The 56,846-nt window shown below is 59.7% G+C and carries 52 protein-coding genes and 1 pseudogene (2 of these 53 only partly in view); 27 read left to right on the top strand and 26 right to left on the bottom strand.

Features of this window, described 5'->3' with window-relative positions:
- The 6 genes from D882_RS0108810 to D882_RS0108785 form a co-directional block, all read right to left on the bottom strand.
- Positions 1-674, bottom strand: the 5' portion of a protein-coding gene (locus D882_RS0108810; RefSeq protein WP_027922892.1) for an ABC transporter ATP-binding protein. Its footprint begins 382 nt before the window's first position; only the first 674 of its 1,056 coding nucleotides appear in the window; its start codon is at positions 672-674; its stop codon lies off the left edge, out of view.
- Positions 675-692: 18 nt separating this feature from the next.
- A complete protein-coding gene (locus D882_RS0108805) occupies positions 693-1,541 on the bottom strand; it encodes an ABC transporter permease (RefSeq protein WP_027922891.1) in 849 nt (282 codons plus the stop codon).
- Entirely contained in the window at positions 1,538-2,446 is a 909-nt protein-coding gene (locus D882_RS0108800; protein WP_027922890.1) for an ABC transporter permease, read from the bottom strand. Before D882_RS0108800 ends, D882_RS0108805 begins: the two co-directional genes overlap by 4 nt.
- A gap of 191 nt (positions 2,447-2,637) precedes the next feature.
- Positions 2,638-3,741 (bottom strand): extracellular solute-binding protein, encoded by a 1,104-nt coding sequence (locus tag D882_RS0108795; RefSeq protein WP_027922889.1) that lies wholly within the window; start codon positions 3,739-3,741, stop codon positions 2,638-2,640.
- A gap of 217 nt (positions 3,742-3,958) precedes the next feature.
- Complete coding sequence (locus D882_RS0108790) at positions 3,959-5,407, bottom strand: aldehyde dehydrogenase family protein (protein ID WP_027922888.1); 1,449 nt, start codon at positions 5,405-5,407, stop codon at positions 3,959-3,961.
- On the bottom strand, positions 5,404-7,041 hold the full coding sequence (locus tag D882_RS0108785) for a 5-guanidino-2-oxopentanoate decarboxylase (RefSeq protein ID WP_027922887.1): 1,638 nt from the start codon (positions 7,039-7,041) through the stop codon (positions 5,404-5,406). Before D882_RS0108785 ends, D882_RS0108790 begins: the two co-directional genes overlap by 4 nt.
- 161 nt (positions 7,042-7,202) lie before the next feature.
- Here D882_RS0108785 and D882_RS0108780 point away from each other — a divergent pair, with 161 nt between their 5' ends.
- Positions 7,203-8,084 (top strand): LysR substrate-binding domain-containing protein, encoded by an 882-nt coding sequence (locus D882_RS0108780; RefSeq protein WP_027922886.1) that lies wholly within the window; start codon positions 7,203-7,205, stop codon positions 8,082-8,084.
- Positions 8,085-8,215: 131 nt separating this feature from the next.
- On the opposite strand, the gene D882_RS0108775 is transcribed toward D882_RS0108780, so the two are convergent.
- Positions 8,216-8,830 (bottom strand): NAD(P)-dependent oxidoreductase, encoded by a 615-nt coding sequence (locus D882_RS0108775; RefSeq protein ID WP_027922885.1) that lies wholly within the window; start codon positions 8,828-8,830, stop codon positions 8,216-8,218.
- A gap of 77 nt (positions 8,831-8,907) precedes the next feature.
- A complete protein-coding gene (locus D882_RS0108770; RefSeq protein WP_027922884.1) occupies positions 8,908-9,795 on the bottom strand; it encodes an MBL fold metallo-hydrolase in 888 nt (295 codons plus the stop codon).
- 114 nt (positions 9,796-9,909) lie between these two features.
- Here D882_RS0108770 and D882_RS0108765 point away from each other — a divergent pair, with 114 nt between their 5' ends.
- Together D882_RS0108765 and D882_RS1000000132855 are read left to right on the top strand one after the other, a co-directional pair.
- Positions 9,910-10,815 (top strand): LysR family transcriptional regulator, encoded by a 906-nt coding sequence (locus tag D882_RS0108765; RefSeq protein ID WP_218186575.1) that lies wholly within the window; start codon positions 9,910-9,912, stop codon positions 10,813-10,815.
- A 149-nt stretch (positions 10,816-10,964) separates the two neighbouring features.
- Positions 10,965-11,141 (top strand): hypothetical protein, encoded by a 177-nt coding sequence (locus D882_RS1000000132855; protein ID WP_170219114.1) that lies wholly within the window; start codon positions 10,965-10,967, stop codon positions 11,139-11,141.
- 9 nt (positions 11,142-11,150) lie between these two features.
- Here D882_RS1000000132855 and D882_RS0108755 read toward each other — a convergent pair whose 3' ends face one another.
- Positions 11,151-12,047, bottom strand: coding sequence for a helix-turn-helix domain-containing protein (locus D882_RS0108755; RefSeq protein WP_027922882.1), 897 nt, complete (start codon positions 12,045-12,047; stop codon positions 11,151-11,153).
- A gap of 179 nt (positions 12,048-12,226) precedes the next feature.
- Here D882_RS0108755 and pobA point away from each other — a divergent pair, with 179 nt between their 5' ends.
- Both pobA and D882_RS0108745 read left to right on the top strand, forming a co-directional pair.
- Positions 12,227-13,420, top strand: a complete 1,194-nt coding sequence (gene pobA, locus D882_RS0108750) for a 4-hydroxybenzoate 3-monooxygenase (RefSeq protein ID WP_027922881.1) — start codon at positions 12,227-12,229, stop codon at positions 13,418-13,420.
- 77 nt (positions 13,421-13,497) lie between these two features.
- Positions 13,498-15,015, top strand: coding sequence for an MDR family MFS transporter (locus D882_RS0108745; RefSeq protein ID WP_027922880.1), 1,518 nt, complete (start codon positions 13,498-13,500; stop codon positions 15,013-15,015).
- Between the two features lie 135 nt (positions 15,016-15,150).
- Here the strand turns inward: D882_RS0108745 and D882_RS0108740 are convergent, their stop codons facing one another.
- The 4 genes from D882_RS0108740 to D882_RS0108725 form a co-directional block, all read right to left on the bottom strand.
- Positions 15,151-15,999 carry a cache domain-containing protein gene (locus D882_RS0108740; protein WP_027922879.1) on the bottom strand — a complete coding sequence of 283 codons (849 nt, stop codon included), beginning with the start codon at positions 15,997-15,999 and terminating at the stop codon, positions 15,151-15,153.
- Positions 16,000-16,196: 197 nt separating this feature from the next.
- A complete protein-coding gene (locus D882_RS0108735) occupies positions 16,197-17,072 on the bottom strand; it encodes an ATPase (RefSeq protein ID WP_027922878.1) in 876 nt (291 codons plus the stop codon).
- 119 nt (positions 17,073-17,191) lie between these two features.
- Entirely contained in the window at positions 17,192-18,184 is a 993-nt protein-coding gene (locus D882_RS0108730; protein ID WP_027922877.1) for an NAD(P)-dependent oxidoreductase, read from the bottom strand.
- Between the two features lie 95 nt (positions 18,185-18,279).
- The gene (locus D882_RS0108725; RefSeq protein WP_027922876.1) at positions 18,280-19,179 is read right to left on the bottom strand and encodes a LysR family transcriptional regulator ArgP; all 900 of its coding nucleotides are present in this window, start codon (positions 19,177-19,179) and stop codon (positions 18,280-18,282) included.
- A gap of 96 nt (positions 19,180-19,275) precedes the next feature.
- On the opposite strand from D882_RS0108725, the gene D882_RS0108720 reads away from it, so the two are divergent.
- The 3 genes from D882_RS0108720 to D882_RS0108710 all read left to right on the top strand — a co-directional run bounded on the left by D882_RS0108720 (position 19,276) and on the right by D882_RS0108710 (position 21,058).
- A complete protein-coding gene (locus D882_RS0108720; protein ID WP_027922875.1) occupies positions 19,276-19,677 on the top strand; it encodes an ACT domain-containing protein in 402 nt (133 codons plus the stop codon).
- 5 nt (positions 19,678-19,682) lie between these two features.
- Positions 19,683-20,285 (top strand): LysE/ArgO family amino acid transporter, encoded by a 603-nt coding sequence (locus tag D882_RS0108715; protein WP_027922874.1) that lies wholly within the window; start codon positions 19,683-19,685, stop codon positions 20,283-20,285.
- 176 nt (positions 20,286-20,461) lie between these two features.
- Positions 20,462-21,058 carry a superoxide dismutase gene (locus D882_RS0108710; RefSeq protein ID WP_008034365.1) on the top strand — a complete coding sequence of 199 codons (597 nt, stop codon included), beginning with the start codon at positions 20,462-20,464 and terminating at the stop codon, positions 21,056-21,058.
- A 114-nt stretch (positions 21,059-21,172) separates the two neighbouring features.
- On the opposite strand, the pseudogene D882_RS01000000130910 reads toward D882_RS0108710, so the two are convergent.
- Positions 21,173-21,542, bottom strand: a pseudogene (locus D882_RS01000000130910) (DUF6124 family protein).
- Between the two features lie 933 nt (positions 21,543-22,475).
- Here D882_RS01000000130910 and D882_RS0108700 point away from each other — a divergent pair.
- The 7 genes from D882_RS0108700 (at position 22,476) to D882_RS0108670 (ending at position 34,370) form a co-directional block, all read left to right on the top strand.
- Complete coding sequence (locus D882_RS0108700; protein ID WP_027922873.1) at positions 22,476-24,527, top strand: bifunctional diguanylate cyclase/phosphodiesterase; 2,052 nt, start codon at positions 22,476-22,478, stop codon at positions 24,525-24,527.
- 229 nt (positions 24,528-24,756) lie between these two features.
- Entirely contained in the window at positions 24,757-26,094 is a 1,338-nt protein-coding gene (locus D882_RS0108695) for an imelysin family protein (RefSeq protein ID WP_027922872.1), read from the top strand.
- Between the two features lie 267 nt (positions 26,095-26,361).
- Complete coding sequence (locus tag D882_RS0108690) at positions 26,362-27,789, top strand: di-heme oxidoredictase family protein (RefSeq protein ID WP_027922871.1); 1,428 nt, start codon at positions 26,362-26,364, stop codon at positions 27,787-27,789.
- Between the two features lie 27 nt (positions 27,790-27,816).
- On the top strand, positions 27,817-28,881 hold the full coding sequence (locus tag D882_RS0108685) for an imelysin family protein (protein ID WP_027922870.1): 1,065 nt from the start codon (positions 27,817-27,819) through the stop codon (positions 28,879-28,881).
- A 14-nt stretch (positions 28,882-28,895) separates the two neighbouring features.
- The gene (locus D882_RS0108680) at positions 28,896-29,993 is read left to right on the top strand and encodes a DUF1513 domain-containing protein (RefSeq protein ID WP_027922869.1); all 1,098 of its coding nucleotides are present in this window, start codon (positions 28,896-28,898) and stop codon (positions 29,991-29,993) included.
- Positions 29,994-30,172: 179 nt separating this feature from the next.
- Positions 30,173-31,321 carry an efflux RND transporter periplasmic adaptor subunit gene (locus D882_RS0108675; RefSeq protein WP_027922868.1) on the top strand — a complete coding sequence of 383 codons (1,149 nt, stop codon included), beginning with the start codon at positions 30,173-30,175 and terminating at the stop codon, positions 31,319-31,321.
- A gap of 13 nt (positions 31,322-31,334) precedes the next feature.
- Positions 31,335-34,370 (top strand): multidrug efflux RND transporter permease subunit, encoded by a 3,036-nt coding sequence (locus D882_RS0108670; protein WP_027922867.1) that lies wholly within the window; start codon positions 31,335-31,337, stop codon positions 34,368-34,370.
- Between the two features lie 164 nt (positions 34,371-34,534).
- Here D882_RS0108670 and D882_RS1000000131940 read toward each other — a convergent pair whose 3' ends face one another.
- The 5 genes from D882_RS1000000131940 to colR form a co-directional block, all read right to left on the bottom strand.
- A complete protein-coding gene (locus D882_RS1000000131940; protein WP_081743926.1) occupies positions 34,535-34,762 on the bottom strand; it encodes a hypothetical protein in 228 nt (75 codons plus the stop codon).
- A 2-nt stretch (positions 34,763-34,764) separates the two neighbouring features.
- Positions 34,765-35,478 carry a lipopolysaccharide kinase InaA family protein gene (locus D882_RS0108665; RefSeq protein ID WP_027922866.1) on the bottom strand — a complete coding sequence of 238 codons (714 nt, stop codon included), beginning with the start codon at positions 35,476-35,478 and terminating at the stop codon, positions 34,765-34,767.
- 4 nt (positions 35,479-35,482) lie between these two features.
- Positions 35,483-36,151: a class I SAM-dependent methyltransferase gene (locus D882_RS0108660; protein ID WP_027922865.1), complete on the bottom strand. Its 669-nt coding sequence runs from the start codon at positions 36,149-36,151 to the stop codon at positions 35,483-35,485.
- Positions 36,152-36,312: 161 nt separating this feature from the next.
- Positions 36,313-37,596: a HAMP domain-containing sensor histidine kinase gene (locus tag D882_RS0108655; protein ID WP_027922864.1), complete on the bottom strand. Its 1,284-nt coding sequence runs from the start codon at positions 37,594-37,596 to the stop codon at positions 36,313-36,315.
- Positions 37,586-38,269 carry a two-component system response regulator ColR gene (gene colR, locus D882_RS0108650; RefSeq protein WP_007948597.1) on the bottom strand — a complete coding sequence of 228 codons (684 nt, stop codon included), beginning with the start codon at positions 38,267-38,269 and terminating at the stop codon, positions 37,586-37,588. The genes D882_RS0108655 and colR overlap by 11 nt, the downstream gene beginning before the upstream one ends.
- A gap of 205 nt (positions 38,270-38,474) precedes the next feature.
- Between colR and D882_RS0108645 the strand changes: the two genes are divergently transcribed.
- Positions 38,475-40,424, top strand: coding sequence for an LTA synthase family protein (locus tag D882_RS0108645; RefSeq protein ID WP_027922863.1), 1,950 nt, complete (start codon positions 38,475-38,477; stop codon positions 40,422-40,424).
- 54 nt (positions 40,425-40,478) lie between these two features.
- Complete coding sequence (locus tag D882_RS0108640; protein ID WP_027922862.1) at positions 40,479-41,222, top strand: phosphatase PAP2 family protein; 744 nt, start codon at positions 40,479-40,481, stop codon at positions 41,220-41,222.
- Positions 41,223-41,383: 161 nt separating this feature from the next.
- On the opposite strand, the gene groL is transcribed toward D882_RS0108640, so the two are convergent.
- The 4 genes from groL to D882_RS0108620 all read right to left on the bottom strand — a co-directional run bounded on the left by groL (position 41,384) and on the right by D882_RS0108620 (position 44,891).
- A complete protein-coding gene (gene groL / locus D882_RS0108635; protein ID WP_027922861.1) occupies positions 41,384-43,027 on the bottom strand; it encodes a chaperonin GroEL in 1,644 nt (547 codons plus the stop codon).
- Positions 43,028-43,076: 49 nt separating this feature from the next.
- On the bottom strand, positions 43,077-43,370 hold the full coding sequence (locus D882_RS0108630) for a co-chaperone GroES (protein WP_019827816.1): 294 nt from the start codon (positions 43,368-43,370) through the stop codon (positions 43,077-43,079).
- A gap of 246 nt (positions 43,371-43,616) precedes the next feature.
- Positions 43,617-44,093 (bottom strand): FxsA family protein, encoded by a 477-nt coding sequence (locus D882_RS0108625; RefSeq protein WP_027922860.1) that lies wholly within the window; start codon positions 44,091-44,093, stop codon positions 43,617-43,619.
- Positions 44,094-44,159: 66 nt separating this feature from the next.
- Positions 44,160-44,891 carry a HugZ family protein gene (locus D882_RS0108620; protein WP_027922859.1) on the bottom strand — a complete coding sequence of 244 codons (732 nt, stop codon included), beginning with the start codon at positions 44,889-44,891 and terminating at the stop codon, positions 44,160-44,162.
- A gap of 165 nt (positions 44,892-45,056) precedes the next feature.
- On the opposite strand from D882_RS0108620, the gene D882_RS0108615 reads away from it, so the two are divergent.
- The gene (locus D882_RS0108615; RefSeq protein ID WP_027922858.1) at positions 45,057-45,815 is read left to right on the top strand and encodes an SDR family oxidoreductase; all 759 of its coding nucleotides are present in this window, start codon (positions 45,057-45,059) and stop codon (positions 45,813-45,815) included.
- A gap of 137 nt (positions 45,816-45,952) precedes the next feature.
- Here D882_RS0108615 and apbC read toward each other — a convergent pair whose 3' ends face one another.
- Complete coding sequence (gene apbC / locus D882_RS0108610) at positions 45,953-47,047, bottom strand: iron-sulfur cluster carrier protein ApbC (RefSeq protein ID WP_027922857.1); 1,095 nt, start codon at positions 47,045-47,047, stop codon at positions 45,953-45,955.
- A gap of 328 nt (positions 47,048-47,375) precedes the next feature.
- On the opposite strand from apbC, the gene metG reads away from it, so the two are divergent.
- From metG to D882_RS0108570, 8 genes are all read left to right on the top strand, one after another.
- Positions 47,376-49,427 carry a methionine--tRNA ligase gene (gene metG / locus D882_RS0108605; protein WP_027922856.1) on the top strand — a complete coding sequence of 684 codons (2,052 nt, stop codon included), beginning with the start codon at positions 47,376-47,378 and terminating at the stop codon, positions 49,425-49,427.
- Between the two features lie 142 nt (positions 49,428-49,569).
- Positions 49,570-50,139 carry an electron transport complex protein RnfA gene (locus tag D882_RS0108600; protein WP_027922855.1) on the top strand — a complete coding sequence of 190 codons (570 nt, stop codon included), beginning with the start codon at positions 49,570-49,572 and terminating at the stop codon, positions 50,137-50,139.
- Positions 50,136-51,350 carry an electron transport complex subunit RsxB gene (gene rsxB, locus D882_RS0108595; protein WP_027922854.1) on the top strand — a complete coding sequence of 405 codons (1,215 nt, stop codon included), beginning with the start codon at positions 50,136-50,138 and terminating at the stop codon, positions 51,348-51,350. Before D882_RS0108600 ends, rsxB begins: the two co-directional genes overlap by 4 nt.
- Positions 51,337-52,326 (top strand): RnfABCDGE type electron transport complex subunit D, encoded by a 990-nt coding sequence (locus D882_RS0108590; protein WP_027922853.1) that lies wholly within the window; start codon positions 51,337-51,339, stop codon positions 52,324-52,326. Before rsxB ends, D882_RS0108590 begins: the two co-directional genes overlap by 14 nt.
- Complete coding sequence (locus tag D882_RS0108585) at positions 52,323-52,934, top strand: RnfABCDGE type electron transport complex subunit G (protein ID WP_027922852.1); 612 nt, start codon at positions 52,323-52,325, stop codon at positions 52,932-52,934. The genes D882_RS0108590 and D882_RS0108585 overlap by 4 nt, the downstream gene beginning before the upstream one ends.
- Positions 52,927-53,436 (top strand): Rnf-Nqr domain containing protein, encoded by a 510-nt coding sequence (locus D882_RS0108580; protein WP_027922851.1) that lies wholly within the window; start codon positions 52,927-52,929, stop codon positions 53,434-53,436. Before D882_RS0108585 ends, D882_RS0108580 begins: the two co-directional genes overlap by 8 nt.
- A 30-nt stretch (positions 53,437-53,466) precedes the next feature.
- The gene (gene nth / locus D882_RS0108575) at positions 53,467-54,105 is read left to right on the top strand and encodes an endonuclease III (RefSeq protein ID WP_027922850.1); all 639 of its coding nucleotides are present in this window, start codon (positions 53,467-53,469) and stop codon (positions 54,103-54,105) included.
- A 106-nt stretch (positions 54,106-54,211) separates the two neighbouring features.
- Positions 54,212-54,391, top strand: a complete 180-nt coding sequence (locus D882_RS0108570; RefSeq protein ID WP_007898493.1) for a PA3496 family putative envelope integrity protein — start codon at positions 54,212-54,214, stop codon at positions 54,389-54,391.
- Positions 54,392-54,473: 82 nt separating this feature from the next.
- Here D882_RS0108570 and D882_RS0108565 read toward each other — a convergent pair whose 3' ends face one another.
- The gene (locus tag D882_RS0108565) at positions 54,474-55,100 is read right to left on the bottom strand and encodes a response regulator transcription factor (protein WP_007943575.1); all 627 of its coding nucleotides are present in this window, start codon (positions 55,098-55,100) and stop codon (positions 54,474-54,476) included.
- A gap of 593 nt (positions 55,101-55,693) precedes the next feature.
- Here D882_RS0108565 and D882_RS0108560 point away from each other — a divergent pair.
- Positions 55,694-56,299 (top strand): hypothetical protein, encoded by a 606-nt coding sequence (locus D882_RS0108560; RefSeq protein WP_027922849.1) that lies wholly within the window; start codon positions 55,694-55,696, stop codon positions 56,297-56,299.
- Positions 56,300-56,454: 155 nt separating this feature from the next.
- Here the strand turns inward: D882_RS0108560 and D882_RS0108555 are convergent, their stop codons facing one another.
- Positions 56,455-56,846, bottom strand: partial view of an argininosuccinate synthase gene (locus tag D882_RS0108555; RefSeq protein WP_027922848.1) — the 3' end only. It continues 826 nt past the right edge of the window; 392 of the gene's 1,218 nt are visible here — the last part of the coding sequence; its start codon lies off the right edge, out of view — the gene reads right to left on this strand; it ends in the stop codon at positions 56,455-56,457.

The following is a 56,846-nucleotide window of genomic DNA, read 5'->3' as shown; positions in this document are numbered from 1 at the left end:
GGGTGGCGGTAGATTTCAATCGGCGTGCCGACTTGCTGCACGCGGTGCTCGCCCAGGACCACGACGATATCGGCCATGGTCATGGCTTCACGCTGATCGTGGGTCACCATGATCGTGGTGATGTTCAGGCGTTGTTGCAGCTGACGGATTTCCACCTGCATCGACTCGCGCAGCTTGGCGTCCAGCGCCGACAGCGGCTCATCCAGCAGGAGGATTTTTGGTCGCGAAGCAATCGCCCGGGCAATCGCCACGCGCTGACGCTGACCGCCGGAGAGTTTGGCCACCGGGCGATCAATCATTTCCTGCAGCTGAATCAGCTCCAGCAACTCCACCACACGCGCCTGCTGATCAGCCTTGCTGACGCCACGCAGTTTCAGCGGATAGGCGATGTTCTCGCCCACGGTCATGTGCGGGAACAAGGCCAGGGATTGAAACACCATGCCGAAATTACGTAGATGCGCCGGGGTGTGGCCGATGTCTTCACCGTCCAGGCGAATCTCGCCGCCGGTGAGGGTTTCGAGGCCGGCGATCATGCGCAGCAGCGTGGTTTTACCGCAGCCCGACGGGCCGAGAAAACACACCAGCTTGCCCTCGGGCAAATGCAGGTTTACATCCTTTACCGCGCAGGCCGAGCCGTAGTGTTTCTCGACGTTTTCCAGAATCAGACCAGACATGTGAATCACCTCAAGAAATCAGAACGAAACGCCACCTTCACCAACCAGCTTCTCCAGCGCCCAGATCAGGACGAAGTCGATCAGCACGATCAGCACGGCAAACGAGAAAACGGTAGGGTCGAGCGAAGACACGGTGCGGCTGTACATCCAGATCGGCACGGTCATGACGTCGATGGTGTAGAGGAAATAGGTCACGGTGAATTCGTTGAACGAGACGATGAACGCCAGCAGCATCCCCGCCAGGATCCCCGACTTCATCAACGGCACCACCACATCGACAATCGCTCGGGTCGGCGAAGCACCGAGCATTTGCGCGGCCTCCTCGACTTCGCTGCCGATGGACAGCATCGCCGCAGTGCAGTTTTTCACCACGAACGGCAACGCCAGAATCACGTGGGCAATCACCAGCCGCGAGGTGGTCATCTGGAACGGCAGGCTGTCGAACACCAGCAGCAACGCCAGGCCCAACACCACCATTGGAAACACCAGCGGCAACGACATCAGTTGCAGCGCCACGGCCTTGCCGCGGAACTCGCAACGGGTCAGCGCGTAAGACGCCGGCACGGCGATGATCGTGGCGAAAACCATGGTCAGGCACGCAACCATCAGGCTGGTGGTCATGGCTTTGCCCAGGCTCAGCACGTCACTGGCGTCCGGCGAGACGAAGGTGTGCCAGGCCGCTTTGTACCATTGCAGGCTGTAGCTGCTCGGCGGGAAGTCGAGGTTCGACGAGCCGCTGAACGACATCACGATCATGGTCAGGATCGGCAACACCGCCAGCAGCAGGATGAAGCCGGAGAGGATGCCGGCAAACTTGCCGGTTTCGCCCGGCAGCAGCCCGTAACGTTTCTTGGTCAGGGTACTCATTGCGAAGCCTCCAGCATGCGCCGACGGCGGCCAGTGATGTATTCGGACAAGGTCATGATCGCGAGCGTGGTGACGATCAGCACCACACCGGCGGCGGACGCGGCGGGCCAGTTCATCAGCGGGGCGATCTGGTCATGGACCATCACCGCCAGCATCGGCACGCGTCGACCACCGAGCAGCAACGGCACCACGAAACTGCTGGCGTTGTAGGCGAACACCAACGTCGCGCCGGTGATGATCCCCGGCATGCTCATCGGCAACACCACCTGGCGGAACACCTGGAAGCGACTGGCGCCCAGGGTCGCAGCGGCTTCTTCGTAAGTACGGGCGACGCCGCGCATGGCGCTGGCGATTGGCAACACAGCGAGCGGGAACGCGGTTTGCACCAGGCCCATCAGCACGCCGTTCTGGTTGTAGAGCAGCATGATCGGACGCTTGATCAGACCGAGGCCCATCAACGCCTGATTGAGCATGCCGCCCGGACCGAGGATCACCAGCCAGCCGTAGCTTTGCAGCAGCAGGTTGACCAGCAATGGCAATAGCACCGCGGCGAGGAACACCCGGCGCACGAACGGTGAGGTCAGGCGCGACATGGTGTAGGCCACCGGGATCGCCAGGACCACAGCGATCGCTGCGCTGATCAGTGCCAGACGCAGGGTCAGCAGCAAGGATTTGAGGTAATACGGTTCCAGCAATTGGGCGTAACTGGCCAGGCTGAACCCGGTCCATTCCGCGCCTTTGGTGCCCACGCTCATGCGCAGGACCAGCAGGCTGGCGGCGATCAGCACACCCAGAAACAGCATCGACGGCGACAGGAAAAACCAGGCGCGGGTCGTTGGCGAAACACCCCGACGGGCACGCTCGGGGGCGATGCTTACCGGATGAGTCAAAGGTTGGTGTTCCATAGCAAGGGTCTCGTCAATGGAAAGCAGCTGACCAACACACCTTTCAAAACCACCACGAACCCTGTGGGAGCGGGCTTGCCCGCGATAGCGATCTGTCAGTCACATCAATATCGACAGGGAGGCCGTCATCGCGGGCAAGCCCGCTCCCACAGTGTTTTGCAGTGTTCTAAAAACGTGTGTTTGTCACTCAATCAGGAAGAAAAGATTTCCGTGTAGCGACGAATCCATTGGTCATGCACGGTGGCCAGGAAGGCGTTGTCGTGCATGATCGCCTTCTCGGCAATCTGCTCTGGCGTGAGGATGTACGGGCTCTTGCGCGCTTCGGCGGAGATGATCGCCTTGGCGTTGACCGGGCCGTTGTAGATGTCTTCAGCCATCTTGCCCTGCACCAGCGGGTCCAGAGAGTGGTTGATGAAGGCGTACGCCATGTCGGTGTCGCCCGGACGGTTCTTCGGCATCACCGATTGCATCAAGTCGGTGTAGAAACCTTCCTTCATGCCAAAGGTTGCGCTCAGGCCGTAGGCCGGGTCGCGGATCTGTTTCGGGAAGAATGCCGGTGCGTACAGGCCGCCCATGTCCAGCGAACCGGTGCGGAACAGCTCGGCGATCTGGTTCGGGTTTTCACCCAGGGTGACCACGCGATCTTTCAGCTCGGCGAGTTTCTTGAAGCCCGGCTCAATGTTGTGCTCGTCACCACCGGCCAGTTTGGCGGCGATGATGATCAGGTCCATGGCCTCGGTCCAGTTCGGCGGCGGCAGGAAGATGTTTGGCGCAGCGTCGGCATCCCACAGGGAGGCGTAGCTGGTTGGCGCTTCTTTCTGGGTGCGGGTGCTGTAGACCAGGCTGTTGCACCAGAGCAGGTAACCGATGCCGTGGCCATTGGCGCCGGTGCGGTATTTTTCCGGGACATCGACCAGGTTCGGGATGCGGTTGAGGTCGGGTTTTTCCAGCAGGTTGGCGGCGGCCAGACCTTCGGCGCCGACGCCGGCCAGGGTGATGATGTCGTACTGCGGACGATCACCGCCGGCCTTGAGTTTGGCGACCATTTCCGAGGTGCTGCCGGTGCGGTCAGCGATGACTTTGCAGCCGTACTTGTCTTCGAAGGTCGCGGCGATGTTGCGCAGGGCTGCCAGGCCAGTGTCATCGGACCAGGTCAGCAAACGCAGGGTCTTGCCCGCAAAGCGTGTGTCGCTGGCATTGGCCTTCATGAACGGCATGCTCATGGCGGCCGCTGCCACCGAGGCTACGCCTACGGTCTTGATGAATTGACGTCTGTTCAGATCATGTTCGCCCATTACGGACTCCCTTTGTTTTTGTAGGTATAAGGCAGGTCGAAACTGTTGCATCCGCGCGACCGGATCTGCATTAGCCCCCGTATTTTCGGGGGTTTGGCTGAACCGGCAAGTTCATCCTGAGGTCGTGTAAAACACCTGACTATCGATAAAAACTCATCGAAGCCATGACGCCAGCGCATGCCTCCTTTCGAGGCATGCGCTGACCTTTTTCGTGCCGTCAGACCGCTCGAATCACGTGTTTGATTTCCTGGAACGCCTGCAAGCCCCACGGCCCCAACTCGCGGCCGATGCTGCTCTGCTTGTAGCCGCCCCAGGCGGTTTGCGGAAAGATCACCTGCGGCGCGTTGATCCACACAAGGCCCGCCTGCAAAGCGTTGGCGACCCTATCAGCGGCCTCGACATTACTCGTGACCACGCTGGCCACCAGGCCGAACTGGCTGTCGTTGGCCAGGGCAATCGCCTCGGCTTCGGAGGCAAAACTGCGTACGCAGATCACCGGGCCGAAAATCTCTTCACACCACAGCGCACTGTCGAGGGGCACTTCAGTGAAAATGGTCGGCTGCAAAAAATAACCGCGCGGCAGGTCGGCCGGACGATTGCCACCACAGATCAGCTTGGCGCCGGCGCTCAAACCACGATCGATGTGGCCGAGCACACGCTGGTATTGCGCCTGATTGACCAGAGCACCCATCTCCACCGCCGGGTCGAACGGGTCGGCCACGCGAATGGCTTCGGCGCGCGCCTTCAGGCGCAGCAGGAATTCATCGGCCAGTTCATCGGCGACCAGCACACGGCTGGTGGCGGAACACATTTGCCCGGCGTTGAAGAAACCACCGCCACAGGCCACTTCCACCGCCAGGTCGAGGTCGGCATCGGCCAGCACCAGCAACGACGATTTGCCACCCAGTTCCAGGCTCACGCCTTTGACGGTTTCCGCCGCACGCTGCATGACTTGCACGCCCACCGCGTTGCTGCCGGTGAAAGAAATCTTGGCGATGCGCGGATCAACCGACAGTGGCGCGCCAACGGCCAGACCGGTGCCGCACACCAGGTTGAAAACGCCGGCCGGCAACCCGGCTTTAGCGATGATCGACGCCAGTTCCAGCTCCGGCAGCGGTGTCACTTCCGAAGGCTTGAGCACCACGCAGCAACCGGCGGCCAGGGCCGGGGCGAGTTTCCACGCGGTGGTGACCATCGGGAAATTCCACGGCACGATCAGGCCGACCACTCCGGCCGGCTCGCGGCGCAGACGCGCGCTGAAATCGTCGCTCGGCAATTCAACGGGGCTGTCTTGTTTAGCGTCGAGGCCTTCGGCCAGACCGGCGTAATACTCAAACGTCGCGATCACGTCGTCGACGTCGATGGCCGCTTCGAACAATGGCTTGCCGTTGTTGCTCGACTGCAAATGCATCAACTGTTCGCGACCGGCCTGCACGCCTGCGGCGATTTTGCGCAGGATCGCGCCGCGCTCGGCTCCGGTGGTTTTCGACCAGGCGGCGAAGGCGTGGGTGGCCGCGCTCACCGCCTGATCGACAGACTGTGCATCGCCGCCATTGACCGTGGTCAACAAGGCTTCCGTCGCCGGGTTGATCACACGCAAGTGTTCGTGGCCGGCCGACCATTGGCCATTGATGAACAGACCGTCGAGCGTGGTTGGAAAACTCATTTCGACACCGCCTTCATCCACTGGGTCTGATCGATTTCAATCAGGGTCGGGCCTTGGCGATCCGCCGCGGCACGCAGCGCTGTGCGCAGTTGCTCGACGCCGCTGATGGCTTCCGCCGCGCAGCCCAAGGCCTTGGCCACACCGATGAAGTCCGGGGTGTAGATGTCCACGCCGACCGGCTCGATGGCGCGGTTGACCATGTATTTCTTGATCTCTTCGTAGCCCTGGTTATTCCACAGCAGCACGATCACCGGGGTGCGCGCTTCAACGGCACTGGCCAGTTCCGGCAGGGTGAATTGCAGGCCGCCGTCGCCGATCAGGCACACCACCGGAGGACGCGAACCGCCTTCGACGCTGCCGCCGAGCCAGGCGCCAATCGCCGCCGGCAAAGCGTAACCCAAGGTGCCGTAACCGGTGGACGAGTTGAACCAGCGACGCGGGCGCTCGGGGTTGAAGGTCAGGTTGCCGGTGTACACAGGCTGGGTCGAATCGCCGACGAATACCGCGTCTGGCAGCTCGTGCAGGACGGTTTCGAGAAAGCGTGTTTGCGCCAGGGTCGGGGCATCCCAGCTCTCGGCGAGTGCCTCACGCAAACGGGAGGCACGCACCTGACCCCAATCATTGGCGCGCTCGGCCAGGGACTTGTGGGACAGCGCGCTCAGCAATGCCTGAGCAGCGTTGCGCGAGTCGGACACCAGCGCCACGTGCGGCGGATAGTTGCGCACGGTCTGGTCCGGGTCGATGTCCACGCGCAGCAACTGGCCAGGAATCTCGAAACCACCGGCGAAGGTGACGTCGTAGTCGGTCTCGGCCAGTTCGGTGCCGATGGCCAGGACCACGTCGGCTTCGGCCACCAGTGCGCGAGTCGCGACCAGGCTCTGGGTCGAACCGATCAGCAACGGGTGACTGGATTCGAGCATGCCTTTGGCGTTGATGGTCAGGGCCACCGGCGCGTCCAGCAGTTCGGCCAGTTCAGTCAGTTCGGCAGCCGCATCGATGGCACCGCCACCGGCGAGAATCAGCGGGCGCTTGGCGCCGGCCAGCAATTCGGTCATGCGCGAGACGGCGGTCGGCGATGCACCGGCGCGGTCAATGTTCACCGGTACGCTGGTCAGCAGGTCATCGGCTTCTTCAACCAGCACGTCCAACGGAATTTCGATGTGCACCGGACGCGGACGGCCAGCCTGGAACAGCGCAAAGGCACGGGCCAGCACGCCCGGCAACTCGGACGCCGACATCAGGGTGTGGGAGAACGCCGCCACACCGGCGACCAACGCGCCCTGGTTCGGCAGTTCATGCAGCTTGCCGCGACCGCCGCCCAACTGGCTGCGCGATTGCACGCTGGAGATCACCAGCATCGGGATCGAATCGGCGTACGCCTGGCCCATCGCGGTGGTGATGTTGGTCATGCCAGGGCCGGTGATGATGAAGCACACACCCGGTTTGCCGCTGGTGCGGGCATAACCGTCGGCCATGAAACCGGCGCCCTGTTCGTGACGCGGAGTGACGTGGTTGATGCTCGAACGGGCCAGCCCGCGATACAGCTCCACGGTATGAACCCCGGGAATGCCGAACACCTGCTCAACCCCGTAATCTTCGAGTAACTTGACCAATACTTCGCCGCACGTCGCCATTGTGTTTTGCCCTTCTTGTTCGTTTGAGACGCCGGGCCTGCGCAGTGTTTATGATGAGTGGGCAGGTCCAGGGATGGCCTCATTGGAACGGGCGACACGTAGCCGCAACAATGGATAAAAAGTCATACTAGCCATGTCCTCACGTCATACCTTGGATCCCAATGAAACGACTGCCTCCCCTGCCGGCGCTGCACACTTTTCTGATTACCGCGCAGTGCTGCAACTTCACCCGGGCCGCCGAACAGCTGCACATCACCCAAGGCGCGGTAAGCCGGCAGATCGCCGGGCTCGAAGATCACCTCGGTTATGAACTGTTCATCCGCCAGGCTCGCGGCCTCGATCTGACGGCCGAAGGACGGGAATGGCTGCCACGGGTGCAGCAGATTTTCGGCCTGATCGATGAGGCCGTTGAACAGATCGGCGAGAAGCGCGAAACCCTGCAACTCAAGGCGCCGACCTGCGTGATGCGCTGGCTGTTGCCGCGTCTTTTGCAGTGGCAACGGGAGCGGCCGGACGTGCCGGTGGAACTGACCACCACGGTCAAGCACGGCGTGGATTTTCATCGTGAGCAGTTCGATGCGGCGGTGATGTACGGCGTGCCACCGGACAGCACGTTGGCCTCGCAACGCCTGTTTGAAGAAATATTGACGCCGGTCTGTTCCAAACCGCTGCTTGAAGGCCCGGTGCCGTTGCAGACCCCGGAAGACCTTCAGCGGCACATGCTGCTGCACCCCACCCGTGATGAGCGTGACTGGAAAGCCTGGCTGGCCACGGCCAATGTGCGACTGAACAATGTCAGCAAGGGTCAGCACTTCGAAACCCTGGACCTGGCGATGTCGATGGCCTCACAGGGGACGGGGGTAGCGATTGGCGACTGGTCGTTGATTGGCGATGACTTGAGCGCCGGGCGACTGGTGATGCCGTTTGAGTTGAAGGTGAAAACGGGGTTGGCGTATTACCTGGTTTTGCCGCACAAGCCCGCACCTTCGCCGAAGTTGCAGGAATTGTTGGGGTGGTTGGTGGAGCAGGCTCAAGCGCGGTGAAAGCCTAAAATCTTGCTGCAATCCCCTTGTAGGAGTGAGCCTGCTCGCGATGGCGTTGGGTCAGTCGACATCACTGTTGAATGATCAACCGCTATCGCGAGCAGGCTCACTCCTACAGGGGATCGGTGATCTCAGTAGCCTACTGTGAACCGCTGGCGGGAGTGCTTCGGCACTTCCACTTCATCGATCATCGCAATCGCATAGTCGGCAAACGTGATCCAGCTGCGCCCTTCACGGCTCACCAGCAAATCATCCTGGCCGATCCGGAACACCCCCGTGCGTTCCCCTTCGACAAACTCCGCCGACGGTGACAAGAAGGTCCAGTCCAGGTCCTTTTCCTGTCGCAGGTTCTCAAGGAACAACGCCCCGGCACCCGCCTCGGCTTTGTACGCATCGGGAAAGCCCTCGCTGTCGATCACGCGAGTTCCGCCCGGCAACAACAACGAACCGGCACCGCCCACCACCAGCAGACGTTTCACCCCGGCCTTTTTCACCGGCCCGATCACCGCCGCGGCGGGCAGCGTCGAGAAATGCGCGGCGCTGATGACCACGTCATGACCCGCCACAGCGGCTTGCAACGCTGCGCCATCAAGGGCATCGACATGCTTGCTGACCACACCGGCACGCTGACCGATCTTCGACGTGTCGCGGGCAATGGCGGTGACGCTATGACCACGACGCAGGGCTTCTTCCAGCAATTGGCTGCCGGCACGGCCAGTGGCCCCGATGATTGCGATTTTGCTCATGACGTTCTCCAGTTGGCTTGGATGTAGATGTTGATCGTTCCCACTCTGCGTGGGAACGATCATTCACAGGTGTCCGGTCATTCGCCCCACTTCATCTCGCCCTTGGCGACTTTGGCGCTCAGCTCCAGCGAGCTTTCTTCGCCCAGCGTCGGGAAGCGTTTTTTCATCGCGGCGATCAGTGCGGCGGAATCCTTGGCCTTGGCGGTTTCTTCGTCGAACGCCTTGATGTATTCAGCCGTGAACCGCACGGCCGCCAGGGAGCGGGCGCTGTCACCGAGGTAATGACCCGGCACGATGGTGTTCGGTTTCAAGGTTTCGATGGCGTGCAGCGTCGTCAACCAATCGGCGTGGGACTGCGGGGTTTGCGTGTCGGCCATCCAGACATGGATGTTTTCTGCCACAACCACCCCACCGACAACCGCTTTGATCGATGGAATCCAGACGAAGGTGCGGTCCGGCTGCTTGCTGTCCAGCCCCACCACCTGCAATTTCTGCCCTTCCAGTATCAGGCTGTCGCCCTTGAGCACGCCGGGCACGATGGTTTTCGCCGGTACGTCAGCGCCCATTTTCGGGCCCCAGAACGCCAGTTTGCCGACGACGGTGTGCTTGATGTGGTCCACGGTTGGCTGCGAAGCCAGCACTTTGGCGTTGGGGAACGCGGCGGTCAGGGTGTCGAGGCCGAAGTAATAATCCGGGTCGCCATGGCTGATGTAGATGGTGGTCAGTTGCTTGCCGCTGGCGCGGATTTTCTCGACCACCTGCTCGGCTTGGGATTTGCCGAACTGCGCATCCACCAGAATCGCTTCTTTCTCGCCGCTGACCAGCACCGACGTCACCGGGAAGATCGCCTTGTCGCCGGGGTTGTAGACATCCAGGGTCAGGGTCGAGGCCGCCGCTGCATGGGCCGCGAAGCCGAGAGCGGCGGTGGCCAGCAAAATACGCTTGAGGGTGGTGAAACCGATCATCTGTTGCTCCGTAATCCGAATGCCATGCTTGGCGATGGGAGGGAGCTTAGTTGCATGACTCAGTACAAAAAATGCGATGCTTGAACATAGTTTGTTTCTGAAAGCGGGCAAATCATGGATCGTCTTCAAGCAATGCGCGTATTCGTCACGGTGGTCGACCTCGGCAGCCAGTCGGCCGCCGCCGATCATCTGGACCTGTCACGGCCGGTGGTTTCACGTTATCTGGCGGAACTGGAGGACTGGGTCGGTGCCCGGTTGATGCACCGCACCACCCGCAAATTGAGCCTGACCGCCGCCGGCGCCGAGATGCTGCCCCGCTGTCGGCAGATGCTCGACTTGTCCACCGACATGCAAGCCGCCGTGAGCGAGCCGGACGATGCACCGCGTGGGTTGCTGCGCATCAGTGTCAGCACTTCGTTCGGCCAGGCGCAATTGGCGGACGCCATGGCGGCCTACGTCAAACGTTACCCTGGCGTCAGCATCGACCTGCAGATGCTCGACCGCACCGTGAACCTGGTGGATGAGCGCATCGATCTGGCGATCCGCACCAGCAACGACCTGGACCCGAACCTGATCGCCCGACGGCTGACGGTCTGCCGCTCGGTGATCTGCGCCTCCCCGGGCTACCTGCGCGAACATCCAGCGCCGCAGCGGGTCGAGGACCTGAGCCAGCACAATTGCCTGACCCATTCCTACTTCGGCAAAAGCCTTTGGCATTTCGAGGAGGACGGCGAGCCGGTCTCGGTGACGGTGCAAGGCAACATCAGCGCCAACGAAGCCAGCACCCTGCTGCGCGTAACCATCGCCGGCGCCGGGGTGGCGATGCTGCCGAGTTATCAGGCCGGTGTGCATATTCACAGCGGCGAACTGATCCGCCTGTTGCCCGAGGCCGAGCCCCGGCAGATGAATATTTATGCGGTGTATGCGTCACGCAAACACATGCCAGCGGCGTTGCGCAGCCTGCTGGATTTCCTGGTGCTCAGATTTCCCGAAGAACCAGCGTGGGATATCGGCCTGTAACTCGCCGCAACCTTTGAGCTCGCTCCCACAGTAGGCACATCAGTGTTCTGAATATCGGGGTACGTACGATGCAGCTTTAGTGGCAACTCACCCGCGCTGACCTATGCTCAAAGTAATACCCAAGGGTATTTCGTTCAGAGGTCCACGCCATGAACATCAAAACAAGAAGGTACCTCACCATTTTCATCACCTGCGCGGTGACGCTGGCGCTGTATGGCACCGCAGCCTGGCGGGTCGAGCAGGCACGGCAACTGCCCCGTGAATTTGCGAGCTGCAACTTCGAACGCTGCATCCCCCACAACGCGACCCTCAATGCCCTGCGGTGACCCAGGGGATCAGGCCTCGTTGTCCTGATCGGCCTTCAAGCGGTCGCGGAACGCCTTGGGCGAAATACCCACGCGACGCCGGAACAGGCGTGTGAAGTTTGTAGGATCGGAAAACCCCAACACATCGGACATTTCGTAAATGGTCATGCTGGTGTAGGTCAGCAACCGCTTGGCCTCCAGCAATTGCCGTTCGTGCATGATCTGCAACGCCGGTTGCCCCGCCAGTTCACGGCACGTGCCGTTGAGGTGGGACACGGAAATCCCCAGCCGATGCGCGAGGTCTTCGACCTTGACGTGCTGACGGTAAGTCTCTTCCACCAGCTGGATAAACCCGTTGAGGTATTCCCGGGCGCGCTGCGGACGCTGGCTGGCGTTGCGGCGGGTGATCACCTGCCGGCTGACCCAGACCATGATCACGCTGACCAGTGAATGCATGAGCATTTCACGCGCCGGTTGGTGACCGGTGTATTCGTCTTGCAGCGCTGAAAACAGGCTGTTGAGGTAGTCACCGTCCTTGCCCGCCGGGTAGCTTTCAGCCTGGGCCAGCGCATTCACCGAGTTGCCCAGTTGCGCTTGCAGATGGGCGATCAGCGGCGCGGCGAGGGTCAAGACAAACCCTTCGACGTCTTCGGAAAATCGATAACCGTGCACCGACAACGGCGGCAGGATCAGCACGGTCGGCTCAGTCAGTTGCGTGCGTTTACCTTCGATCTCAAGCTCTGCCTGACCTTTGAAGATGAAGAGTAACTGACACAAATCGGCGTGACGGTGGGGTTTGATTTCCCATTGGTGTTCGCGGCTGCGTTTGGAAATGGTTTCGCAGTGCAGCAAGTCGGGGGTCGGCCAGTCCAGGCTTTCACCGTAGAGCTTGAACACTGGAATCGAAGGCAGGTCAGGCTTGTTCATCACTTCAATCCAGGCCTCGGGGGGTTACGGGCGATAATCGCACCGATTGGCAGAAAGAACAGGTATCGGCTCAGTTTTCACCTTCAATTGACAGACTCGCAAGGGAAAAATGCAAGCACTCGATCCATAAAAATAATTCACCGGCCTTGGTCGCGTGGAGCTTGCGAGTCCTGACAACAATGAAAACGCTGAAAACCCAAATCGCCATCATTGGCGCCGGTCCTGCCGGTTTACTGCTCGGTCAATTGCTGCACAACGCCGGTATCGACACCCTCATTCTTGAACGCCAGAGCCCGGATTATGTGCTCGGGCGAATCCGTGCCGGGGTCCTTGAACAAGGCATGGTAGAGCTGTTGCGTCAGGCTGGTGTGGGTCGGCGGATGGATGCCGAAGGCCTGGTGCACACCGGCTTCGAACTGGCACTCGATGGCCGTCAGGTACACATCGATTTGCAGGCATTGACCGGCGGCAAAACCGTGATGGTGTATGGCCAGACCGAGGTCACCCGTGACCTGATGGCCGCTCGTCGGGAGGCCGGCGCGCAGACGATTTATGACGCCGTCAACGTCATGCCACACGGGATGAAAAGCGCAGAACCTTTCGTCACCTTTGATAAGGATGGCGAGACGTATCGCCTCGATTGCGACTACATCTCCGGGTGCGACGGTTTCCACGGTGTGGCGCGCCAATCGATCCCCGACGACTGCCTCAAGGTGTTCGAGCGGGTCTATCCGTTTGGCTGGCTCGGCATCCTCGCCGACACGCCGCCGGTGCACGAAGAACTGGTGTACGCCCGCCACGAGCGCGGTTTTGCTTTATGCAGCATGCGCTCGGCGACCCGCACCCGGTATTACCTTCAGGTACCGGCCGAGGACCAGGTGCAGGACTGGTCGGATCAGCGTTTCTGGGACGAGTTGAAATTGCGCCTGCCGCCAGCGTTGGCAGCGTCGTTGGTCACCGGCCCGTCCATCGAAAAAAGCATCGCGCCGTTGCGCAGTTTTGTCGTTGAACCGATGCAATTCGGGCGCATGTTCCTGGTCGGCGACGCGGCGCACATCGTCCCGCCCACCGGCGCCAAGGGCCTGAACCTGGCCGCCAGTGACGTCAGCACGTTGTTCAATATTCTGTTGAAGGTCTATCGGGAAGGACGCGTGGATTTGCTGGATAAATACTCCGAAATCTGCCTGCGCCGCGTGTGGAAAGCCGAGCGGTTTTCCTGGTGGATGACGTCTATGCTGCATCGCTTTGACGACCATGACGCGTTCAGCCAGCGCATCAGCGAGTCGGAACTGGACTACTTTGTCGGCTCCGAAGCCGGTCGAAAAACCATTGCAGAAAATTACGTCGGGCTTGCGTACGAGGCTATCGAATAGCTTGCTACCGACTTACACTGCGAGCATTCCCGCTCGCCTTGCCACTTGCGGGTCCATCTCTGCCCGCAGGTTTTACCGTGACCAATCTCAACCAGCCTGACACGCCCAAACCGGCCATTCGCAGCGTGCTGATCGCCCTGATGCTGGCGATCTTTCTCGGCGCGCTGGACCAGACCATCGTCGCTGTCTCGATGCCGGCGATTTCCGCCCAGTTCAAGGACGTCAGCCTGCTGGCCTGGGTGATTTCCGGGTACATGGTGGCGATGACGGTGGCGGTGCCGATCTACGGCAAGCTCGGCGATTTGTATGGTCGGCGCAAGCTGATGCTGTTCGGCATGGGCCTGTTCACCCTCGCCTCGTTGTTCTGCGGCATGGCCCAGAGCATGGAGCAACTGGTGCTGGCGCGGATCATTCAGGGCATCGGTGCCGGCGGGATGATTTCGGTCAGTCAGGCGATCATCGGCGACATCGTCCCGCCCCGGGAGCGCGGTCGTTATCAGGGTTACTTCAGCAGCATGTACGCCGTGGCCAGCGTGGCCGGCCCGGTGCTGGGCGGTTACATGACCGAGTATTTGTCGTGGCGCTGGGTATTCTTGATCAATCTGCCCCTGGGACTGGGTGCCTGGGTGGTGGCCCATCGAACGCTGGTCGGGCTGCCGGTGCCGCAGCGCAAACCTGTGATCGACTACCTCGGCACGTTGCTGATGATCATCGGCTTGACCGCGTTGTTGCTGGGCATCACGCAGGTCGGTCAGGGTCATTCGTGGCGCAGCGCGCAAGTGCTGGGACTGTTTGCCGGCGCGGTGGTGATTCTTGGGATGTTCGTCTGGCATGAGCGCCGGGCACGGGAGCCGTTGTTGCCGATGCATCTGTTCGCCAACCGCAACGCGATTTTTTGCTGGTGCACGATTTTCTTCACCAGTTTCCAGGCGATCTCGCTGATCGTGCTGATGCCGCTGCGCTTCCAGAGCGTCACCGGCGCCGGTGCCGACAGCGCCGCACTGCACCTGTTGCCGCTGGCGATGGGTTTGCCGATTGGCGCCTATTTTGCCGGACGCCGGACCTCGGTGACCGGGCGCTACAAACCAATGATCCTGAGCGGCGCGGCGCTGATGCCGATGGCGATTCTGGGTATGGCGTTCAGCCCGCCTCAGGCGTTTGTGCTCAGCAGTTTGTTCATGTTGTTGTGCGGGATCGCCAGCGGCATGCAATTCCCGACGTCTTTGGTCGGCACACAGAACTCGGTGGACCAGCGCGACATCGGTGTCGCCACCAGCACCACCAATCTGTTCCGCTCCCTGGGCGGCGCGGTGGGGGTGGCGTTGATGTCGGCGCTGCTGCTGGCGTTGTTGCAGGATTCAAGCTTCGCGCACATTGCCGGTTCGTCGCTGATCGTCGAGGGCAGTTCCGGGAATGTCTTGCTCGACGGTTTGAACGCCGCGCCGGGCGATGCGCAAAACGCCTTGCGTGCGGAGTTGTTGCTGACGTTCAGGTATTTGTTGATGGTGAGTGCGGCGGTGTCGTTGCTGGGACTGGCGGCGGCGATTGCGATGCCGAATATGTTGCTGCGGGGGCGGGAAGACAAGGTCCGGTAGACACACCGAGTCGTCTGCCAATCGCGAGCAGGCTCACTCCTACAGGGGATCTCCGGTGCTCACAATATTTGTGTACGGGCGGAGATCCTGTAGGAGTGAGCCTGCTCGCGATAGCTATCTGTCAGTCACAGTGATTCAAGGGCTGTAATACCCGACTGCCACCAGAAAATGCCCGACCTTCTTCAGGTAGGCATGCTTGTCCTCAACCTTGTTGGTCACCGGGTTTTTCCAGCGGTATTCGTATTCGCCGTAATCCTGCTTGGCCATCAACGCCAGGATCGGCTCGCCCACCGGTTTGCCCTCCGGGTCCTTGATCTTGCCGAAGTCGGTGTTGATCAGCCGCAGGTTGGTGCCGTGGGCCACGTAGCGTTGGGTGTCCAGGTCGACGACGAACACGTACAGGTCATCCTGCAGGTAACCGCCCTTGAGGGAATTGATCGCGGTCAGTGTGCCCTTCTCGTCCTTGGCCAGATCGGTCGCGGCTTTGTTCAACAGCGCCATCGCCTGTTCCGCTGACGCCCGTGGCAGGTAGTAACCGACCGCCAGAATCCGCTGACCGACGCGCTGATAGAACACATGTTTGCGCTCGACCTTGCCGTCAGACCAGTTCTGCCAGCGGTATTCCGCCTGCTGGATGCCATTGCCCTCCGGCACTTTCAAGGCGTCCTTGAAGGCTTTCTGCAAGTCCGGCCCGAGGGTCTCGGTGACATCCCGCCCGATCAATGCCGCCGACGGCCCGCCACTGGCGAGCATCACGCCCTTGGTATCGACCACGAACACATAGCGATCCTTGTCGACAAACTCGCCCTGACGGCTGAACGCCGCAAAGGCCTTGTCGCCATTGTCATGGTAGTAAGCCAGGGCTTTTTCCAGCAAGGCTTTGGCGGCCTGGCTGTCATCCTTTTCCGCCGTGGCGGCGTGAACCTGCCCCAGGCACAGCAAAAGCATCCCGCCCAATAAGGCCAGTTTGTGCAAAACCCCCATAGCGCATCCCTCGTTCTTGTCGGTGTTTCAAGAGCGTAGACGGCAATGGGAGATACACCCGGTCCTGAAGCAGCGGTCGAGCCTTGGCGAGGCTGCGTCTGCGGTCTACCTGAAAGACCGCTGGGTAGATTTTACGACTGCTTCGCAGCCGGACGCCGCTTCGCCAGGAGTCGACAGCGGCTACAGGGGCCCGGGGGTTACTGGCGGGCGCGCAGTTGCTGCTGCAGGTTCTGGATCTGCGCCTGAAGGGTGTTGATGTTGCGGGTGACCTGGGCGCGGAATGCGTCGAACTCGGCGGTATTGGTGGAGCCTTGCGCTGCGGCCGGGCGGTTGTCCTGCTCGCTTTTGAGCACGATCATGTCTTGTTCCAGGCGCTCGATCGCGGCGCTTGGGTTGCCTTGTTTTTTCAGCGCGACGATATCGGCGCCGAGGCTTTTAAGCTGTGCGTCGAATTTGCTGCTGTCGTCCGGGGCGCTTTTCAGGGCGGTCAACTCAGTGCTCAAGGCTTTTAGCTGCGCCTGCAACTGAGTATTGGCCGTCTGATGCTCGGTGCTCTGGGCGGCAAGCTGCGCCAGACGTTTATCCAGGTCGCTGGTTTGTGCGGTCATTTGCGCCAGGCGCTTGTCCAGATCGGTGGTCTGACCGACAACACCCTGCTGCTGTTTGCTCTGATCCAGCAGTTTGGTTTCCAGATCCTTGATTTGCAGTTTCAGCGCTTCGCTGTCGCTGGTGACGTTGGTCTGGCTGGCGACGACCTTGCCGGAAATATCCTGCAAGCGTCCCGCCGCTTCCTCACTGATGCGCGCGAAACTTTCCTGGGTTGCGACCAGTTGTTGTTCCATCAACGAAATCTGCTGAAAACTCCACCAGGCCAGGCCCGCAAACGCAAAAAACAACGCGCCGACCAATGCCCACAGCGGGCCGGTGCTGGCGCTTTTGACCTTCACCACCGGCACTGGACGGGAATGCACGCTGGTACGGACGGTGGGCGGAAAATCATCATCGTCGAGGCTGTCGGCACGCAGGCTCGGGACATCATCGAAATCGTCGTTGGCATCGTTACGCATGGACATTGAGTCAACCTTTGTGGAACGCGGTGATGGCTTTATGCGGCGAGTATAAACCCCACTGCCGCACCGATTGACTCTCTATACCCCACTCGGTTCAGTACGGGCAGGCAGGTCCTGGCACGTCAGCGGATGTCCTGGGCCTTCCACCAACTGCAAAATTCATCGAGGGCGGCCCAGACACTGACTTTCGGATCGTAGTCCAGATAATGCCGGGCGCGGCTGATGTCCAAGGTGAAATTTTTGTTCATGACCTGCATGCCCAGTCGCGACAAGGTCGGCTCGGGGCGCCCCGGCCACAGCTTGCACACCCCTTCGTTGAGTGCCGCGACGGTGTAGCCCAGACCGTAGGAACGGTAGCGCGTCACTTGTGGGACTTGCATGTTGCGCATGACGTAATTGACCACGTCCCACAACGGAATCGGCGTTCCGTTACTGATGTTGTAGGCCTTGCCCAAGGCCGAGCCACTGGCGAGCAAACTGCTGAGCAACGCTTCGTTGAGGTTTTGCACGCTGGTGAAGTCGACCTTGTTCAGGCCGTTGCCGATGATCGCCAAGCGTCCTTTGCGCTGCATTTTCAGCAGGCGCGGGAAGATGCTCATGTCACCCGCACCCGTGACGAAGCGCGGGCGCAGGGCCAGGGTTTCGAGGCCGAACTCCTGGGCGCCAAAGACTTTTTGCTCGGCGAGGAATTTGGTGGCCGCATAGGGATGCTTGAAGCGCTTGGGCACTTGTTCTTCGGTCAAACCCAGATGATCACGGCCATCGAAGTAGATCGACGGCGACGACAGGTGCACCAAGCGCCGAACCCGCTGTTTCAGGCAGGCTTCAACCACGTTTTCGGTGACCTGAACGTTGCCTTGATGAAAGTCCTGATAACGCCCCCACAGCCCCACCGCCCCCGCGCAATGGACCACGGCTTCGACGTCTGAACACAGGTCGCGCGCCAGTTCCGGGTCGCTCAAGTCGCCCTGAATGAACTCGGCGCCACGGCGCACCAGGTGTTCGACGCTTTCGGCCCGGCGACCGTTGACCCGCACGTCCAGGCCCTGCTCCAGGGCGAAACGCGCAAAGCGTCCGCCGATGAAGCCGCTTGCGCCGGTGACCAGAATTTTCATGTAGTGCTCCACAAATGCAGCGGTGAGCTTCAAGCCACAAGCTGCAAGTTAAAAACGATCCGCAAGCGCTTCACTTGCCGCTTGCAGCTTGACGCTTACGGCTGTGTCCAAGGCACCAGCCATTGCTTCGACGAACGCACCAATTGATCGGTCAACAACCCCAGAAGCTGACCGCCATTGCGCCAATGATGCCAGTACAGCGGCACGTCGATGGGCTTATCTGGCAAAAGCTCCCGCAAAACACCACGTTCCAGTTGCTCGCGCACCTGCAATTCCGGCACCAGCCCCCAACCGAGACCGGCCTCGGTCAAGCGTATGAAGCCTTCAGACGAGGGACATAAATGGTGCTCAAAACCGCCGTCGACCCCAAGGGAGGCGAGGTAGCGATGCTGCAGGAAATCGTCCGGGCCAAACACCAAGGCCGGGGTTTTCGCCAGTTGATCGGCGCGAACACCTTCCGGGAAATGGCGCGCGATGAACGCCGGACTGGCCAACGCCCGATAACGCATCGCCCCCAGCAAAACGCTGCGGGCCCCGGCCACCGGGCGTTCACTGGCGCAGACACAGGCCGCCACTTCGCCGGCGCGCATGCGTTTGAGGCCGACGGTCTGGTCTTCGACCACCAGGTCCAGCAACAAATGTTGTTCGGCACAGAAATCGCCCACCGCTTGCGCCCACCACGTGGCGAGGCTGTCGGCATTCAAGGCGATGCGCAGGCGCTCCGGCAGCCCTTCTTCATCCAGCGCTGGCACCAGGGTTTGCAAGTCGCGCTCCAGCAAACGCACTTGCTGCACATGGTTGAGCAGGCGCCGTCCAATCTCCGTCGGCGCCGGCGGTGTGACCCGCACCAGCACCAGCTGGCCGACCCGCGCCTCCAGCAGTTTGATCCGCTGGGAGATCGCCGATTGCGACAAGCCCAGCACCTGCGCGGCCCGTTCGAAACCGGCCTGCTCGACCACGGCGGCCAGGGCAGAGAGTAATTTATAGTCGAACATCAGTTTTCCTAATGAGCGATCAGCATGATTGGTTTTTCTTATACAGGTTAGCAGCGGAGAATGCCCAGCAAGATCTCTTCAACAAGGAACACCGACATGGCTGGCGAAACTTCATTGGCAACCCTGCTGCGCAGCATGAGCCCGCAACTCAACGCCGGCGAATACGTGTTCTGTACCTTGCGCGACGGCAAGCTGCCAGTGGGCCTTGAGATCGTCGGCAGCTTTCGCGAGCAGGAAGGTCTGACCGTGATCCTGGAACGTTCCCACGCCCAACAGGCCGGTTTCAGTTTCGACTACGTCGCGGCCTGGATCACCTTGAATGTGCATTCGGCGCTGGAAGCGGTCGGCCTGACCGCCGCCTTCGCCACCGCATTGGGCAAGGCCGGCATCAGTTGCAACGTGATCGCCGGCTATTACCACGATCACCTGTTTGTCGGTCAGGCCGACGCCGAACGCGCACTCCACGTGCTGCGGGACCTGGCGGCCAACGCGGAGTAAACCTTATGTGGCAAAGCTATGTGAACGGCCTGTTGGTGGCCGCCGGGCTGATCATGGCGATCGGCACGCAGAATGCGTTTGTGCTGGCGCAAAGTCTTCGTCGCGAACATCACTTGCCAGTGGCGGCACTGTGCGTGGCTTGCGATGCCTTGCTCGTGGCCGCCGGGGTGTTTGGCCTCGCCACGGTACTGGCGCATAACCCGACCCTGCTGGCGGTTGCCCGTTGGGGCGGCGCGGTGTTTCTGATTTGGTACGGCAGCCAGGCACTGCGCAGGGCTTTCTCGAAACAGAGCCTGCAAAAGGGTGAAAACCAGACCGTGCGTTCACTGCGCGCGGTGATGCTCAGCGCCCTGGCCGTGACATTGCTCAACCCGCACGTTTATCTGGACACGGTGTTGCTGATCGGCTCCCTCGGTGCCCAACAAACCGAACCCGGCGCTTATGTGGTGGGCGCGGCCAGTGCTTCGTTGCTGTGGTTCTTCACCCTGGCGCTGGGCGCGGCATGGTTGGCGCCCTGGCTCGCGCGGCCAAGCACCTGGCGGATTCTTGATCTGCTGGTGGCGGTGATGATGTTTGCGGTGGCGTTTCAATTAATCGTCACCCCCTGAATATTCCAAAAGGCTCTGGAACCTCTATCCCACACAGTTGTTGCGTGGTTATGCCGCACCCCCGGTGCTATGATCCGATCCGATGCGCCGCAAAGAGTACAAACTCCCCGGCGCTTGTCTGGCCGCCCGTGATCGGCCTTGCGCTCACCGCAACTGACCTGATTAGGAGAATCATCATGGCTTTCGAATTGCCGCCGCTGCCTTACGCACACGATGCCCTGCAGCCGCACATTTCCAAGGAAACTCTGGAATACCACCACGACAAGCACCACAACACCTACGTCGTGAACCTGAACAACCTGGTGCCAGGCACCGAGTTCGAAGGCAAGACCCTGGAAGAAATCGTTAAATCTTCCTCGGGCGGCATCTTCAACAACGCCGCTCAGGTCTGGAACCACACTTTCTACTGGAACTGCCTGGCGCCAAACGCCGGCGGTCAACCTACCGGCGCACTGGCTGAAGCCATCAACGCTTCGTTCGGTTCGTTCGACAAGTTCAAGGAAGAATTCAGCAAGACTTCCATCGGCACCTTCGGTTCCGGTTGGGGCTGGCTGGTGAAAAAGGCTGACGGTTCCCTGGCCCTGGCCAGCACCATCGGCGCCGGCAACCCGCTGACCAACGGCGACACCCCGCTGCTGACCTGCGACGTCTGGGAACACGCCTACTACATCGACTACCGCAACGTTCGTCCGAAATACGTCGAAGCGTTCTGGAACCTGGTCAACTGGAAATTCGTGGCTGAGCAGTTCGAAGGCAAAACCTTCACCGCTTAAGATCGATGCCAGACAAAAAACCCGGCTTTTATGCCGGGTTTTTTATTGCCTGGAGAAATGTGTCGACTATTCGGGCGCCTTCGCGAGCAGGCTCGCGAAGAACGATAACGCGGTCTACGCCGGATCGACTTTATCCAAGGCCCGGTTCACCGCCAACTCCGCCAGCATGATGATCTGCTGAATCGCCAACACCGTATTACGCTGCGGGCCGATCAGGTTCGCGGCGAAATCGCTGGTCATGACGCTGGCAGAGGCCAGTGACTCGCAGGCCTGGGCCAGGAGGCTTTCGGTGTCCATGTTGGGAGCGATCATGTACATCGTGCTGGGGCGGCGGGGTTTTTCGGTGTATTGGGACTGGGGGATCGAGGTAATAGTCGAGTGCGCGTTTGATGGCTTCGCGGTCTCGCAGGAGAGCTTCGGATTGGGTTTCTTCGGCGTCTGGGTCGGTGGTGTTCAAGGGTGGATCGGGAATCAATTTGTCCATTGTATTTCTCCAGCGTTGGGGCCCCCACTTGCCGCTTCTCACACGGCGAAGAGGTGGCAGCTATGTGCGAGGTGAGAAGACCGGTTATGGACACCCGGCCGGACCGAAGTCCGCCCGCACACAGCCGCCATAACGCAATTACTGGCAGCGAGTAAGCTGGCGGCGATTATGCGTGTACAGACACTGGATGACCATAAGTTGCCGGGCTCTCACACCCGGTCGCTGAGTTTTCAGCGACAGCCAGAGGTTAGAGACAGGGCTTCCTACCCAGCAACCTGAAAAATGCGTGGGAAATCTCTGCGTTTTTTACACATCGTTCAACACAAAAAATGGAACGCGGAGCGTCCCCGGCGGCATTCCCACGCGGGAGCGTGGGAACGATCATTCGGTGTACAGCCGCCGCTTCTCACCACTCATCAGGCCGAACGTTAGCTCGCCTGCCGCTTTTGATTCACCCGCCCCCTCGGGAGGCTGAGTGGAGGTGTGCATCCGGGGAGTGGCGCGTAGCGCCGTTCGACGCAGTCGAACACGCTGCATGTAGGTCGTAGCGGCCGAGCCTTAGCGAGGGGCCGGACGCTCGGGGCGAGACCTTTTGGTTCCTTTTGGGGCGTTCCGCGTTTGCCAAAAGGGACTCGCTGTAAGAGCGAAACCATTAGCGGCCGTTACCGCAGAAATGGATATGTACACCACCCCCTTGCCCCAACGCCATAGCCGGCTACCATCAACCGAGAAGGAAAAATTATCCCAATCCCCTCAAGTTGAAGGACCCAACTACCGACACAGTACTAATAGGACAAACACCCCGGACAACAGCAAATCGGCCACGCCCACAGACAAAATCCCCTGTGAATAAATGTCCCTTTGACTGCCAACACGGGATTGCCAATACTCATGGCAACTTGATGCTACCCGCACGGAACAAGGAATAACCCTTTGAAGCTGGAACTCAAGAACAGCTTGTCGGTGAAGTTGCTCCGGGTCGTGCTCCTGTCGGCATTGATCGTCGGCGTGGTCTTGAGCTGTGCGCAAATCGTTTTCGACGCCTACAAGACACGCCAGGCCGTAGCCAACGATGCCGAACGCATCCTCGACATGTTCCGCGACCCCTCTACCCAGGCCGTCTACAGCCTGGACCGGGAAATGGGCATGCAAGTGATCGAAGGCCTGTTCCAGGACGACGCCGTGCGCCAGGCCTCCATCGGCCATCCCAACGAAGCCATGCTCGCGCAAAAAACCCGCGAATTGCAGCATTCCCACAGCCGCTGGCTGACCGACCTGATCCTCGGCAAGGAACGCACTTTCACCACCCAACTGGTCGGTCGCGGCCCATATAGCGAGTATTACGGCGACCTGAGCATCACCCTCGACACCGCCACCTACGGCCAAGGGTTCATCATCAGCTCGGTGATCATCTTCATTTCCGGCGTGTTGCGCGCCATGGCCATGGGCCTGGTGCTGTACCTGGTCTATCACTGGCTGCTGACCAAACCGCTGTCGCGAATTATCGAGCACCTGACCGAAATCAACCCGGATCGCCCCAGCGAACACAAGATTCCGCAACTCAAGGGCCACGAAAAGAACGAACTGGGCATCTGGATCAACACCGCCAACCAGCTGCTCGAATCCATCGAACGCAACACCCACCTGCGCCACGAAGCAGAAAACAGCCTGTTGCGCATGGCCCAGTACGACTTCCTCACCGGCCTGCCCAACCGCCAGCAATTGCAGCAACAACTGGACAAGATCCTGGTCGACGCCGGCAAATTGCAGCGTCGGGTCGCGGTATTGGTGGTGGGCCTGGACGATTTCAAAGGCATCAACGAACAGTTCAGCTACCAGACCGGCGACCAATTGCTGCTGGCGTTGGCTGACCGGCTGCGCGCTCACAGCGGTCGCCTCGGCGCCCTCGCCCGTTTGGGTGGTGACCAGTTCGCCCTGGTCCAGGCCGATATCGAACAACCCTATGAAGCCGCCGAATTGGCGCAAAGCATCCTCGATGATCTGGAAGCGGCGTTTGCCCTCGACCATCAGGAAATCCGCCTGCGCGCGACCATCGGCATCACTCTGTTCCCCGAGGACGGTGACAGCACCGAGAAGCTGCTGCAAAAAGCCGAGCAGACCATGACCCTGGCCAAGACCCGCTCGCGCAACCGCTATCAGTTCTACATCGCCAGCGTCGACACCGAGATGCGCCGCCGTCGCGAACTGGAAAAAGACCTGCGCGATGCGCTGGCCCGCGATCAGTTCTACCTCGTCTACCAACCACAAATCAGCTACCGCGACCACCGGGTGGTGGGCGTCGAGGCGTTGATTCGCTGGCAGCATCCCGAGCATGGCTTGGTGCCGCCGGACCTTTTCATCCCCTTGGCCGAGCAGAACGGCACCATCATTGCCATCGGCGAATGGGTGCTGGATCAGGCCTGCAAACAATTGCGCGACTGGCACGATCAGGGCTTCCCCGACCTGCGCATGGCGGTGAACCTGTCTACCGTGCAACTGCACCACGCAGAGTTGCCACGCGTGGTGAACAACCTGCTGCAAATGTACCGCTTGCCACCGCGCAGCCTGGAACTGGAAGTGACCGAAACCGGCCTGATGGAAGACATCAGCACCGCCGCCCAGCACCTGCTGAGCCTGCGTCGCTCCGGCGCATTGATCGCCATTGATGACTTCGGCACCGGCTATTCATCACTGAGCTATCTGAAAAGCCTGCCGCTGGACAAGATCAAGATCGACAAGAGCTTCGTGCAGGACCTGCTCGATGACGACGACGATGCCACCATCGTTCGCGCGATCATCCAGCTGGGCAAGAGCTTGGGCATGCAGGTCATTGCCGAAGGCGTGGAGACCGCCGAGCAAGAAGCCTACATCATCTCCGAAGGCTGCCACGAAGGTCAGGGCTATCACTACAGCAAGCCACTGCCGGCCCGTGAATTGAGCGCCTACCTGAAACAGGCCCAGCGCAGCAACGCGGCTATTTTGTAGGCCTGCGAAAGACGCAGCCTCGTTTCACTCGACAGCTCCCACAGGCACACGTGGTCCTGTAGCAGCTGTCGAGTGAAACGAGGCTGCGTTTATTTTTGATCCCCGCCCCCGTGCGAATAAGAAATATTTCCACCTGCACTCTTTACACATAATGCGAAAGATTTGCATTATGTCGCAGTTTTGCGCGCGTGAAGCGCCCTTCCACCCCTCTCGAAGCAGGATGTTCGCCATGATTCGTATGCCTCTGGCTACCGCCAGTCTGTTGGCCATCGCTATTTCCCTCGCCGGTTGTGGCGAAGGCAAGGACAAGACCGCCGCCGCGCCAGCGCCGACTCCGGCCGCCAGCACCGTTGCTGCGCCAGCTGCTGCCAGCAAAGTCGATGAAGCTGCCGCCAAAGCCGTTGTCGCGCATTACGCCGACATCGTCTTCGCCGTTTACAGCGATGCCGAATCCACCGCGAAAACCCTGCAAACCGCCGTCGACGCTTTCCTCGCCAAGCCGGACGCCGACACCCTCAAAGCCGCCAAGGCTGCCTGGGTCGCGGCCCGCGTTCCTTACTTGCAGAGCGAAGTGTTCCGCTTCGGCAACACCATCATCGACGATTGGGAAGGTCAGGTTAACGCCTGGCCACTGGACGAAGGCCTGATCGACTACGTCGACAAATCCTACGAACACGCACTGGGTAACCCGGGCGCCACCGCCAACATCATCGCCAACACTGAAGTCCAGGTCGGCGAAGACAAGGTTGACGTGAAAAACATTACCCCGGAAAAACTCGCCAGCCTGAACGAGCTGGGCGGTTCCGAGGCCAACGTTGCGACGGGCTACCACGCCATCGAATTCCTGCTGTGGGGCCAGGACCTGAACGGCACCGGCCCAGGCGCGGGCAACCGCCCGGCTTCCGACTACCTGGAAGGCAAAGGCGCGACTGGCGGTCACAACGATCGTCGCCGCGCTTACCTGAAGTCCGTGACCCAACTGCTGGTCAGCGACCTGGAAGAAATGGTCGGTAACTGGAAGCCGAACGTGGCTGACAACTACCGCGCCACCCTGGAAGCCGAACCGGTGGATACCGGCCTGCGCAAAATGCTGTTCGGCATGGGCAGCCTGTCCCTTGGTGAGCTGGCGGGCGAGCGCATGAAGGTGTCCCTGGAAGCCAACTCTCCAGAAGACGAACAGGATTGCTTCAGCGACAACACCCACAATTCGCACTTCTACGATGCCAAAGGCATTCGTAACGTGTACCTGGGCGAATACACCCGCGTCGACGGCACCAAAATGACCGGCGCCAGCCTGTCGTCCCTGGTGGCCAAGGCCGACCCGGCTGCCGACACCGCGCTGAAAGCTGATCTGGCCGCTACCGAAGCAAAGATCCAGGTCATGGTTGACCACGCCAACAAGGGTGAGCATTACGACCAGTTGATCGCCGCCGGCAACACAGCGGGCAATCAGATCGTCCGTGACGCCATCGCTTCGCTGGTCAAGCAGACCGGTTCGATCGAAGCCGCCGCTGGCAAACTGGGTATCAGCGACCTGAACCCGGACAACGCTGATCACGAGTTCTGATCAACGCTGGCCAAACAAGAAGGCGACCTTAGGGTCGCCCTTTTTACGCCTGTTTTTTGGGTGATGCTGATGGCCTCATCGCGGGCAAGCCACGCTCCCGCAGGTTCGGTGCAAAACCCTGTGGGAGCGTGGCTTGCCCGCGATGGCCGCGACTCGGTCTCAAGTCAAACCTTGCCCCACATCAAGTAAACGATAATTCCTCTTATTCAAACTCCCGTGCCCTGTTAGACTTTGCGCCCTTGTTTTGCTCGTCTCGCAGGATGTCTGATGCCCCCGCTGCTGCTTCGCTTGTCCGCACTGTTAATGGCCCTGGGCCTGAGTGCCTGCGATGACGCCCCGCGTTTTACCAAGGCCGAACCCGGTGAAGCCCGGTCCGGTGGCAGCGCGACCGTGCGCAAGACCGATCAGAACTCGTTTTCCCTGCCGTCCGCCAACCTGCCGCCATCACGGCGTGTGGACTTCAGCGTCGGCAACAGTTTCTTCCGCAGTCCGTGGGTCATCGCGCCGTCGACCACCACTGCTCGCGACGGCCTCGGCCCCCTGTTCAACACCAACGCCTGCCAGGGCTGCCACATCAAGGACGGGCGCGGCCATCCGCCACCGCCCGACGCGCCAAATGCGGTGTCGATGCTGGTGCGCCTGTCGATCCCCAACGCACCGGCCTATGCCAAGGTTATCGAGCAGCTCGGCGTGGTGCCGGAGCCGGTCTATGGCGGTCAGTTCCAGGACATGGCCGTGCCCGGTGTTGCACCGGAAGGCAAGGTGCGCGTCGATTACACGCCCGTTGCGGTGCGATTCAAGGACGGCACCGAAGTCGAACTGCGCAAACCGAGCCTGAACATCACACAATTGGGTTACGGCCCGATGCACCCCGACACGCGGTTCTCGGCGCGCGTCGCCCCGCCGATGATTGGCCTGGGTTTGCTTGAAGCAATCCCCGACGAGGCGATCCTGGCCAATGCCGAAGCGCAGGCGAAGGACAAAAACGGCATCGCCGGACGCCCGAACCGGGTCTGGGATGACGCCCAGCAGAAAACCGTCCTCGGCCGATTTGGCTGGAAAGCCGGGCAACCGAATCTCAATCAACAGAATGTGCATGCGTTTTCCGGCGACATGGGCCTCACTACCAGCCTGAGACCGTTTGACGACTGCACCGACGCGCAAACCGCCTGCAAACGGGCACCCAATGGCACCGGCCCTGACGGAGAGCCAGAAGTCAGCGACAACATCCTGCGCCTGGTGTTGTTCTACAGCCGAAACCTTGCCGTACCGGCCCGCCGCGATGTCAGCGCGCCCGAAGTGCTGGCCGGCAAAAACCTGTTTTTCCAGGCCGGATGCCAATCCTGCCACACGCCGAAATACACCACCGCCGCCAACGCCGCCGAACCGGAACTGGCCAATCAAGTGATTCGCCCGTACAGCGATCTGCTGCTGCATGACATGGGCGACGGCCTCGCCGACAACCGCACCGAATTCCAGGCCAGTGGCCGCGACTGGCGCACCCCGCCATTGTGGGGCATCGGCCTGACGCAAGCGGTCAGTGGCCACACCCAGTTTTTGCATGATGGTCGCGCGCGCAATTTACTCGAAGCCGTGCTCTGGCATGGCGGCGAAGCGACGGCTGCGCAGCAACAGGTTTTGTCTTTCAATGCCGAGCAGCGCGCTGCGTTGCTGGCATTTTTGAACTCACTTTAAACACTTATAAAACATCGGGAGCCCGACATGTTCCGCCCCAAATTGTTGTTCACCAGCCTTGCCGCACTCGCACTGGGCGCCTGCTCACCGCAGGACCCGCAAGCCGTGACGTCGGCCGCTATCGCCAAATCGGTGATCCTCCCGACCTACACCCGCTGGGTTGAAGCCGACCGCCAATTGGCCGCCAGCGCCCTGGCCTACTGCGAAGGCAAGGAAAACCTCGACACCGCCCGCACCGACTTCCTGCACGCGCAGAAAGCCTGGGCCGAGCTGCAACCGCTGCTGATCGGGCCATTGGCCGAGGGCAACCGTTCGTGGCAGGTGCAGTTCTGGCCGGACAAGAAGAACCTGGTCGGCCGTCAGGTCGAGCAATTGGTCACCGCGCAGCCGCAGATCGATGCCGCCGCCCTGGCCAAGTCCAGCGTGGTGGTTCAGGGCCTCTCGGCCTATGAATACATCCTGTTCGACAGCAAGCCGGACGTCGCCAACGACGCACAGAAAGCCAAGTATTGCCCGCTGCTGAAAGCCATCGGCGAACGTCAGAAACAACTGGCCGAAGAGATTCTGCAAAGCTGGAACAACACCGACGGCATGCTCGCGCAGATGAGCAAATTCCCGAATCAGCGCTACGCCGATTCCCACGAAGCCATCGCCGACTTGTTGCGTGTGCAAGTCACCGCCATCGATACCCTGAAGAAAAAACTCGGCACGCCAATGGGCCGCCAGAGCAAGGGCGTGCCGCAGCCGTTCCAGGCCGACGCTTGGCGCAGCCAATCGTCCCTGACCGGTCTCGAAGCCAGCCTCGCCGCGGCCAAAACCGTGTGGGAAGGCGTCGACAACAAAGGCCTGCGCGGTCTGTTGCCGAGTGATCAAAAGCCGTTGGCCGACAAGATCGATGCCGCCTACGCCGCCTCGCTGAAACTGTTCGCCAGCAACCAGCGTTCGCTGACCGAAATGCTCAACGACGATGCCGGGCGCCAGCAACTCAACGATCTCTACGACAGCCTCAACGTTGTCCACCGCCTGCACGAAGGCGAACTGGCCAAGGCGCTGGGCATTCAACTGGGCTTCAACGCCAACGACGGTGACTGATGAGGACGAGTGCCATGCTGCGACGTCAGGTTCTGACTTTAGGTAGCTTGCTGCTGGGAGCAGTGACACTGGGCGGCTGGACGCTGTTCAAGCAAAAGGACAAAAGCCCGCTGCTGCTGTCGGCGCGGGACGACACCGACGGCAAGCATTACGCCGTCGGTTATCGGCTGGACGGCACCCGGGTGTTTGCCACCCAGGTCGGCCAGCGTTGCCACGACATCATCAACCACCCGACGTTGCCGATAGCGCTGTTCGTGGCCCGTCGTCCGGGCACCGAGAGCTACCTGATCGACTTGCGTGACGGCACGTTGCTGCAAACCGTGACGTCGCTGCCGAACCGGCATTTCTACGGGCACGCGGTGATTCACAAGAGCGGCGACTGGCTGTACGCGACCGAGAACGACACGTCCGATCCGGGCCGTGGCTTGCTCGGTGTGTATAAGTTCGAAGGTGAGCGGCTGGTGCACAGCGGCGAGATGTCCACCCATGGCATCGGCCCGCACCAGGTGTCGTGGATGCCCGATGGCGAAACCCTGGTGGTGGCCAACGGCGGCATTCGCACCGAGGCCGAAAGCCGGGTCGAGATGAACCTCAACGCCATGGAACCGAGCCTGGTGCTGATGCAACGCGACGGCACGCTATTGAGCAAGGAAACCCTCGCCCAGCAGATGAACAGCGTGCGGCATCTGGGGATCGCCAGCGACGGCACCATCGTTGCCGGTCAGCAATTCATGGGGCCGTCCCATGAGTCGTCGGAGCTGCTGGCGATCAAGCGTCCTGGCCAGCCGTTCGCGGCATTTCCAGTGCCCGAGCATCAGTTGCAGGCGATGGGGCATTACACCGCCAGCGTCGCGGTGCACAGCGAACTGCGCCTGGTGGCGTTGACCGCGCCACGGGGCAACCGCTTTTTCATCTGGGACCTGGACAGCGGCGAAGTGCGCCTGGATGCGCCCCTGCCCGATTGCGCCGGGGTCGGCGCCGTGGCCGACGGGTTTGTCGTGACCTCGGGTCAGGGCCGCTGCCGGTATTACGATTGCCGTCAGACAACGCTGGTTGCAAAACCATTGGAGCTTCCGGCGGGGCTTTGGGATAACCACCTTCACCTCATCTGAGCCCGTTTCCTGTGGCGAGGGAGCAAGCTCCCTCGCCACAGGTTATTCATCGTTCGTTAGTCCCCTTGAGTGACAGGCGCTCCAAGGCCTCGCCTGTAATTTCTTCCAGTTGGAATCACCCTGCGACTCAGATAATGTGCCCCACTGTCTCACCTGATTTTCTCCAAGGAACTGGAAATATGCTGCGTCGCCGCATGCTGATCATGTTGGGTGTTGTTCTGCTGATCGTGCTGGTCCTGGCCGGTTATAAAGCCTTTTCCATCTACACGATGATTCAAGGCTTCTCCGCGCCAAAACCGCCGATCAGTGTTGCCGTGGCCACCGCCACCGAACGGCCGTGGCAAGCCCGCCTGCCCACCGTTGGCACGCTCAAGGCGTTGCAGGGCGTGGACCTGAGCCTGGAGACCGACGGCACCGTCGTCGACTTGCAGTTCGAGTCAGGGCAGAAGGTCAAGGCCGGTCAACCGCTGCTGCAGCTCGACAGCGCCGTGGAAAGAGCCTTGCTGGAAACCGCGCTGGCCGACCTCGGACTGGCCCAGCTCGATTACGGTCGCGGCAGCCAGCTGGTCGGCAGCCAGGCGATTTCCAAAGGTGAATTCGACCGACTGTCAGCGGTGCAGAAAAAGAGCAAAGCCACGGTCAATCAGCTCAGGGCCGCGCTCAGTAAAAAGAGCATCGCCGCGCCCTTCAGCGGGACCATCGGCATTCGTCAGGTGGACGTCGGTGACTATGTCGCCACTGGCACCATGATTGCCACCCTGCAAGACCTCAGCAGCCTCTATGTAGACTTCTTCGTGCCCGAGCAGTCGATCCCGAAGATCGCCCTCGGCCAACCGGTGCAGGTCATTGTCGCGGCCTACCCGACGCGAACCTTCCCCGGCACCATCAGTGCGATCAACCCGAAAGTCGAAAACAGCACGCGCAACGTTCAGGTCCGCGCGACCCTGGCCAATCCTGACGGCACGTTGCTGCCGGGGATGTTCGCCAGCCTGCAAGTGTTGTTGCCCGACCCGCAGCCGCGCATCGTCGTGCCGGAAAGCGCGATCACCTACACGCTGTACGGCAACTCGATCTACGTCGTCGCGCAGAAAAAAGCCGAAGACGGCAGCCTGGAAAAAGACGACAAGGGCCAACCGATCCTGATCGCCGAACGCCGTTTCATCGAAACCGGTGAGCGTCGCGACGGGCTGGTGATGATTACCAAAGGTGTGCAGAACGGCGAAAAAGTGGTCACGGCCGGCCAGATCAAACTGGACAACGGTGCGCACATCGCGATCAGCGACGACAAGACCCTAGCCGAGAAGAACAGTCAGCCGCGCGCGGACTGATCAAGGAATCCCCATGGCTTTTACCGACCCGTTCATCCGCCGCCCGGTCCTCGCAACCGTGGTCAGCCTGTTGATAGTGCTGCTGGGCTTCCAGGCCTGGAGCAAGTTGCCGCTGCGCCAATACCCGCAAATGGAAAACGCCCTGATCACGGTGACCACGGCGTACCCCGGGGCCAACGCCGAGACCATCCAGGGCTACATCACCCAACCGATGCAGCAGAGTCTGGCGAGTGCCGAGGGTATCGACTACATGACGTCGGTCAGTCGCCAGAACTTCTCGGTGATCTCGATCTACGCGCGTATCGGCTCCAACAGCGACCGCTTGTTCACCGAACTGCTGGCCAAGGCCAACGAGGTCAAGAACCGGCTGCCTCAAGACGCCGAAGACCCGGTGCTGAGCAAGGAAGCGGCCGACGCCTCGGCACTCATGTACATCAGTTTCTTCAGCAAGGAATTGAGCAACCCGCAGATCACCGATTACCTGTCGCGGGTCATCCAGCCCAAACTGGCCACCCTGCCCGGCATGGCCGAAGCCGAGATTCTCGGCAATCAGGTGTTTGCCATGCGCCTGTGGCTGGACCCGGTGAAGCTGGCCGGTTTCGGCCTGAGCGCCAGCGACGTGACCAACGCGGTCCGCCAGTACAACTTCCTCTCCGCCGCCGGCGAAGTGAAAGGCGAATACGTCGTCACCAGCATCAATGCCAACACCGAGCTCAAATCCGCCGAAGCCTTTGCTGCGATTCCGCTCAAGGTCGACGGCGACAGCCGCGTGCTGCTCAGCGATGTCGCGCGGGTGGAAATGGGCGCGGAAAACTACGACACCATCAGTTCCTTCGGCGGCACCCCCTCGGTGTACATCGGCATCAAGGCCACGCCGGGCGCCAACCCGCTGGACGTGATCAAGGAAGTGCGCAAGATCATGCCGGACCTGGAAGCCCAGTTGCCGCCGAACCTCAAAGGTGAAATCGCCTACGACGCCACGCTGTTCATCCAGGCCTCAATCGATGAGGTGGTGAAAACCCTGTTCGAAGCGGTGCTGATCGTCATCGTCGTGGTGTTCCTGTTTCTCGGGGCGCTGCGGTCGGTGGTGATTCCGGTGGTGACCATTCCGTTGTCGATGATCGGCGTGATGTTTTTCATGCAGATGATGGGTTACTCGATCAACCTGCTGACGCTGCTGGCGATGGTGCTGGCCATTGGGTTGGTGGTGGACGACGCCATCGTCGTGGTGGAGAACATTCACCGGCACATCGAAGAAGGCAAAACGCCTTTTGACGCGGCCATCGAAGGTGCCCGTGAAATTGCGATGCCAGTGGTCTCGATGACCATCACCCTGGCGGCGGTTTATGCGCCCATCGGTTTCCTGACCGGGCTGACGGGCGCGTTGTTCAAGGAGTTCGCCCTGACCCTGGCCGGGGCGGTGGTGATCTCCGGCGTGGTGGCGCTGACACTGTCGCCGATGATGTGCGCCTTTTTGCTGCGCCACGACGAAAACCCCAGCGGCCTCGCCCACCGCCTCGACCTGATTTTCGAAGGACTCAAGCGTCGCTACCAAAGCCTGCTGCACGGCACCCTGAACACCCGGCCGGTGGTGCTGGTGTTTGCGCTGATCGTGCTCTGCCTGATCCCGGTGCTGCTCAAATTCACCAAGTCGGAGCTGGCACCCGACGAGGATCAGGGCATCATTTTCATGTTGGCCAACGCCCCGCAACCGGCCAACCTCGACTACCTGAACACCTACACCGACGAATTCATCACCATTTTCAAAGCGTTTCCCGAGTACTACTCCTCGTTCCAGATCAATGGGTTCAACGGCGTGCAATCGGGGATTGGCGGTTTCCTGCTCAAACCGTGGAATGAACGCCACCGCACACAGATGGCGATCCTGCCCGAAGTCCAGCGCAAACTGGAGAGCATCGCCGGGTTGCAGATCTTCGGCTTCAACCTGCCCTCCCTGCCCGGTACCGGCGAAGGCCTGCCGTTTCAGTTCGTGATCAACACGGCCAATGATTACGAGTTGCTGTTACAGGTCATGGACCGGGTGAAAAAGCGTGCCATGGAGTCCGGCAAGTTCGCCTTCGTCGACGTCGACCTGGCCTTCGACAAACCGGAAGTGGTGGTCGATATCGACCGCGCCAAAGCGGCGCAGATGGGCGTGTCCATGCAAGACCTGGGCGGAACCCTGGCGACGTTGCTGGGTGAGGCGGAAATCAACCGTTTCACCATCGAGGGCCGCAGTTACAAGGTCATCGCGCAGGTCGAACGCCCGTTCCGGGATAACCCGGACTGGCTGAACAACTATTACGTGAAGAACAACAAGGGCGAATTGCTGGCCTTGTCGACCCTGATCACCGTCACCGACCGGGCGCGACCGCGACAGCTGAACCAGTTCCAGCAACTCAACTCGGCCATCCTTTCCGGGGTGCCGCTGGTCAGCATGGGTGAAGCCCTCGACACCGTGCGGCAGATCGCCCGGGAAGAAGCCCCGGCGGGCTTCGCCGTCGACTATGGCGGCGCATCACGGCAATACGTTCAGGAAGGCAGTGCGCTGTGGGTCACCTTTGCCCTGGCGCTGGCAATCATCTTTCTGGTACTGGCTGCGCAGTTTGAAAGCTATCGCGACCCGCTGGTGATTCTGGTGACCGTGCCGCTGTCGATTTGCGGGGCGTTGATTCCGCTATTCCTCGGCTGGTCGAGCATGAACATTTATACCCAGGTCGGGCTGGTGACGCTGATCGGACTGATCAGCAAGCACGGGATCCTGATCGTCGAGTTCGCCAACCTGCTGCGCAAGGAAAAAGGCCTGACGGCTCGCGAAGCGGTGGAGGAAGCGGCGGCGATCCGGCTTCGCCCTGTGCTGATGACCACGGCTGCGATGGTGTTTGGCATGGTGCCGTTGATCCTTGCCACGGGCGCGGGGGCGGTGAGCCGGTTTGATATCGGGACGGTGATTGCTACGGGGATGTCGATCGGGACGTTGTTTACCTTGTTCGTGCTGCCGTGCATCTACACCTTGCTGGCCAAACCCGCCCCCAAAGAACACGTATAACCCCCCTGTAGGGGTGAGCCTGCTCGCGATAGCGGTGGATCAGTCGACTTCACTGGTGACTGGCACACCGCTATCGCGAGCAGGCGCACTCCTACAAGGGGATTTGTTTTGGGCAAAAAAAAGGCCTCGCACATGCGAGGCCTTTTATTTGGGCTTCAATCTGGTCAACTTTGCGGCCTCATTCCCTGGGCAAGCCCGAACATGAGCAACAGCAAATCATGGTCAGGTTGCGCAGCAACGGAGGCTTTGATAGCGCGTGGTAATGGACAGTGAGCATCGCTGCTCACTGAACTGAGGACCTGCGTGCGTGGCTGCTCCCAGGCAGCCACCGCCAATGAAGCAACTGCCAAGGCTCCAACTAAAAACAAACCTCGTGCAATTTCGAGTTTCATCGCTATAAACCTTTGATAGCGCTGCCAAACGCCGTCTCATAAAAGTAGACGAGTTTTTTCCAGTCCGCATCGCTGAATGACGAATGGCGACGCAGTTGCTTCATGTCATGCGCGGCCGCTTGGGAAGCGGTCATACGCTGTCGGCACTTCTCCAGATCGATCAAGGCGATTTCGACCTTGGCCGATTCGCCTTCGCCGGTCACTCGCAAGAACACGTGCTTGATGTAGATGCAGCTGTGCTGCCAACGCCCCTTGTGCATGCGGGCGAGGTTCTCGGCCAAATCCTTCAACACACGATCATTTACCGCCTCGCCATGGCGCTCGCGACCACCACCGGCGTACCAGTGTTCGATTTCCTCGAAGCCATCCAGCGACTTGGTCACCAGCAACGCGCGCCATTTGTGCACAGGGTCGCGCTGTGCGCCGCAGAAAACGATTTCAGGAACACGCACGCCAAGCTTGCGCAGGCCGATCAGTGCATCTTGCTCGCGCAACACAGTCGGACGGCCAAACGGATGCAGCCAGCTGCGATAGATATGGCCGGTCTGGCGCTTGGCATAGAGCAGTTGTCCATCACTGCCCATGACGCGCTGCACGCCACTTTCCCCACCACGGCGAACGTTGGGTTCTTCTACCCATTCACCACGCTGATTCCAGAAAAAGTCGAAGCGGTCCTTGGGAGCGACTTCCGTTTCTGCTGCACATTGCACTGCCATCCTGTTACCTCTTGCGTAATACGTAAACGCGCCACATGGCGTAGAGCGGTATAAAGTCCAGTTTTTCCTGGATGCGGAAACCCGCTTGCTCGAATTCTTTTTCTACCGTTGCAGCCGGTAACACAAAGCGGTTTTGGTAACCTTCCTGCCCACGCCGCGCTTCTGAACGCTTGCGTTTCCAGGCCTTGAAGTTGCCGTCCACCCACAACGAAATGATCACGCTGTCACGGGTGACACGTTCGAATTCGCGCAGAATCGCCAGTCGATGCTCGGCTTCACCGATGTGGTGCAGCAAACGCATGCAGAAAATGCTGTCGACGGCGTTATCAGGCAAGGCGATGTCGAAGGCAGAAGTGTGCAAGGGTTGTACCCGTTTCACCACGTCGGCGGGTTGTGCCTGGCAAGCGATCTTCACCATTGATTCAGAGTTGTCGGCGCCGATGATTGCACGGTTAGCCTTTTCCGCCAGCATTGGCCAGAAACGCCCTGCACCGCAGGGCAGGTCGAGTACCAGTCCGGGCTCGCCGGCCAGCGCCAGCGCCTTGCGTGCCAGCTGTACGTCGCGCCAGTGGGACAGTTTGCGACCGAGGCCATCCTGATGCTTTTGCAGATAACGCTTAGCGTGTTGATCGTCGTATTTTTCGGAAAAATCGAGTTTGATCGGGCCGTCCATCATCAGGTCTCCTGAAATGCTGATGTCACCAACCTTAGGTAGTCTAGTGTCAGAGTCAGGTCATTCATTTGTGAAAATTTCGTTGAGGGAAACCCCGAACTATTTCAAGGTTTTACAGGATAACAACGATAGCTCAGGGCCATCGAACTGCAACCGCTCACTCAACCAGCCTCCGATGCGTTTAATTCGACCTGAAAACGACAGCCATTGGGCTCCATGGTCGTCAGGCTGACGGACCAGCCCTGGTTCTCACAAATCCGCTGCACCAGCGACAACCCCAGACCAAGACCCTCACCCCGCTTTTCCGAACCCCGCACGAACGGCTCGAACATCGCCTCGCGTTTTTCTTCGGGAATGCCCACCCCGCTGTCCTCGACCACAAACCCCGTGGCGGTGAGGGTCAGGCGGATGAAACCGTGTTCGGTGTAATGCAGCGCGTTGCGCAACAGGTTGCCCATCACCGCATGCAGGAGCGTTGCGTTGTAACGGGCAGATGGAGGGGGACCCGGTTCGAAAATCAGTTTCAGCCCCTTGGTTTCGATCGGTTCTCGCCACAGCGTGAGCAAGCCGTCGGCAACCTGTTTCAGGTTCTGCTGCGGCGACATGCTGGCGTCTTCACGTTGTGCGCGGGCCAGCATCAGGAAGGTTTGCACCAGTTCACGCATCTCTTCACAGGCCCGGGCAATGCGTTCGACCTGGGCGTGGCCGCGCTGATCGATCCCGGGATTCTCCAGCAGTAATTCACAGGAACTGGCCAACACCATCAAGGGCGTACGCAGTTCGTGGCTGACGTCACTGGTAAACAAGCGCTCGCGGGTCAGCGCCTGGCGCAAACGCCCCAGGGTGGCGTCGAAGGCGACGGCCAGTTCGCCCACTTCGTCTGCGGCATAATCCGGTGCCAGCGGCGGCGCCAGCCCCAACAGTTGATCGCGATGGCGGACCTGGCGGGCCAGTCGTACCACGGGCGCCATGACTTTGCGCGCCAGGACCCAGCCGAGAAAAACCGCCAGCGCCAGGCTCAGGACGAAGCCGACCAGCACCACGGCAAACAGCACCCGCTCACGCTCTTCGAAATCGCTTTGGTCTTGAAGCAGCACATAGCGCCGACCGTCGACGATTTCGACCATGGCGTGATACGACAGCTGATCGCGGAAAACTTCGTGAAAACCCGAATCGAGGTTGCGCAGATCCTTGGGCAGCTCGAAATCCCCTGCCCCGCCACTGAAGTAGAACAGTTGATCCGGCTCGGGGCGGTGGCTCCAGTCCGACATGCTGTCCATCAGCAACAGACGCTGCAGATCGCCACCCAGTCCGGACGAAATCAGCTTTTCTTCCACCACGTGTACGGTTGCCACAATGCCCATGGCAAAGGCACCGGCCACCAATGCGCTCATCAGCGCAAAGGCGATGATGATCCGTTGAGCAAGGCTCTGCTTAAACTCCATCACGGCCCTCGGCCAAGCGATAACCCACACCGTGAACGGTTTGCAGCAATGGCTTGGCGAACGGCTTGTCGATCACCTGACGCAGTTGATGGACGTGGCTGCGCAGGCTGTCACTGTCCGGGCAGTCATCGCCCCACAGCGCTTCTTCGAGAATTTCCCGGCGCAGCACGTGCGGGCTTTTCTGCATCAGCACGGCCAGCAACTTCAGGCCCACCGGGTTGAGTTTCAGCAGTCGCCCTTCGCGGGTCACTTCCAGGGTGTCGAGGTCGTAGGCCAGATCGCCGACCTGCAACGTGCGACGGCCGCCACCTTGGGTGCGACGCATCACCGCCTCGATCCGCGCGGCCAGTTCAGACAGGGCAAACGGTTTGATCAAGTAATCGTCGGCGCCGGACTTGAAGCCTTGTAGCCGGTCGTCGAGTTGATCGCGGGCGGTGAGCATGATCACCGGCGTGTCGCGGCGGGCGTCTTCGCGCAGGCGTTTGCACAGGGTATAGCCGTCGATGCCGGGCAGCATGATGTCGAGCACGATCAAGTCGTAATGCTCGGTGGCCGCCAGGTGAAGGCCGGACAGACCGTCTTGTGCGCAATCCACGGTGTAGCCTTTGAGGCCCAGGTAATCAGCCAGATTGGCCAGGATATCGCGGTTGTCTTCAACCAATAGAATTCGCATGGGCACTCCTCGGTAACACAGTAACAGCCGTCTTGGCCCGCGCAGCTTAAGGCCAAGTGTGGCTGAGGACTAGGGTTTCGCTTCGCAGAATCAATTTGTGCACGCAAATGGTACGGTTGACACCTTTTTCACTATCGATTCACACCCTGGCAACAGCATCCAGGCGAGAATTTCGCGCTGAATGATAATAAGGAAGGTATACACAATGGATTTTTTAAGGACGGCGCCAATGCGCTTTCTCTTGCTGGTCACCGGCGCCTGGCTGGCGATTTTCTTTCTGACACGAACGGTTCTGCTCTTCACACACCTGGACGAGGCCGGCAGCGGCTTCCTGTCGGTGTTCGGCATCGGCTTGCTGTATGACCTGGGCTTTATTGCCTACGCGGCATTGCCCATGGGCCTCTACTTGCTGCTGTGCCCACCGACGCTGTGGCGTCGCCGCGGTCATCGCTGGTTGCTTCAGGGCCTGCTGACGGTCAGCCTGTTCGCCATGTTGTTCACCGCAGTGGCCGAATGGCTGTTCTGGGATGAATTTGGCGTGCGCTTCAATTTCATCGCCGTCGACTACCTGGTGTATTCCGATGAAGTGCTGAACAACCTGCTCGAGTCCTATCCGATCGGCAAATTGTTGAGCCTGCTCGCGGTCCTGGCGGTCGGCTTGAGCTTCGTATTGCGTAAACCCTTCAATGCCGCGATGAGCGCCCCGTTGCCGCCGTTGCGCGGGCGTCTGCTGAATGCCTTGGGTTTATTGATCGTCGCCGGTTTGAGCCTGCAACTGCTCAGTCAGGATTCACCTCGCGCCCAGGGCGGTAACGCCTACCAGAACGAGCTGTCGAGCAATGGCCCGTACCAGTTTTTCGCAGCGTTCCGTAACAACGATCTGGATTACCCGCAGTTCTACAGCACGCTGCCGGCCGACGTTGTCGCTCAGCAGATTCGGGCCGAGCTCAGCGAGCCCAATGCACGTTTTGTCAGCAATGACCCGCAAGACATCCGCCGGGACATCGATAACCCCGGCACGCTGCGCAAACCCAACATCGTGCTGGTGACCATCGAAAGCTTCAGTGCCAAGTACATGGGCAGCAATGGCGACCAGCGTAACCTGACACCTAACCTCGATGCCCTGCGCCAGCAGAGCCTGTATTTCAACAACTTCTACGCCACCGGCACCCGTACGGATCGCGGCCTGGAAGCCATCACGCTGGCCATTCCGCCAACGCCGGGGCGCTCGATCGTCAAGCGCATAGGCCGTGAGAGCGGTTTTGCCAGCCTCGGCCAACAGCTCAAGGCCGTGGGTTACGACAGCGTGTTCGTTTATGGGGGACGCGGTTACTTCGACAACATGAACGCGTTCTTCAGCGGCAACGGTTACCGCGTGGTCGACCAGAGCAGCGTCGATGAAGCCGAGATTCACTTCAAGAACGCCTGGGGCATGGCCGATGAAGACCTGTACACGCAGACGCTGAAACTGGCGGACGCCGACTATGCGAAGCAACAGCCGTTCCTGCTGCAACTGATGACCACGTCCAACCATCGCCCTTATACCTACCCGGATAACCGGATCGACATCAAATCCGGCAATGGCCGTGACGGCGCAGTGAAGTACACCGACTATGCCATTGGTCAGTTCCTCGATCAGGCACGCAAAAAGCCGTGGTTTGACAATACAATCTTCGTCTTCGTCGCCGACCACACCGCGGGCAGCGCCGGTAAAGAAGATTTGCCGATCACCAACTACCAGATTCCGCTGTTCATTTATGCACCGAAGTTGATCGAAGCCCGAGAGACGGCACAACTGTCCAGCCAGATCGACCTCGCCCCCACGTTGCTGGGCTTGCTGAATCTGGATTACGAGTCGACATTCTTTGGTCGCAACCTGTTGCAGGACAATCCACTGCCGCCACGCGTGGTGGTTGGCAATTATCAACACCTGGGGTTGTTTGACGGCAAGGATCTGGCGATCCTTAGCCCGCGCCAAGGATTGCGCCGTCACGATGACGCGCTGACAGAGAGTCGCGAGTCCCGTGCCACGGCCAATGATCCATTGATCACCCGGGCGATTACTTATTACCAAACGGCCAGTTATGGCTTCAAGCAACAGCTGCTTGGCTGGAAGGCGCCCAAGGAGGGTGCAGGCCAAGTCAGCGAACGTTAACCGAATCGCCCCGGGCTGATGCCCCGGGGGTTTTTCCTTTGTTCAGGATCCACCATGTCATCAACCGTTGTCCGTCCTGCCTCACGCCCGCTCAATTTCTGGGTGTGCCTGGGCGTGCCCGCCGTCGCGGCGATCATTTTGGTACTGCTCGAACTGACGTCCCTGGACATGGACCTCGCCAAGCTGTTCTACGATCCAGTGGCAGGGGATTTCATCGGACGCCACAGTTACTTCCTGGAAGACATCCTGCATGACCGCGCCAAGCAGGTAGTCATCGCCTTTTCCGTGTTTGCGATCATCGGCTTTATCGCCTCTTTCTTCGTGGACAGGCTCAAGCCATTCAAACGGGAACTGGGCTGTCTGGTGCTGTCGCTGGGTCTGGCAACGTCCTTTGTCACCCCCATGAAAGCAGTGACGGCGGTGCAATGCCCATGGAGCCTTGAGCAGTTTGGCGGCCACGAGACCTACAGCGAATTGCTGAGCCCTCGCCCGCACACGAATAAACCTGGCCGCTGCTGGCCCGGTGGTCATGCCGCCACCGGTTTCACCCTGTTTGCCCTGTTCTTTGTGTTGCGTGACCGTCGTACGCGCATGGCGCGCGCGGCGTTTGTCTTCGCCTTCGCCTTGGGCTCGGTGTTCTCGATTGGCCGGATGATGCAGGGTGCGCACTTCTTTTCGCACAACGTATGGACTGCGATTTTCTGCTGGCTGATTTGCCTGGGATCGTATTACTACGTGCTTTACCGACCTGCTTCCAAAGTTGCGTCGATGGCCAAAGCGAAAACAGTCAACGCCTGAAACACAGATCAAAAACCTACAGGGATCACGCCGTACCTGTAGGAGAGTGGCTTACCCGCGAGGGCGGCGACGCGGTCTCCTGACTGGCCCGATATGAGGGGCAATAAAAAACCCCGCCTGCTTTCGCAGGCGGGGTTTTTTAGTACAGGGGTAAGGCTGGCTTACATCATGCCGCCCATGCCGCCCATACCGCCCATGTCTGGCATGCCGCCGCCAGCTGGTGCGTCGTCCTTGATCTCGGCGATCATGGCTTCGGTGGTGATCATCAGGCTGGCAATCGACGAAGCCGCTTGCAGAGCCGAACGAGTCACTTTAGCCGGGTCCAGGATACCCATTTCGATCATGTCGCCGTATTCGCCGGTCGCAGCGTTGTAACCGTAGTTACCCGAACCCTGCTTGACCTTGTCGACCACTACGCTTGGCTCGTCGCCGGAGTTGGCAACGATCTGACGCAGTGGCGCTTCAACAGCGCGACGCAGCAACTGGATACCAACGTTCTGGTCATCGTTGTCGCCTTTCAGCTCGGAGATAGCCTGCAGAGCGCGAACCAGTGCCACGCCGCCGCCAGGTACCACGCCTTCTTCAACGGCTGCACGGGTAGCGTGCAGGGCGTCTTCAACGCGGGCTTTCTTCTCTTTCATTTCAACTTCGGAACCGGCGCCAACCTTGATCACTGCAACGCCGCCGGACAGCTTGGCCAGACGCTCTTGCAGTTTTTCACGGTCGTAGTCGGACGAAGTGTCAGCCACTTGCTGACGGATCTGCAGAACGCGAGCCTGGATGTCAGCCTCAACGCCGGCACCGTCGATCACGGTGGTGTTTTCTTTGGACAGGATCACGCGCTTGGCATTACCCAGGTGTTCCAGGGTAGTGCTTTCCAGGCTCAGGCCGATCTCTTCGGAGATAACGGTACCGCCAGTCAGAACAGCGATGTCCTGCAGCATGGCCTTGCGACGGTCGCCGAAGCCTGGAGCCTTGACGGCTGCGACTTTAACGATGCCACGCATGTTGTTCACAACCAGAGTCGCCAGGGCTTCGCCTTCAACGTCTTCGGCCACGATCAGCAGTGGACGGCCGGCTTTGGCAACGGCTTCCAGTACTGGCAACATTTCGCGGATGTTCGAGATCTTTTTGTCGACCAGCAGGATCAGCGGACCGTCCAGCTCAGCAGTCATGGTCTCTGGCTTGTTGACGAAGTACGGGGACAGGTAGCCACGGTCGAACTGCATGCCTTCAACAACCGACAGTTCGTTTTCCAGGCCCGAGCCTTCTTCAACGGTGATCACGCCTTCTTTACCGACTTTTTCCATGGCTTCGGCAATGATGTCGCCGATGGAGTTGTCGGAGTTGGCCGAGATGGTGCCGACCTGAGCGATTGCCTTGGTGTCAGCGCAAGGCTTGGACAGGGCTTTGAGCTCTTTGACGATCGCGATGGTCGCTTTGTCGATACCGCGCTTCAGGTCCATCGGGTTCATGCCGGCAGCGACGGCTTTCAGGCCTTCGTTGACGATCGATTGAGCCAGAACGGTAGCGGTGGTGGTGCCGTCGCCTGCGTCATCGTTGGCACGGGAGGCAACGTCTTTGACCAGCTGCGCGCCCATGTTTTCGAAGCGATCTTTCAGCTCGATTTCTTTGGCAACGGAAACGCCGTCCTTGGTGATGGTCGGAGCGCCGAAGCTCTTCTCGATGATCACGTTACGGCCTTTAGGGCCCAGGGTCGCTTTTACTGCGTCAGCCAGGACGTTCACACCGGCGAGCATTTTCTTGCGGGCGGAGTCGCCGAATTTAACTTCTTTAGCAGCCATGATCGATATTCCTTAAATACTTTGTAGTAGCGGGAAAATGAGCGGGGTATCAGCCTTCGATAACAGCGAGAATCTCGTTCTCAGCCATTACCAGCAGGTCTTCGCCGTCAACTTTCACGGTGTTGCTGCCGGAGTACGGGCCGAACACAACCTTGTCACCCACTTTAACGGCCAGTGCACGCACTTCACCGTTGTCCAGCACGCGGCCGGTACCGACAGCGAGGATCTCGCCGCTGTTGGCTTTTTCAGCAGCCGAACCTGGCAGGACGATACCGCCAGCGGTTTTCTTTTCTTCTTCGCTGCGACGGATGACGACGCGGTCATGCAGAGGACGAAGCTTCATTGTCGATCTCTCCTAATTGTGGTTTTCATCGGCCGGTGTATTCCCGGCGGGTTTAACAAATCCGGCGGTGCCGGGTGCGGCTCGACAAGCGAGACGCGGAAGTCTGTCTGGCGTGATCGCCAGAAACCTTGCGGTGACCGTTACATAAGGGCGCATAAGCTTATTACAAGGGCGGGGATCGAAATTTTTTACATCGATGACCCGAAACAGACACGGCACCCGAAGGTGCCGTGCAGGTGAAACGTTTTACTGGGGGTCGCGGTGTTCGAACTCGCCTTCGATCACATTGGGCTCACGGCCCAGCGGCTCGCGTGGAGCAGGACCGCCACGCGGCTGCAGGTCGTCGGCGAAGGCACGCTGACGGATCGCGGCTTCTTCGGCGCGCTGGCGCATTTTGTTGGCCAGCAGTCGACGGGAGATCGGCAGCAGCATGATCAGACCCAGCACGTCAGAGACGAAGCCCGGAAGGATCAACAGACCGCCTGCCAGGGCCAGCATCAACCCTTCCAGCATGGTCTGGGCCGGCAGCTCGCCGCGATTCAGGCTTTCACGGGCACGCAGCGCAGTGGCCAGACCGGCGATGCGCAACACGAACACGCCGAGCATCGAGCCGAGAATGATCAGCAGCAAGGCCGGGAAAAACCCGATGGCGCCACTGACTTTGACGAATACGAATAGCTCCAACACCGGGAACAGTACAAAGAGCAATAAAAAAGGGCGCATCAAATGGTTCCTCAACGCAAGAATGCCTTGCCAGTTAGCCTTAGATGACGTCGCCCTTTCGTGAATTCAAGCGTCGGCGACTTCTTTTTTGGGCCAATGCTCGGCGTGAGCCAGGAAAACCAAGGCTTCCCGGACTTGTGTCGGCGTATTACAAGGTGCTTGAAACGGCAACCAATACAGCGCCTGACCGATGCGTAAATGCATGCCTTCGGTGTCGATGCCGGCCAGTTGCGCCGGTTCGGTTTTCGGCAGGCCCGCCAGGTCGACGTAGTGCGCGATGGCTTTGGCGTGATCGGCATTCATGTGCTCGACCATGCTCACCTCGGCTTTGCCGGCAAACGGGTTGGCCAGAGTCAGGTGATCAACCCAGTGAATTGCGCCGAAGCCACCGATGTAGCGGTGACGCACGGGTTTGAGCACCCAGAAATCGAAATCGTGAGCCTTGTGATAGCTCTGCGATTCAGGGAAATAGCGGTAGTAACGCTCGGCGGCCGCTTCAATGGCCGCTTCGTCCTCGAGCTTTTCTGCTTCGGCAAGGTACGTCAGCCGACCAACGGCTTGCACGTCATCGGCCTCGCGCTCGCCCACGAACAGCGAACATTTCGGGTCTTTTTGCAGGTTGTGCGTGTGCTGGGCGATGCGGCTGATAAGGATCAGCGGCCGGCCCTGCTCGTCCAGGCAGTAAGGAACCACCGAGCCAAACGGGTACCCCGGCATCGACTTGGAGTGGGTCGAAAGCACTCCCCGGTATTCCTTGAGAAGCAATTCTCGGGCATTCTTGGCCGCTTCAACGCTCAATTTATGACTCCTTATATAGAATCCGTCGAAAAAACGGACAGGCGCCTGGGGATAAGTATCCAGTACGCCGTCGGGGCAGTTCTCATGTGCAGCCAGGCCACATCAGGCGCAGATCGAGAGGCCCTCTACTAGGAAACCACTCTGACCTGCTATTGGGGCATGCGAATGCAACTCACTGACAAAGTAATCATTATCACTGGCGGTTGCCAGGGTTTAGGCCGTTCGATGGCCGAGTATTTCGCAGGTAAAGGCGCGAAGCTGGCGCTGGTGGACCTGAACCAGGAAAAACTCGACGACACCGTCGCCGCGTGCAAGGCCAAGGGCGTCGAGGCGCGCAGCTACCTGTGCAACGTCGCCAATGAAGAGCAAGTGACCCACATGGTCGCCCAGGTCGCCGAAGATTTCGGTGCGATCCACGGCCTGATCAACAACGCCGGCATCCTGCGCGACGGCCTGCTGTTGAAGGTCAAGGACGGCGAAATGACCAAGATGAGCCTGGCCCAATGGCAGGCGGTCATCGACGTCAACCTGACTGGCGTGTTCCTGTGCACCCGTGAAGTCGCGGCAAAAATGGTCGAGCTGAACAACAGCGGCGCGATCATCAATATCTCCTCGATTTCCCGTGCCGGCAACGTTGGCCAGACCAACTACTCGGCCGCCAAGGCTGGCGTGGCGGCAGCGACCGTGACCTGGGCCAAGGAACTGGCGCGCTACGGCATTCGCGTGGCGGGCATCGCCCCGGGCTTTATCGAAACCGAAATGACGCTGGGCATGAAGCCTGAAGCGCTGGAGAAAATGACGGCCGGTATTCCGCTCAAGCGCATGGGTAAACCGGAAGAGATCGCCCATTCGGCGGCGTACATTTTCGAGAACGACTACTACACCGGCCGGATCCTCGAAATGGATGGCGGGTTGCGAATCTAAGGCAACACCCAAAACCCTGTAGCAGCTGCCGAGGCACGAGGCTGCGTTGTGTGTCCGCAGGACCGCCCTCGGGGGCCGCTGCGCAGCCCAACGCAGCCTCGTGCCTCGGCAGCTGCTACAACATCACCATCAGCGAATCAATCGTCGCTGATGGTGATGTTCGGCATCGCCGGCGACGCCGCTTCCTGCAACACGATCCGCGCGCCGACGTGGCGAGCGAGTTCCTGATACACCAACGCAATCGGGCTGTCCGGCTCGGCGATCACGGTTGGCTTGCCGCCATCGGCCTGTTCGCGAATGGCCATCGCCAGCGGCAACGAGGCCAACAGTTCGACGCCATACTGGTTGGCCAGCTTCACACCCCCGCCTTCACCAAACAGATGCTCGGCATGCCCGCAGTTGGAGCAGATGTGCACGGCCATGTTTTCTACAACGCCCAGCACCGGGATATTGACCTTGCGGAACATCTCCACGCCTTTGCGCGCGTCCAGCAACGCGAGGTCTTGCGGGGTCGTGACGATGACGGCACCGGCCACCGGGACTTTCTGTGCCAGGGTCAGCTGAATGTCACCGGTGCCTGGCGGCATGTCGATGACCAGGTAATCGAGGTCGCCCCATGCGGTCTGGGTGACCAGTTGCAGCAGCGCACCGGAGACCATCGGCCCGCGCCAGACCATCGGCGTGTTGTCGTCGGTCAGGAACGCCATCGACATCACTTCAACGCCATGGGACTCGATCGGCACAAACCACTTCTGATCCTTGACCTTTGGTCGGGTGCCTTCGGGGATGCCAAACATGATGCCCTGGCTCGGACCGTAGATGTCCGCGTCGAGAATCCCGACCTTGGCACCTTCACGGGCCAGCGCCAGCGCCAGGTTCGCGGCGGTGGTGGACTTGCCCACGCCGCCCTTGCCGGACGCCACGGCCACCACGTTTTTCACGTTGGCCAACCCCGGGATCTGCGCCTGAGCCTTGTGCGCGGCAATCACGCTGGTGATGTCGACACGGGCCGTCGTTACGCCGTCGAGGCCTTCGATAGCCATTTGCAGCATCTGCGACCAGCCGCTCTTGAACAGGCCGGCGGCGTAACCCAACTCCAGCTGGACGCTGACACGATCACCCTGGATGTCGATATTACGTACACATCCGGCGCTGACCGGGTCCTGGTTCAGGTAAGGGTCGGTGTATTGGCGAAGGACGGCTTCCACCGCTGCGCGATTGACGGCGCTCATGGGCAACTCCGATAGCAAGACTGGAAAATCAGGCGGGTATCCTACGCCGGACATACATTTGTGGCGAGGGTGCTTGCTCCGGCTCGGCTGCGAAGCAGTCGCAATCAGGCAGACGCACTCCTTCCGCCGAAAACGGGTTGCAGGGTTTGGGGCGGCTTCGCCACCCAGCGGGAGCAAGCTCCCTCGCCACACACAAGCATTTTCACGCTGTTACTGCCTGTTCACAGGTTTGGGCATTCGATGCAACCGGAAACAGGCTGACGGGGTGAAAAATATGCGCCGGCGCTTTATAGTGGCCGACCTCCGTTTCATCAAGTAGCCGAGCCCCATGTCCGAGCCACGCAAGATCCTCGTCACCAGCGCCCTGCCCTATGCCAATGGTTCGATCCATCTTGGCCACATGCTGGAATACATCCAGACCGATATGTGGGTGCGTTTCCAGAAGCACCGCGGCAACCAATGCATTTATGTCTGCGCCGACGACGCCCACGGTTCGGCGATCATGCTGCGCGCGGAAAAGGAAGGCATCACCCCGGAACAACTGATCGCCAACGTCCAGGCTGAACACAGCGCCGACTTTGCCGAGTTCCTGGTGGACTTCGACAACTTCCACTCCACTCACGCCGAAGAAAACCGTGAGCTGTCGAGCCAGATCTACCTGAAGCTGCGCGACGCCGGGCACATTGCCCAGCGCTCCATCACGCAATACTTCGACCCGGAAAAGAAAATGTTCCTGGCCGACCGCTTCATCAAGGGCACTTGCCCGAAGTGCGGCACCGAAGACCAGTACGGCGACAACTGCGAAAAATGCGGTGCGACCTACGCGCCCACCGACCTGAAGGACCCGAAGTCGGCGATCTCTGGCGCCACGCCGGTGCTCAAGGATTCCCAGCACTTCTTCTTCAAGCTGCCGGACTTCCAGGAAATGCTGCAAACCTGGACCCGCAGCGGCACCCTGCAAGACGCCGTGGCCAACAAGATCGCCGAATGGCTGGACGCCGGCCTGCAACAGTGGGACATCTCCCGCGATGCGCCGTATTTCGGCTTCGAGATTCCAGACGAGCCGGGCAAATATTTCTACGTGTGGCTGGATGCGCCGATCGGCTACATGGCCAGCTTCAAGAACCTGTGCGACCGTACGCCGGAACTGGACTTCGACGCGTTCTGGGGCAAGGACTCCACCGCCGAGCTGTACCATTTCATCGGCAAGGACATCGTTAACTTCCACGCCCTGTTCTGGCCAGCGATGCTTGAAGGCGCGGGTTTCCGCAAACCGACCGGCATCAACGTGCACGGCTACCTGACCGTCAACGGTCAGAAAATGTCCAAGTCCCGTGGCACCTTCATCAAGGCCCGGACGTACCTGGATCACTTGTCGCCGGAATACCTGCGCTACTACTACGCGGCCAAGCTGAGCCGTGGCGTCGACGACCTCGACCTGAACCTCGAAGACTTCGTGCAGAAGGTCAACTCGGACCTGGTCGGCAAAGTCGTCAACATCGCCAGCCGTTGCGCCGGCTTCATCCATAAAGGCAACGCCGGTGTACTGGTGGCCGGTAATGCCGCACCTGAGCTGACCGACGCGTTCCTGGCTGCTGCGCCCAGCATCGCCGAGGCTTACGAGGCTCGCGACTTCGCCCGCGCCATGCGTGAAATCATGGGCCTGGCCGACCGTGCCAACGCCTGGATCGCCGACAAGGCCCCGTGGTCGCTGAACAAACAGGAAGGCAAGCAGGACGAAGTCCAGGCCATCTGCGCCTTGGGCGTCAACCTGTTCCGCCAGTTGGTGATTTTCCTCAAGCCGGTCCTGCCGTTGCTGGCCGCCGACGCCGAGGCGTTCCTGAACGTCGCACCGCTGACCTGGAACGACCACGCCACCCTGCTCAGCAACCACCAGCTGAACGAGTTCAAGCCGTTGATGACCCGTATCGACCCGGTGAAAGTGCAGGCCATGAGCGACGCGTCGAAAGAAGACCTGACCGCCAGCGCAACCGATACCGGCGAAGCTGCACCGGCCGGCAACGGCGAACTGGCCAAGGATCCGCTGTCGCCAGAGATCGAGTTCGACGCGTTCGCTGCGATCGACCTGCGCGTCGCACTGATCGTCAAGGCTGAACACGTGGAAGGCGCCGACAAGTTGCTGCGCCTGACCCTGGACATCGGTGACGAGCAACGCAACGTGTTCTCCGGGATCAAGAGTGCTTACCCGGACCCGTCCAAGCTCGATGGTCGCCTGACCATGATGATCGCCAACCTCAAGCCACGAAAAATGAAGTTCGGCATCTCCGAAGGCATGGTGATGGCGGCCGGTCCTGGCGGTGAAGAAATCTACCTGCTCAGCCCTGACAGCGGCGCCAAGCCGGGTCAGCGCATCAAGTAAGGTCGTGCTGTAAACCGATCCCACAGTCGTGCCTGACGCGACTGTGGGATTTTCATATCTGGCCCACCCTCCGTCCTTGCCGGATAATGCCTAAGCTTTTTAGACCACTCGTTAAAAAGCCCCCGTTCTTGCCGGCACGATCATGACCGAGATACTTCTTACGCTTATCAGCGCTGCCCTGATCAACAATGTCGTGTTGCACTGGCCGCTGGGCGCCGATCCGCTACTGGGCAACGCGCATCGGCAAGTTCATGCACTGGGCATTGCGACCACCTGTTTGATGCTGCTGGTTGGCACGCTGGGCTATAGCGCTGACCGTTGGATGCTGGTGCCGCTGGAGCTGACCTCGCTGCGTCTTTTCGTGTTCCTGCCCTTAAGCGTGTTGCTGATCTCACCATTGTTGAAAGCGCTGTCGCGGCTGTTGCCCAGATTGGTGTTCGACGGGCTCTGGCCGCTTCTTTTGGGCAATGCTGGCGTGCTCGGGTTGACGTTACTCAACGCTCAGGACGACAAGGGATTCTTTCACGCCGCCTTCCTGTGCCTCGGCGCCGGGCTGGGGTTTTGGCTGGTGCTGAGCCTGTTCAGCGATTTGCGCCAGCGCACACTCGATAACGATATCCCCCTGCCCTTTCGTGGCCTGCCGATCGAGCTGATCGGCGCCGGACTGATCGCAGTGGCATTTCTCGGATTTAGCGGACTGATCAAAACATGAGTCTGATTCAACGCATCGACGCCCTCCTGCCGCAGACTCAATGCGGCAAGTGTGGCCACCCCGGATGCAAGCCCTACGCCGAAGGCATCGCCAGCGGCGAGCCGATCAACAAGTGCCCGCCCGGCGGCAGTGAGACCATTGCGGCATTGGCCGACCTGTTGAAAGTACCGGTGCTGGAACTGGACACCAGTCGCGGTTCAGCCCCGGCGCAGATTGCCTATATTCGCGAAGCCGAATGCATCGGTTGCACCAAATGCATCCAGGCCTGCCCGGTCGACGCCATTGTTGGCGCGGCCAAGTTGATGCACACGGTAATCATCGACGAATGCACCGGTTGCGACCTCTGCGTGGCGCCCTGCCCGGTGGACTGCATCGAGATGCGCCCGTTGCCGCTGGCCACGGTACTGCCGATTGTCGGAGGCCTGGCCTTCAGCCTTGAAGAGCAACGCGCTCGCGCCGCCAAACGCAACCATGCAAGGCGCCGCTTTGAACAACGCAACGCCCGCTTGCAGCGCGAGGAACAACAGAAAATCGCAGAACGTCAGGCCCGCGCCCAACGCGCTGTTGCACACAGTGAAGTGACGACGGCTGACCCGGTGCAAGCGGCGCTTGAACGCGTGCGCGCACAAAAAGCGGCGAACGCTGATGCGGCGTTGAAAAAGGCCAAGATCGATGTGGCGATGAGTCGGGCGCAGCTGAACAAGTCGCTCAAGGCCTTCGGGCATCCACCGACCTTCGAGCAGCAATCGCAACTGATCGTGCTGCAACAACAGTTCGAGGCCGCCGAACAGGCTTTGGCGCAACTGGAAAGCACTTCAGCAGCCCCCCCGACGCCAGTGGTCCCGGCGAAGGATGCCGAGTTGAAGCGGGCGAAGATTCAGTTGGCCATGCGTCGCGCCGAACTCAAGAAAGCCCAGACCAACGAAGCACCGGCCGAACAGCTCGAAGCCCTGCAACAAGCGCTCAATGAGGCGGAACAGGCGTTGCACGTCGCGGAAGCGGCGAGTGAACAACCGCTGCCGGACCTGACACGCATCGAAAAGCGCCCCATCGACAGCCAGCTTCGACAGCTGAAAACCGAATTGGCCTACGCCCGTGCCGACGTCAGCAAACTCGAACGAGGTGCGGACACCCCGAACGAATTGATCGCCAAGGCCCGCGCGCGGCTGCTGGAAGCCCAGCGCCAGGTGGATGCCTATGTCGCCCCTTGAATCGGTGGACGAACGCCTCCAGCAGGCCATGAAGCTGGTGTTGCTGGCCACCGTGCCGGGGATGCTGACGTTGTTTTGGCTGTATGGCTGGGGCGTCTTGATCAACCTGATACTGGCGGCCGCCACCGCGCTGGCGGTTGAAGGTGCCGTGTTGCGACTTCGCCGGCGTCCGCTCAAACCCACGTTGAGCGACGGTAGCGCGCTGGTCAGTGCGACGTTGCTGGCGCTGGCATTGCCGCCGTACTGTCCGTGGTGGTTGACGGTCTGTGCAGCGGCGTTCGCGATACTCGGCAAACAGTTGTATGGCGGGGTGGGCAAGAATCCGTTCAACCCGGCGATGCTCGGTTTCGCTCTGGTGCTGGTGACGTTTCCCCAACAGATGACGCACTGGCCATCCTCCCACGGCATGGACTTGCTCGGCGGCCTGCAACAGATATTCGGCTTCAACCTCAGCGCGACACCAGACGCTTGGGCCCAGGCCACCGCACTGGACAGCCTGCGCATCAACAAAAGCCTGACCATGGACGAACTCTTTGCCGGCAACCCGGCATTCGGTCATTTCGGCGGACGCGGCGTGGAATGGGTCAACCTGGCTTTTCTCGCCGGCGGCCTCTTTCTCCTGCAACGTCGAGTGTTCAGCTGGCATGCACCGGTCGGCATGCTCGCCAGCCTGTTTGTCATCAGCCTGCTGTGCTGGAACGGTTCGGGCTCCGATTCCCATGGCTCACCGCTGTTTCATCTGCTCACCGGAGCCACCATGCTGGGGGCTTTTTTCATTGTCACTGAACCGGTGTCCGGGGCAAAAAGCGCAGGTGCCCGATTGCTCTTTGGTCTCGGTGTCGGCTTGCTGACTTACCTGATACGGACCTGGGGCGGTTATCCGGACGGATTGGCATTTGCCGTGCTGCTGATGAACCTTTGTGTACCGGCGCTGGAGCGTTTTATCGCGTCCAGGCAGGAGCCAGTGACCCCATGAACCGAGCGTCCAGTGTGGTGATTCTGGTGTTACTGGCCGGATTGGGAATCGGCGCGACTTACTTCGCGCACCACAGCAGCGCCCCGCGCATTGCGGCAGAACAACGGCTGATCGACAGTCGCAACCTGCTGGACCTGCTACCGCCGGAAAACTACGACAATCAACCACTGGAACAGCCGCTCGACCTCGCCAACATCCCGTTGGCCAACAGCACGCTGCTGGGCGGCAACCTGGCGACCAAGGCCGGCCAGCCGAGCGCGGTATTGCTGCGCAGCCAGACTCTGGGCTATGAAGGCAAAATCGAGTTGATGATTGCCATCGATGCCAACGGTAAGTTGTTGGGGGTCAAAACCCTCAAGCAATCGGAAACGCCGGGGCTGGGGGGCAAGATCGCCGACTGGCCGAACGCATGGCTTCAGGTGTTTACCGGTAAGTCCCGCAACGACCCCGGCGACACGGGCTGGGCCTTGAAAAAGGATCAGGGACAATTCGATCAGGTGGCAGGGGCGACCATCACTTCAAGGGCGGTGATCAGCGCCATTCATGACGCCTTGCGCTACTTCGATGAACACCGCGATCAATTGATCGGGAGTGGCGCCCATGACTAAGTCATCGACCCTGCAAAACTCGCTGTTGCTGGCGCCCCTGATCGGCGCCACGACCTCCTGGACGGCGGCGCTGGGACTGTGGCTGATGTTCATCGTGGTCATCAGTGCTTACGGCATTGGCATGTGGGCCTTGCGATCGCGACTGGTGCCGTCCGCCCGCTTGCTTGCCAGTATCCTGCTGGCCGCCACGCTCACCAGCTGCGCGCAAATGGCCGCACAAGTGTTGTCACTTCAATCGCACCAGCCTGTGGCCCTTTACGCAGGACTGATCGCCCTGCAGTGCGTTGTGCTGGAATACAACGGTTTCTTCCAGAGCCCGCGCCTTGATCGCTTGCGCCTATGCGCCGTGTTTGGCGCATTGATGCTGGGCCTGGGCCTGCTGCGAGAGCTCCTTGGCAACGGTGGTCTGCACCTCGCCACGCTAGTCCCCGGCGGGTTCATCCTGCTGGGAGTGTTGATCGCCGCACGTCAGGCCTGGGCTCGCTCGACGCCCTCACATTGATTGACTGATTTTTAGGGAAACGCATCGCCCATGAATGCCGCAAAACGTTTGGAAATTTTCCGCCGGTTTCACGAAGACAACCCGGAACCCAAGACTGAACTGGCCTATTCGTCGCCCTTCGAATTGCTGATTGCCGTCATTCTTTCTGCTCAGTCGACCGATGTCGGCGTCAACAAGGCCACCGCCAAACTCTATCCCGTGGCCAACACCCCGGCGGCGATCTACGCGCTCGGCGTCGAAGGGCTGTCGGAATACATCAAGACGATCGGCCTGTTTAACAGCAAAGCGAAAAACGTGATCGAAACCTGTCGCTTGCTGGTGGAACGCCACGGCGGTGAAGTCCCGCAAACCCGCGAGGAACTGGAAGCGCTCCCGGGCGTCGGCCGCAAGACGGCGAACGTGGTGCTCAATACCGCCTTTCGCCAACTGACCATGGCCGTGGACACCCATATCTTCCGGGTCAGCAACCGCACCGGAATTGCTCCCGGCAAGAATGTCGTCGAGGTTGAGCAGAAACTGATGAAATTTGTACCCAAGCAATACCTGCTCGACTCGCATCACTGGCTGATCCTTCACGGGCGTTACGTTTGCCTGGCCCGCAAGCCCCGCTGCGGCAGCTGCCGGATCGAGGACTTATGCGAATACAAGCAAAAGACCTCGGACGATTGAGGCGCTATTAAAATTATTGATGCATCGATTGAAAAAATCTTTTTTACCCGCCGGGCGATTATCGATATAAGGGGCGCCAAAGGCAGTCTTAGCCTGGAGTTGACCTATGAGCACTGGCAAAGAGCAATTGGACGTAGAAGACGACTTCACACCCGTTGAGGCCGATGACGCTGAACCGGTGGTAGAAGTGGCAAAGACCAACCTGAGCAAACGTCGCACCATCGACAACCTGCTGGAGGAGCGCCGACTGCAAAAGCAATTGGCCGACTACGATTTTGACCTGTAACCCCTAAAAGCCTCCCGAAACGGAGGCTTTTTACTAAGCGCCAATCGCTGATGAGCACGGCGTCATCAGACGTGGGTGGCACTTATACCAGGCCATTGCGTTGAGCCAGTTCGATCAGGTCGACCAGGGAGCGAGCATTAAGCTTCAACAACAGGCGGGTTTTGTAGGTACTGACGGTTTTATTGCTGAGAAACATTCCATCGGCAATCTCCTTATTGGTCTTTCCTCTGGCCAACTGTTGTAAAACCATCATTTCGCGTCCGGACAAACGATCCACCATATCGGCTTCACTGGCATTGCCAAGACTTGACCGCACGGTATGCAACGCTTGATTCGGAAAGTAACTGTAGCCTGACAGCACGGCTTTTATTGCACTGAGCAACTCAGTCAGGTCCTGTTGTTTACATACATAGCCAGCAGCCCCCGACTGCATGCAACGCATGGAAAAATGCCCCGGTGCCTGTGAAGTCAATATCAGCACTTTAAGTGGCATCGCCGTCGATGTCAGTCGCGCAATGACCTCCAGCCCATCCAGCTTGGGTATTCCAATATCCAGAATGACAATGTCCGGCATTAGTTCACGGGCCAGTTGTAATGCGTCCACGCCGTTATCTGTTTCTGCAATGACTTCGTAGCCATGGCGCTCCATTAGCATACGCACCGCAAGACGAATGACGGGGTGATCATCCACGATCAGCACTTTATTCATGGGCAAGTCCAATTTCGCTGTTCGAATTTTTAGAGCCCGCACAATAGCCTAGTCGCTTCATCCATGGCATGCCGCCGCCCTCAGCCACCCACAACCAGAGACATTTCTTACAAATTTAAAAGATTGGTCCTACAAATTTCTTAAAACAAATTGCATCCTGCACGGTATCAAATTTCGCGCACCCAGCCTTCCGGCCATTTTTCCGTACCGAATTACGGCAATAAAAAACATTAATCCATCACGCGCGCGCCTCCGACAAAAAAACCAGTACTCAGCTACACTCGAAAACTGGCAAGACGCTCCCCTCAATAGAAAACCTTACACAAAAAATATCATCTTCCGGCACAACAAATTACTTATTTCAGGACACACTTAAAAATCAGACAACCCACAATGTTTTCAAGCAAAACATGCCACACAAAAAAAACACTCAAACACTTACGCCACCTCACCAAAACTTTAAAACATACAACTCGAAATCGGAGAATCCCCCAACTATATTGCCAGCAGCTTTCGCACAACAGATTCCAACAACCCAACAAACAAACCTTTAAACCATCGAGCAAAAGTTAATACCACAATGAGCAAAGACCATTATGAAACCCAAAAGAAAAATGACGACCCCCATGACTATCATTGCAATATTCGCGACACTGTCTGAAGCATCCGCGGCTCTTTCATTGCCCTTTCTCGGCGATGAAGAACGAGCGCTGTACATCTGGTTTCTGATCAGCTTTCCGTTTTATTTGCTTTTCCTGTTCTTCGTGACCCTTAACTTCAATTATCGGTCGCTTTACGCGCCTTCTGATTTTGAAAAGGGAGAGCACTTTTTAGCTGTCATGAAAAGCGCTGATCGCAAGGACAACACTGCCTCCATGCCTAATCTTGCGGCCCGGCATTACGTCTGCCTGCCTGAACGGCTGAAGGATCTGCACATCGTCGATGCGCGCGTAACGGGTCAGCCGTTAGCGTTCAGCTCACTGCTGGAGAGCATTCAGCCCCCACAGAAAAACCTCGCGCAAGTGATCGTATTTCTCACGTGCGGCGACTCGGAGACATCGCTGAAAGAAAGCGTGCTCAAGCATTCGAAACTGACAAGGAAGCGCAGCGGTTCTATCTTCTGCGTTGCTTATAATTCGAGCTCTCAAGCGCTGACAATCATTGGGCAAACGTTTTATCCGGCAGAGACCGGCAGGTAGCTCTTGAAGAGCAAAAGGAGAGAAAAGCAGCAGAAAGGTGTAACAGGCATCAAGAACAAGCTGAATGCTCGAAGAATGCCAGGTAGAACATCCCCATTACGAGGTGTGGCCTTGTCACCGACAAGGCCACACTTCTATTACCAACGGCAAAGGTCTCAGAACAGCTTGCGGCCTTTGTTCGCGGCAATGCGCATACGCAGGGCGTTGAGCTTGATGAAGCCCGCTGCGTCGGCCTGGTTGTAAGCACCACCGTCTTCTTCGAAGGTCGCGATATTGGCGTCGAACAACGATTCGTCAGACTTGCGACCGGTCACGATCACGTTGCCCTTGTACAGCTTCAGGCGAACAACGCCGTTCACGTGGGCCTGGGACGCATCGATCATCTGTTGCAACATCAGACGCTCAGGGCTCCACCAGTAACCGGTGTAGATCAGGCTGGCGTATTTCGGCATCAGCTCGTCTTTGAGGTGAGCCACTTCGCGGTCCAGGGTGATCGATTCGATCGCACGGTGAGCGCGCAGCATGATGGTGCCACCAGGCGTTTCGT

Origin of the sequence: Pseudomonas sp. URMO17WK12:I12, from assembly GCF_000514395.1 — a bacterium.
Lineage (GTDB): Bacteria > Pseudomonadota > Gammaproteobacteria > Pseudomonadales > Pseudomonadaceae > Aquipseudomonas > Aquipseudomonas mucoides.
The sequence above is the reverse complement of the archived record's forward strand: the minus strand, read 5'-3'. Positions and strand labels throughout refer to the sequence as shown.

What these genes read in the sequence shown, in the direction of transcription:
- D882_RS0108805 (WP_027922891.1), bottom strand. Translation starts at nt 1,541, where the DNA reads ATGAGTACCCTGACCAAGAAACGTTACGGGCTGCTGCCGGGCGAAACC.
- D882_RS0108800 (WP_027922890.1), bottom strand. Translation starts at nt 2,446, where the DNA reads ATGGAACACCAACCTTTGACTCATCCGGTAAGCATCGCCCCCGAGCGT.
- D882_RS0108795 (WP_027922889.1), bottom strand. Translation starts at nt 3,741, where the DNA reads ATGGGCGAACATGATCTGAACAGACGTCAATTCATCAAGACCGTAGGC.
- D882_RS0108790 (WP_027922888.1), bottom strand. Translation starts at nt 5,407, where the DNA reads ATGAGTTTTCCAACCACGCTCGACGGTCTGTTCATCAATGGCCAATGG.
- D882_RS0108785 (WP_027922887.1), bottom strand. Translation starts at nt 7,041, where the DNA reads ATGGCGACGTGCGGCGAAGTATTGGTCAAGTTACTCGAAGATTACGGG.
- D882_RS0108780 (WP_027922886.1), top strand. Translation starts at nt 7,203, where the DNA reads ATGAAACGACTGCCTCCCCTGCCGGCGCTGCACACTTTTCTGATTACC.
- D882_RS0108775 (WP_027922885.1), bottom strand. Translation starts at nt 8,830, where the DNA reads ATGAGCAAAATCGCAATCATCGGGGCCACTGGCCGTGCCGGCAGCCAA.
- D882_RS0108770 (WP_027922884.1), bottom strand. Translation starts at nt 9,795, where the DNA reads ATGATCGGTTTCACCACCCTCAAGCGTATTTTGCTGGCCACCGCCGCT.
- D882_RS0108765 (WP_218186575.1), top strand. Translation starts at nt 9,910, where the DNA reads ATGGATCGTCTTCAAGCAATGCGCGTATTCGTCACGGTGGTCGACCTC.
- D882_RS1000000132855 (WP_170219114.1), top strand. Translation starts at nt 10,965, where the DNA reads ATGAACATCAAAACAAGAAGGTACCTCACCATTTTCATCACCTGCGCG.
- D882_RS0108755 (WP_027922882.1), bottom strand. Translation starts at nt 12,047, where the DNA reads ATGAACAAGCCTGACCTGCCTTCGATTCCAGTGTTCAAGCTCTACGGT.
- pobA (WP_027922881.1), top strand. Translation starts at nt 12,227, where the DNA reads ATGAAAACGCTGAAAACCCAAATCGCCATCATTGGCGCCGGTCCTGCC.
- D882_RS0108740 (WP_027922879.1), bottom strand. Translation starts at nt 15,999, where the DNA reads ATGGGGGTTTTGCACAAACTGGCCTTATTGGGCGGGATGCTTTTGCTG.
- D882_RS0108735 (WP_027922878.1), bottom strand. Translation starts at nt 17,072, where the DNA reads ATGTCCATGCGTAACGATGCCAACGACGATTTCGATGATGTCCCGAGC.
- D882_RS0108730 (WP_027922877.1), bottom strand. Translation starts at nt 18,184, where the DNA reads ATGAAAATTCTGGTCACCGGCGCAAGCGGCTTCATCGGCGGACGCTTT.
- D882_RS0108725 (WP_027922876.1), bottom strand. Translation starts at nt 19,179, where the DNA reads ATGTTCGACTATAAATTACTCTCTGCCCTGGCCGCCGTGGTCGAGCAG.
- D882_RS0108720 (WP_027922875.1), top strand. Translation starts at nt 19,276, where the DNA reads ATGGCTGGCGAAACTTCATTGGCAACCCTGCTGCGCAGCATGAGCCCG.
- D882_RS0108715 (WP_027922874.1), top strand. Translation starts at nt 19,683, where the DNA reads ATGTGGCAAAGCTATGTGAACGGCCTGTTGGTGGCCGCCGGGCTGATC.
- D882_RS0108710 (WP_008034365.1), top strand. Translation starts at nt 20,462, where the DNA reads ATGGCTTTCGAATTGCCGCCGCTGCCTTACGCACACGATGCCCTGCAG.
- D882_RS0108695 (WP_027922872.1), top strand. Translation starts at nt 24,757, where the DNA reads ATGATTCGTATGCCTCTGGCTACCGCCAGTCTGTTGGCCATCGCTATT.
- D882_RS0108690 (WP_027922871.1), top strand. Translation starts at nt 26,362, where the DNA reads ATGCCCCCGCTGCTGCTTCGCTTGTCCGCACTGTTAATGGCCCTGGGC.
- D882_RS0108685 (WP_027922870.1), top strand. Translation starts at nt 27,817, where the DNA reads ATGTTCCGCCCCAAATTGTTGTTCACCAGCCTTGCCGCACTCGCACTG.
- D882_RS0108680 (WP_027922869.1), top strand. Translation starts at nt 28,896, where the DNA reads ATGCTGCGACGTCAGGTTCTGACTTTAGGTAGCTTGCTGCTGGGAGCA.
- D882_RS0108675 (WP_027922868.1), top strand. Translation starts at nt 30,173, where the DNA reads ATGCTGCGTCGCCGCATGCTGATCATGTTGGGTGTTGTTCTGCTGATC.
- D882_RS0108670 (WP_027922867.1), top strand. Translation starts at nt 31,335, where the DNA reads ATGGCTTTTACCGACCCGTTCATCCGCCGCCCGGTCCTCGCAACCGTG.
- D882_RS1000000131940 (WP_081743926.1), bottom strand. Translation starts at nt 34,762, where the DNA reads ATGAAACTCGAAATTGCACGAGGTTTGTTTTTAGTTGGAGCCTTGGCA.
- D882_RS0108665 (WP_027922866.1), bottom strand. Translation starts at nt 35,478, where the DNA reads ATGGCAGTGCAATGTGCAGCAGAAACGGAAGTCGCTCCCAAGGACCGC.
- D882_RS0108660 (WP_027922865.1), bottom strand. Translation starts at nt 36,151, where the DNA reads ATGGACGGCCCGATCAAACTCGATTTTTCCGAAAAATACGACGATCAA.
- D882_RS0108655 (WP_027922864.1), bottom strand. Translation starts at nt 37,596, where the DNA reads ATGGAGTTTAAGCAGAGCCTTGCTCAACGGATCATCATCGCCTTTGCG.
- colR (WP_007948597.1), bottom strand. Translation starts at nt 38,269, where the DNA reads ATGCGAATTCTATTGGTTGAAGACAACCGCGATATCCTGGCCAATCTG.
- D882_RS0108645 (WP_027922863.1), top strand. Translation starts at nt 38,475, where the DNA reads ATGGATTTTTTAAGGACGGCGCCAATGCGCTTTCTCTTGCTGGTCACC.
- D882_RS0108640 (WP_027922862.1), top strand. Translation starts at nt 40,479, where the DNA reads ATGTCATCAACCGTTGTCCGTCCTGCCTCACGCCCGCTCAATTTCTGG.
- groL (WP_027922861.1), bottom strand. Translation starts at nt 43,027, where the DNA reads ATGGCTGCTAAAGAAGTTAAATTCGGCGACTCCGCCCGCAAGAAAATG.
- D882_RS0108630 (WP_019827816.1), bottom strand. Translation starts at nt 43,370, where the DNA reads ATGAAGCTTCGTCCTCTGCATGACCGCGTCGTCATCCGTCGCAGCGAA.
- D882_RS0108625 (WP_027922860.1), bottom strand. Translation starts at nt 44,093, where the DNA reads ATGCGCCCTTTTTTATTGCTCTTTGTACTGTTCCCGGTGTTGGAGCTA.
- D882_RS0108615 (WP_027922858.1), top strand. Translation starts at nt 45,057, where the DNA reads ATGCAACTCACTGACAAAGTAATCATTATCACTGGCGGTTGCCAGGGT.
- apbC (WP_027922857.1), bottom strand. Translation starts at nt 47,047, where the DNA reads ATGAGCGCCGTCAATCGCGCAGCGGTGGAAGCCGTCCTTCGCCAATAC.
- metG (WP_027922856.1), top strand. Translation starts at nt 47,376, where the DNA reads ATGTCCGAGCCACGCAAGATCCTCGTCACCAGCGCCCTGCCCTATGCC.
- D882_RS0108600 (WP_027922855.1), top strand. Translation starts at nt 49,570, where the DNA reads ATGACCGAGATACTTCTTACGCTTATCAGCGCTGCCCTGATCAACAAT.
- rsxB (WP_027922854.1), top strand. Translation starts at nt 50,136, where the DNA reads ATGAGTCTGATTCAACGCATCGACGCCCTCCTGCCGCAGACTCAATGC.
- D882_RS0108590 (WP_027922853.1), top strand. Translation starts at nt 51,337, where the DNA reads ATGTCGCCCCTTGAATCGGTGGACGAACGCCTCCAGCAGGCCATGAAG.
- D882_RS0108585 (WP_027922852.1), top strand. Translation starts at nt 52,323, where the DNA reads ATGAACCGAGCGTCCAGTGTGGTGATTCTGGTGTTACTGGCCGGATTG.
- D882_RS0108580 (WP_027922851.1), top strand. Translation starts at nt 52,927, where the DNA reads ATGACTAAGTCATCGACCCTGCAAAACTCGCTGTTGCTGGCGCCCCTG.
- nth (WP_027922850.1), top strand. Translation starts at nt 53,467, where the DNA reads ATGAATGCCGCAAAACGTTTGGAAATTTTCCGCCGGTTTCACGAAGAC.
- D882_RS0108570 (WP_007898493.1), top strand. Translation starts at nt 54,212, where the DNA reads ATGAGCACTGGCAAAGAGCAATTGGACGTAGAAGACGACTTCACACCC.
- D882_RS0108565 (WP_007943575.1), bottom strand. Translation starts at nt 55,100, where the DNA reads ATGAATAAAGTGCTGATCGTGGATGATCACCCCGTCATTCGTCTTGCG.